The 56,780-nt window shown below is 66.4% G+C and carries 49 protein-coding genes, 2 tRNA genes and 2 pseudogenes (1 of these 53 running past the window's edge); 35 read left to right on the top strand and 18 right to left on the bottom strand.

All coding sequences use genetic code 11. The features are described from left to right. The 5 genes from ABE485_RS11320 to ABE485_RS11300 all read left to right on the top strand — a co-directional run. Positions 1-397: the 3' portion of a glutathione S-transferase N-terminal domain-containing protein gene (locus tag ABE485_RS11320; protein ID WP_006388039.1), read on the top strand. 215 nt of this gene lie to the left of the window's left edge; only the last 397 of its 612 coding nucleotides appear in the window; the start codon falls outside the window, past its left edge; it ends in the stop codon at positions 395-397. Positions 398-410: 13 nt separating this feature from the next. Then, positions 411-866, top strand: coding sequence for a ClpXP protease specificity-enhancing factor (locus ABE485_RS11315; protein ID WP_346515393.1), 456 nt, complete (start codon positions 411-413; stop codon positions 864-866). A gap of 67 nt (positions 867-933) precedes the next feature. Further along, positions 934-1,009, top strand: a tRNA-Thr gene (locus ABE485_RS11310). Positions 1,010-1,183: 174 nt separating this feature from the next. After that, complete coding sequence (locus ABE485_RS11305) at positions 1,184-2,260, top strand: PAAR domain-containing protein (protein ID WP_346515392.1); 1,077 nt, start codon at positions 1,184-1,186, stop codon at positions 2,258-2,260. Continuing rightward, a complete protein-coding gene (locus ABE485_RS11300; RefSeq protein ID WP_346515391.1) occupies positions 2,239-2,670 on the top strand; it encodes a hypothetical protein in 432 nt (143 codons plus the stop codon). Before ABE485_RS11305 ends, ABE485_RS11300 begins: the two co-directional genes overlap by 22 nt. 130 nt (positions 2,671-2,800) lie before the next feature. Here the strand turns inward: ABE485_RS11300 and ABE485_RS11295 are convergent, their stop codons facing one another. The 3 genes from ABE485_RS11295 to ABE485_RS11285 form a co-directional block, all read right to left on the bottom strand. Beyond that, positions 2,801-4,189, bottom strand: coding sequence for a GntP family permease (locus ABE485_RS11295; protein ID WP_346515390.1), 1,389 nt, complete (start codon positions 4,187-4,189; stop codon positions 2,801-2,803). A gap of 201 nt (positions 4,190-4,390) precedes the next feature. After that, a complete protein-coding gene (locus ABE485_RS11290; RefSeq protein WP_346515389.1) occupies positions 4,391-5,356 on the bottom strand; it encodes a Bug family tripartite tricarboxylate transporter substrate binding protein in 966 nt (321 codons plus the stop codon). 31 nt (positions 5,357-5,387) lie between these two features. Next, complete coding sequence (locus ABE485_RS11285) at positions 5,388-6,824, bottom strand: amidase (RefSeq protein ID WP_346515388.1); 1,437 nt, start codon at positions 6,822-6,824, stop codon at positions 5,388-5,390. Between the two features lie 138 nt (positions 6,825-6,962). Between ABE485_RS11285 and ABE485_RS11280 the strand changes: the two genes are divergently transcribed. Beyond that, on the top strand, positions 6,963-7,775 hold the full coding sequence (locus tag ABE485_RS11280) for an IclR family transcriptional regulator (protein WP_346515387.1): 813 nt from the start codon (positions 6,963-6,965) through the stop codon (positions 7,773-7,775). 6 nt (positions 7,776-7,781) lie between these two features. Here the strand turns inward: ABE485_RS11280 and ABE485_RS11275 are convergent, their stop codons facing one another. The 5 genes from ABE485_RS11275 to ABE485_RS11255 form a co-directional block, all read right to left on the bottom strand. Then, entirely contained in the window at positions 7,782-8,762 is a 981-nt protein-coding gene (locus tag ABE485_RS11275; RefSeq protein ID WP_346515386.1) for an aldo/keto reductase, read from the bottom strand. A gap of 68 nt (positions 8,763-8,830) precedes the next feature. Further along, positions 8,831-10,030 carry a CaiB/BaiF CoA transferase family protein gene (locus ABE485_RS11270; protein ID WP_346515385.1) on the bottom strand — a complete coding sequence of 400 codons (1,200 nt, stop codon included), beginning with the start codon at positions 10,028-10,030 and terminating at the stop codon, positions 8,831-8,833. After that, the gene (locus ABE485_RS11265; RefSeq protein WP_346515384.1) at positions 10,020-10,865 is read right to left on the bottom strand and encodes a citryl-CoA lyase; all 846 of its coding nucleotides are present in this window, start codon (positions 10,863-10,865) and stop codon (positions 10,020-10,022) included. Before ABE485_RS11265 ends, ABE485_RS11270 begins: the two co-directional genes overlap by 11 nt. Positions 10,866-10,870: 5 nt before the next feature. Beyond that, positions 10,871-12,370 (bottom strand): aldehyde dehydrogenase, encoded by a 1,500-nt coding sequence (locus ABE485_RS11260; protein ID WP_346515383.1) that lies wholly within the window; start codon positions 12,368-12,370, stop codon positions 10,871-10,873. 22 nt (positions 12,371-12,392) lie between these two features. Next, positions 12,393-13,373 carry a Bug family tripartite tricarboxylate transporter substrate binding protein gene (locus tag ABE485_RS11255; protein ID WP_346515382.1) on the bottom strand — a complete coding sequence of 327 codons (981 nt, stop codon included), beginning with the start codon at positions 13,371-13,373 and terminating at the stop codon, positions 12,393-12,395. 266 nt (positions 13,374-13,639) lie between these two features. On the opposite strand from ABE485_RS11255, the gene ABE485_RS11250 reads away from it, so the two are divergent. The 5 genes from ABE485_RS11250 (at position 13,640) to ABE485_RS11230 (ending at position 17,470) form a co-directional block, all read left to right on the top strand. Further along, positions 13,640-14,371: an IclR family transcriptional regulator gene (locus ABE485_RS11250; RefSeq protein WP_346515381.1), complete on the top strand. Its 732-nt coding sequence runs from the start codon at positions 13,640-13,642 to the stop codon at positions 14,369-14,371. Positions 14,372-14,510: 139 nt separating this feature from the next. After that, positions 14,511-14,586 (top strand) — tRNA-Asn (locus ABE485_RS11245). A 165-nt stretch (positions 14,587-14,751) separates the two neighbouring features. Continuing rightward, positions 14,752-15,672 carry a transcriptional regulator GcvA gene (gcvA, locus tag ABE485_RS11240; protein ID WP_346515380.1) on the top strand — a complete coding sequence of 307 codons (921 nt, stop codon included), beginning with the start codon at positions 14,752-14,754 and terminating at the stop codon, positions 15,670-15,672. Positions 15,673-15,778: 106 nt separating this feature from the next. Beyond that, complete coding sequence (locus ABE485_RS11235; RefSeq protein WP_346515379.1) at positions 15,779-16,252, top strand: RidA family protein; 474 nt, start codon at positions 15,779-15,781, stop codon at positions 16,250-16,252. 21 nt (positions 16,253-16,273) lie between these two features. Then, positions 16,274-17,470, top strand: coding sequence for an aminotransferase class V-fold PLP-dependent enzyme (locus ABE485_RS11230; protein ID WP_346515378.1), 1,197 nt, complete (start codon positions 16,274-16,276; stop codon positions 17,468-17,470). Here the strand turns inward: ABE485_RS11230 and ABE485_RS11225 are convergent. After that, positions 17,467-18,369, bottom strand: coding sequence for a DMT family transporter (locus ABE485_RS11225; protein WP_346515377.1), 903 nt, complete (start codon positions 18,367-18,369; stop codon positions 17,467-17,469). The genes ABE485_RS11230 and ABE485_RS11225 overlap by 4 nt on opposite strands. Before the next feature lie 158 nt (positions 18,370-18,527). On the opposite strand from ABE485_RS11225, the gene ABE485_RS11220 reads away from it, so the two are divergent. The 8 genes and pseudogenes from ABE485_RS11220 to ABE485_RS11185 all read left to right on the top strand — a co-directional run bounded on the left by ABE485_RS11220 (position 18,528) and on the right by ABE485_RS11185 (position 29,298). Continuing rightward, positions 18,528-19,418, top strand: a complete 891-nt coding sequence (locus ABE485_RS11220) for an AraC family transcriptional regulator (RefSeq protein WP_346515376.1) — start codon at positions 18,528-18,530, stop codon at positions 19,416-19,418. A gap of 100 nt (positions 19,419-19,518) precedes the next feature. Further along, positions 19,519-20,952, top strand: coding sequence for a DUF2868 domain-containing protein (locus ABE485_RS11215; RefSeq protein WP_346515375.1), 1,434 nt, complete (start codon positions 19,519-19,521; stop codon positions 20,950-20,952). Continuing rightward, positions 20,945-22,333: a GTPase/DUF3482 domain-containing protein gene (locus ABE485_RS11210; protein ID WP_346515374.1), complete on the top strand. Its 1,389-nt coding sequence runs from the start codon at positions 20,945-20,947 to the stop codon at positions 22,331-22,333. Before ABE485_RS11215 ends, ABE485_RS11210 begins: the two co-directional genes overlap by 8 nt. Positions 22,334-22,689: 356 nt before the next feature. Next, positions 22,690-24,297, top strand: a complete 1,608-nt coding sequence (locus ABE485_RS11205) for an ABC transporter substrate-binding protein (RefSeq protein ID WP_346515373.1) — start codon at positions 22,690-22,692, stop codon at positions 24,295-24,297. 120 nt (positions 24,298-24,417) lie between these two features. Next, positions 24,418-25,389 carry an ABC transporter permease gene (locus ABE485_RS11200; protein ID WP_346515372.1) on the top strand — a complete coding sequence of 324 codons (972 nt, stop codon included), beginning with the start codon at positions 24,418-24,420 and terminating at the stop codon, positions 25,387-25,389. A 12-nt stretch (positions 25,390-25,401) separates the two neighbouring features. Then, positions 25,402-26,328 carry an ABC transporter permease gene (locus ABE485_RS11195; RefSeq protein WP_346515371.1) on the top strand — a complete coding sequence of 309 codons (927 nt, stop codon included), beginning with the start codon at positions 25,402-25,404 and terminating at the stop codon, positions 26,326-26,328. A gap of 7 nt (positions 26,329-26,335) precedes the next feature. Further along, the gene (locus ABE485_RS11190) at positions 26,336-28,063 is read left to right on the top strand and encodes an ABC transporter ATP-binding protein (RefSeq protein WP_346515370.1); all 1,728 of its coding nucleotides are present in this window, start codon (positions 26,336-26,338) and stop codon (positions 28,061-28,063) included. 25 nt (positions 28,064-28,088) lie between these two features. After that, positions 28,089-29,298: pseudogene (locus tag ABE485_RS11185) on the top strand (amidohydrolase family protein). A 3-nt stretch (positions 29,299-29,301) separates the two neighbouring features. Here the strand turns inward: ABE485_RS11185 and ABE485_RS11180 are convergent. Then, positions 29,302-30,753, bottom strand: a complete 1,452-nt coding sequence (locus ABE485_RS11180) for a YdgA family protein (protein ID WP_346515369.1) — start codon at positions 30,751-30,753, stop codon at positions 29,302-29,304. Positions 30,754-30,886: 133 nt separating this feature from the next. Further along, positions 30,887-32,359 carry a YdgA family protein gene (locus ABE485_RS11175; protein WP_346515368.1) on the bottom strand — a complete coding sequence of 491 codons (1,473 nt, stop codon included), beginning with the start codon at positions 32,357-32,359 and terminating at the stop codon, positions 30,887-30,889. A 302-nt stretch (positions 32,360-32,661) separates the two neighbouring features. Here ABE485_RS11175 and ABE485_RS11170 point away from each other — a divergent pair, with 302 nt between their 5' ends. The 4 genes from ABE485_RS11170 to ABE485_RS11155 all read left to right on the top strand — a co-directional run bounded on the left by ABE485_RS11170 (position 32,662) and on the right by ABE485_RS11155 (position 37,285). Beyond that, positions 32,662-34,167: a DEAD/DEAH box helicase gene (locus ABE485_RS11170; RefSeq protein WP_346515367.1), complete on the top strand. Its 1,506-nt coding sequence runs from the start codon at positions 32,662-32,664 to the stop codon at positions 34,165-34,167. Positions 34,168-34,226: 59 nt separating this feature from the next. Continuing rightward, positions 34,227-34,856: a LysE family translocator gene (locus ABE485_RS11165; RefSeq protein WP_346515366.1), complete on the top strand. Its 630-nt coding sequence runs from the start codon at positions 34,227-34,229 to the stop codon at positions 34,854-34,856. Between the two features lie 109 nt (positions 34,857-34,965). Next, positions 34,966-36,573 carry a peptide chain release factor 3 gene (locus tag ABE485_RS11160; protein WP_346515365.1) on the top strand — a complete coding sequence of 536 codons (1,608 nt, stop codon included), beginning with the start codon at positions 34,966-34,968 and terminating at the stop codon, positions 36,571-36,573. A 37-nt stretch (positions 36,574-36,610) separates the two neighbouring features. After that, on the top strand, positions 36,611-37,285 hold the full coding sequence (locus ABE485_RS11155) for a hypothetical protein (RefSeq protein WP_346515364.1): 675 nt from the start codon (positions 36,611-36,613) through the stop codon (positions 37,283-37,285). 83 nt (positions 37,286-37,368) lie between these two features. Here ABE485_RS11155 and bfr read toward each other — a convergent pair whose 3' ends face one another. Beyond that, positions 37,369-37,845: a bacterioferritin gene (gene bfr, locus ABE485_RS11150; protein ID WP_346515363.1), complete on the bottom strand. Its 477-nt coding sequence runs from the start codon at positions 37,843-37,845 to the stop codon at positions 37,369-37,371. A gap of 365 nt (positions 37,846-38,210) precedes the next feature. After that, the gene (locus ABE485_RS11145; protein ID WP_346515362.1) at positions 38,211-39,122 is read right to left on the bottom strand and encodes a DMT family transporter; all 912 of its coding nucleotides are present in this window, start codon (positions 39,120-39,122) and stop codon (positions 38,211-38,213) included. Between the two features lie 131 nt (positions 39,123-39,253). Here ABE485_RS11145 and ABE485_RS11140 point away from each other — a divergent pair, with 131 nt between their 5' ends. Continuing rightward, positions 39,254-40,120 carry a LysR substrate-binding domain-containing protein gene (locus ABE485_RS11140; RefSeq protein ID WP_346515489.1) on the top strand — a complete coding sequence of 289 codons (867 nt, stop codon included), beginning with the start codon at positions 39,254-39,256 and terminating at the stop codon, positions 40,118-40,120. Positions 40,121-40,147: 27 nt separating this feature from the next. On the opposite strand, the gene ABE485_RS11135 is transcribed toward ABE485_RS11140, so the two are convergent. After that, positions 40,148-40,429, bottom strand: coding sequence for a (2Fe-2S)-binding protein (locus ABE485_RS11135; RefSeq protein ID WP_346515361.1), 282 nt, complete (start codon positions 40,427-40,429; stop codon positions 40,148-40,150). A gap of 120 nt (positions 40,430-40,549) precedes the next feature. Further along, positions 40,550-41,995, bottom strand: a complete 1,446-nt coding sequence (rpoN, locus tag ABE485_RS11130) for an RNA polymerase factor sigma-54 (RefSeq protein WP_346515360.1) — start codon at positions 41,993-41,995, stop codon at positions 40,550-40,552. On the opposite strand from rpoN, the gene ABE485_RS11125 reads away from it, so the two are divergent. The 3 genes from ABE485_RS11125 (at position 41,994) to leuA (ending at position 45,891) form a co-directional block, all read left to right on the top strand. Then, entirely contained in the window at positions 41,994-42,626 is a 633-nt protein-coding gene (locus tag ABE485_RS11125; protein ID WP_346515359.1) for a hypothetical protein, read from the top strand. The two genes, rpoN and ABE485_RS11125, sit on opposite strands and share 2 nt — an antisense overlap. A gap of 184 nt (positions 42,627-42,810) precedes the next feature. After that, the gene (locus ABE485_RS11120; protein ID WP_346515358.1) at positions 42,811-43,788 is read left to right on the top strand and encodes a tripartite tricarboxylate transporter substrate binding protein; all 978 of its coding nucleotides are present in this window, start codon (positions 42,811-42,813) and stop codon (positions 43,786-43,788) included. Positions 43,789-44,178: 390 nt separating this feature from the next. Continuing rightward, a complete protein-coding gene (leuA, locus tag ABE485_RS11115; RefSeq protein WP_346515357.1) occupies positions 44,179-45,891 on the top strand; it encodes a 2-isopropylmalate synthase in 1,713 nt (570 codons plus the stop codon). 94 nt (positions 45,892-45,985) lie between these two features. On the opposite strand, the gene ABE485_RS11110 is transcribed toward leuA, so the two are convergent. After that, complete coding sequence (locus ABE485_RS11110) at positions 45,986-47,314, bottom strand: amidase (protein WP_346515356.1); 1,329 nt, start codon at positions 47,312-47,314, stop codon at positions 45,986-45,988. A gap of 320 nt (positions 47,315-47,634) precedes the next feature. Between ABE485_RS11110 and ABE485_RS11105 the strand changes: the two genes are divergently transcribed. The 6 genes from ABE485_RS11105 (at position 47,635) to ABE485_RS11080 (ending at position 53,756) form a co-directional block, all read left to right on the top strand. Further along, positions 47,635-48,648, top strand: a complete 1,014-nt coding sequence (locus ABE485_RS11105) for a LacI family DNA-binding transcriptional regulator (protein ID WP_346515355.1) — start codon at positions 47,635-47,637, stop codon at positions 48,646-48,648. A 46-nt stretch (positions 48,649-48,694) separates the two neighbouring features. Beyond that, positions 48,695-49,492, top strand: coding sequence for a phosphodiesterase (locus ABE485_RS11100; RefSeq protein WP_346515354.1), 798 nt, complete (start codon positions 48,695-48,697; stop codon positions 49,490-49,492). A gap of 115 nt (positions 49,493-49,607) precedes the next feature. Continuing rightward, entirely contained in the window at positions 49,608-50,663 is a 1,056-nt protein-coding gene (locus tag ABE485_RS11095; protein ID WP_346515353.1) for an ABC transporter ATP-binding protein, read from the top strand. Positions 50,664-50,772: 109 nt separating this feature from the next. Continuing rightward, on the top strand, positions 50,773-52,068 hold the full coding sequence (locus tag ABE485_RS11090) for an ABC transporter substrate-binding protein (RefSeq protein ID WP_346515352.1): 1,296 nt from the start codon (positions 50,773-50,775) through the stop codon (positions 52,066-52,068). 15 nt (positions 52,069-52,083) lie between these two features. Then, positions 52,084-52,959, top strand: a complete 876-nt coding sequence (locus ABE485_RS11085; protein ID WP_346515351.1) for a carbohydrate ABC transporter permease — start codon at positions 52,084-52,086, stop codon at positions 52,957-52,959. Next, a complete protein-coding gene (locus tag ABE485_RS11080) occupies positions 52,956-53,756 on the top strand; it encodes a carbohydrate ABC transporter permease (RefSeq protein ID WP_008160158.1) in 801 nt (266 codons plus the stop codon). The genes ABE485_RS11085 and ABE485_RS11080 overlap by 4 nt, the downstream gene beginning before the upstream one ends. Before the next feature lie 81 nt (positions 53,757-53,837). Here the strand turns inward: ABE485_RS11080 and ABE485_RS11075 are convergent, their stop codons facing one another. Continuing rightward, the gene (locus tag ABE485_RS11075; protein WP_346515350.1) at positions 53,838-54,155 is read right to left on the bottom strand and encodes a hypothetical protein; all 318 of its coding nucleotides are present in this window, start codon (positions 54,153-54,155) and stop codon (positions 53,838-53,840) included. A gap of 82 nt (positions 54,156-54,237) precedes the next feature. Next, on the bottom strand, positions 54,238-54,585 hold the full coding sequence (locus ABE485_RS11070) for a DUF1840 domain-containing protein (RefSeq protein ID WP_346515349.1): 348 nt from the start codon (positions 54,583-54,585) through the stop codon (positions 54,238-54,240). A 269-nt stretch (positions 54,586-54,854) separates the two neighbouring features. Here ABE485_RS11070 and argS point away from each other — a divergent pair, with 269 nt between their 5' ends. Together argS and ABE485_RS11060 are read left to right on the top strand one after the other, a co-directional pair. Beyond that, positions 54,855-56,540 (top strand): arginine--tRNA ligase, encoded by a 1,686-nt coding sequence (argS, locus tag ABE485_RS11065; protein ID WP_346515348.1) that lies wholly within the window; start codon positions 54,855-54,857, stop codon positions 56,538-56,540. Positions 56,541-56,549: 9 nt separating this feature from the next. Further along, positions 56,550-56,780, top strand: a pseudogene (locus tag ABE485_RS11060) (SPOR domain-containing protein); the annotation flags it as partial.

The following is a 56,780-nucleotide window of genomic DNA, read 5'->3' as shown; positions in this document are numbered from 1 at the left end:
GCGCTTCCCGCACCCGCAGCTCATGCCCGCCGACCCGGTCATGCGCGCCCGTACGCGCCTCTTCCTCTACAACTTCGAGAAGGAACTGTTCGTTCACGTCTCGACGCTGGAAGACCGCAGCGCCAAGCCCGACGAAAAGAAGCTGGCCAATGCGCGCCAGAACATCCGCGACCGCCTGGCCCAGCTGGCTCCCATGCTGCTCAAGAACAAGTACATGCTGGGCGAGGAATTCTCCATGCTCGACGTGGCCGTGGCTCCGCTGCTGTGGCGCCTGGACCACTACGGCATCGAACTGCCCAAGAATGCGGCTCCGCTGCAAAAGTACGCCGAACGCATCTTCTCGCGTCCGGCCTACATCGAAGCGCTGACGCCTTCGGAAAAAGTGATGCGTCGTTAAGGCTGGCTGTGTGATGGGTGAAACTTCGACCAAACCGTACCTGATCCGCGCGCTGCACGAATGGTGCACCGATAACGGCTACACGCCGTACATCACCGTGCAGGTCGACGAGCACACCATGGTGCCCGTCGCCCACGTGCGCGACGGCCAGATCACGCTGAACGTCGGCACGCTGGCCACCAACCGCCTGGTGCTGGGCAATGAATTCATCGAATTCCAGGCCCGCTTCAGCGGCGTGACCGAAAACGTCTACGTCCCCGTGGGCGCCGTCAGCGCCATCTACGCGCGCGAGACCGGCGCGGGCATGGGCTTCGAGGTCCAGCCTTACGAGCCGCCCGAAGCCGGCGCCCAAGGCGCGGCGCAGAACGCCGCCGCGCCCGAGGGCCCGGACGCCGATGCCGCCCCCGGCAGCGACGACGACGGCGACGACGACGAACCCAAGCGTCCGCGCCTGACCATCGTCAAATAACGCCCCGACGCAGGGCCTGCATTTTTTTCATTACAATGCAGTCCCTGCGCGTGCCCCGGCACGCATCGCCGGTGTAGCTCAGTTGGTAGAGCAGCTCACTTGTAATGAGAAGGTCGAGGGTTCGATTCCTTTCACCGGCACCATAGATATACCCCGCAAAAAGGCCGATTCATTGTGGATCGGCCTTTTTGTTTGCGGTGAGGCAGTCGCCCCGTTGGCCGCCGTCCCGCCTTCGATGCACTTTCCAAATTCTTCTGATTGTCCGTTGCTCGACGCAGTGTTGTTCTACGCGCTCCGCCAATCTGCAAGGATTAATCATGACAGGCCGCGCCATTGTTCGCGTCGGCGACAAGACCACGCATGGAGGCACGGTGACGGAGGGATTCACCTTCTACGACGTTCTCGGCCGTGCCGCTGCGGGACTCGGGCACATGGTGAATTGTCCGCGCTGCGAGGGTATTTTTCCCATCGCCGAAGGTGTTGCCACTTTCGCCGTTGGGGACCGCTTTGTTGCAGTCGACGGCATGAAAACGTCCTGCGGCGCTTCGCTGATCGCGAGTCAAACCTCTGCGGTTGTGGACGTCGGTCCCGGTGGCACCGTCAGGGCATCAAACGATGGCGGCGCAGCTGGAAAAAGCTTGCAGACAGATCAGGCTCCTTCCGGGCAGAAGCTCTCCAAAGAGCGCCATCGTGCCGACTGTGATCACGCTGACACGGCGATTCTGCTGGCGGAGTTCATCGTCCGCGAGATGAAGACCAATCCGTTCTCCATTCGCGGTCGGCAGATCCATGACGCCAATCACTACGAGGCCAAGACATATCTGCAGGACTGGGAGGACGCCCCCTGGTATACAAAGCTGTCAGGGAGGAAAACCTACATCGAGAAAATGACGGAAGCGAAGCTTTGGGCGTACACGTCATTCGCTGAAAGCATTGGCCCGAATCGCCCCTGGGACCACAAGCCTGCCTTTCAACGCATGCTGGGTTCAAACCTGAACGACGGCTGGCAGAAGTTTGGCGACTTCGACTACTACTATGACATTTGGTCGAACATCCATTATGGGTATGTTGGCGTCGCACTCGGCTTTGGTACTGCCGAACTCATCAATTCGGCGGGCATAGCCCAGGCGCTACTGGATGCCTACACTGCTGTGCTGAAAAAGCGATGGCCGACCATGCAGCAGCACCCTGAGAATGGTGCCTGGCCTGCCAGTGCTGACGATGTGCCAGATCATATTTCCATCAAGCTGGGCTGCGATCTTTATCGTCAGGTCAAACCCCACCAACTGACAACTGCGACCCTCCTGCAAGTAGTTGAAGCGGTACCTTTACCTTGGGGAAATGCTCGGAATCAAGCCAAAGAGATCCACAAATGCAATCGCAAGGAGACATAATGGGCTGCGTCCTGAAATTCTTCGGAAGCATCGTTGCGTCGCTGGCTGCGGTTTGGTGCTCCATAGCCTTGTGGGGCACGTTCTCGCCCATAGTGCTCTTGCATTATTCCGAGCGCGCGACGGATCAAATTGGCGTTTTTTTTAATGACAACCACAACACCGCGAAATTCGGCATGAGCCCAGGCGAGACATCGGCCCAATACACGGCAATGTTTCCAAAGCCCGACATGTGGCTGCTGCTGACATTTCCCAGCCAAAGCACAGACTCGCTGGAAATCACCAAGCCCTTCAGACGAATCGACGTTTGTATCGGACCGGGCGCAAAAATTGAGCGAACGGTGACGCGCCACGGATTTCTTGATCGCTTTACCGAGCCGAGCCCGCCCTGCGAGCCCGCGTCCAAGCTCTGAGTCGACCTCGGTCCATACGTACCTGCCAAAAGCCCTGATACGGATTCTCCGACCGGGATTCTTCTATCGCGCCCCGGCATTTCCATGAGAGGGCCGGGCGCACACGGCACGCATCCGCCCCCAGCCTTCATCACCCCAACGCGGGCAGCATATCGAACAGCAGCACCATCACCAGGCCCACCACCGCGACAATCGACTGCACCACCGAAATCGTCTTGGTGGCCTCGCCCATGGTCATGCCGAAGGACTCCTTCACCATCCAGAAGCCCGCGTGGTTGGCATAGTTGAAGAACAGCGAACCGCAACCGATCGACAGGGCGAGCAACGGCAGGTTCAGGTTGGGATCGGCGCCGGCCAGCGGCGCCAGCAGGCCCGCGGCGCCCACGATGCCAACCGTGGCCGAGCCCGTGGACACCGACAGCAGCATGGCGATCAGCCAGCCCAGGATCAGCGGCGGGAAGGCGAACTGGTGCGTCAGGTGCACGATGGCGTCGCCCACCTTGGCGCTGGTCAGCACCTGCTGGAAGGCCCCGCCGCCGGCGATGATGAGCATGATGCCTGCGATGGGCTTGAGGCTTTGGCCCAGCGCTCCGCGCAGCTTCTCCGCGTCGCCGCCGCGCAGGAAGACCAGCGTCACGGCCGCGAACAGCACGCCCAGCAGCATCGCGACCACCGGATTGCCCAGGAACGCGGCAACGTGCGTCACGGGGGAATCCTTGGGCAGCAGCATCTCGGCCAGGGCATGCACCAGCATCAGCAGGGCGGGCAGCAAGGCCGCCAGGACGCCCAGGCCCACGCTGGGCGCATCCTTGCCGGCCCTGCCTTCGGTGGTCGAGGTGAACTGTTCCAGCAGCGCTTCATCCGGCCGGGTCGTCATGCGCGGCGCGATGAATGCGCCGTACAGCGGACCGCCGAAGATCATGGCCGGCAGGGCGGCGATGAAGCCATAGATCATGGTCGGACCGACCGTGGTCTTCAGCGTGGCGATTGCGGTCAGCGGGCCGGGATGCGGGGGCACCATGCCGTGCATGGCCGCCAGGGCCGATATCACCGGCACGCCCACGTAGACGTAGGCAGAGCCTTTGAAGCGCTGCTGGCTTTCGAGCTTGCGCGCCACGCTGAAGATCAGCGGCAGCATCACCACCAGGCCCACCTCGAAGAACATCGGGATGCCGATGACGAACGCGACCAGCGTCATCGCCCAGGGAATCATGCGAGGAGAGGTATGGCGCAGGATCGCATTGGCCAGGCGTTCGGTGGTGCCCGAATCAGCCAGGATCTTGCCCAGCATGGCGCCCAGCGCGATCACGACGCCCACGGCGCCCAGGGTCTTGCCCGCGCCGTCGGTCAGATTCTTGACGATGGCCACCGGCGCCATGCCCGTGGCGAAACCGACGCCGATCGAGACGATCAGCAGCGCCAGGAGCGGATGCATGCGGATGCGCGACACGATGAGCGCAACCAGCACCAGAACGCTCACCAATGCGGTGAGCAGCAATTGAATGTCGAACGAAGACATGTATGAACCCAGAAAAGACGAGAGAGGTTGCGAGCCTTCCTTCTTCTGGGGCCATGATACGGGATAGGCCATCCGCCCGTCTTGGGCGTCCGCGCCGCGGCCGCATCAGCCCGGCGCGCGGCGCGCCTTCCATACAGCCTGCTGAACGCCCTGGGCAGGCGCATGCGACACGACAGTCTGCGCGCCGCACTCGCCGGATCGTCAATCCGGCTTGATCCCCGCCGCCTTGATGATGGCCACGTTGCGCTCCAGCTCCGTTTCCACCTTGCGGCGGAACGCCGCGGGGTCGGAATAGGTGGCGTCAAAGCCCAGGTCCTGCAGCTTGGCGCGCGTGTCGGGTTCGGCCATCACCGCTTCGATCTCCTTGGACAGTCGCGCCACGATGGGCGCGGGCGTGCCTTGCGGCATGACCACGCCGAACCAGGTTTCGAAGTCGTAGCCTGTTACGCCGCCCTCGGCGACCGTGGGCACGTCAGGGACCAGCTGGGACCGCGCGCGGCCCGTCAGCGCCACGGCGCGGGCCTTGCCGGCCTTGATCTGGGGCAGGCCGGCCACCAGCGTGTCGATCGACAACGGGATCTGGTTGCCGATCAGGTCCGTCATGGCGGGTGCGCTGCCGCGGTAAGGCACATGCAGCAGCTTGGCGCCGGTGCGCTGGGCCAGGGACTCGCCGGCGATGTGCGGCGTGGAGCCGTTGCCGAAGGAGCCGAAGCTGAGCGGCTGCGCGGCGGACTTGCTGACGATGTCGCCCACGGTGCCAATGCCGGTCTGCGGATTGGTCAGGATCACGAACGGCGTGCTGCCCGCGATCGCGACATACTCGTAGCTCTTGATCGGGTCGTAGTTCAGGTTGGAATAGAGCAGCGGATTCAGGGTGAAGGTCGGCGCGCCCGTGATCATGAAGGTGTAGCCGTCCGGCGCCGCGCGCGCCACCGTAGAGGCGCCGATGCTGGTGTTGGCGCCGGGCTTGTTCTCGACCACCACCGTCTGGCCCATCCGCGCGCCGAGCTTGGCGGCGAACAGCCGGCCGATGACGTCCGTCGACCCGCCCGGCGGGAACGGCACGACCATGGTGATCGGCTTGCTGGGATAGTCCTGCGCCGAGGCCAGGACCGGCGCGGCGGCCAGGACGCACAGCGCGAGCGCGCGGGCGATGTTTTTGCTCATTGAAGTTCCCCTTGTGTTGTTTGTCAGGTGTTCATGCCGGCAGCACGGGCGCGCGGCGCCAGCACTGCGTGGCTTGCTCGAACGCGTGGGCCAGCTGCAGCAGTGCATGCTCCTGGCGATAGCGCCCCACGATCTGGATGCCGACCGGCAGCCCGTCGTCGGAAAAGCCGCAAGGCACCGAGATGGCCGGGTGGCCGGTCAGCGACAGGTAATAGCCCGAGCGCATCCAGTCGATGTAGTTGCGCATCGGCGTGTCCTCGATGCGGTCCACGGTCTCTTGCTCGACCAGAAACGGCAGCACCTGGCTGACCGGTCCGATCATGAATTCATAGGTCTGCATGAAGGCGTGCATGCGCGCGAACAGCGCGGCGCGGTCTCGCTCGGCCTGCACGACCGCGGCCGGTGTCTGCGTCAGCCCCAGTTCGATGTTCCAGATCACCGTGTCCTTGAGCAGGTCGCGATGGTCGCGCAGCGCGGCCTCGTAGCCCACGGCGAAGGTCTGGCCGCGCAGCGCCTGGAAAGACGCGTCGGCGCCCGAGAAATCGGGGCAGGCCGCTTCCACTCGTGCGCCCAGGTCGGCGAACACCGGCAGCTGGCGCTCCAGCGCGCGCACGACCGCCGGCTCGACGGGCAGGCCGCCCCACGTGGGCGCCCAGGCGATGCGCACGCCCTTGAAATCGCGCTCCAGGCTGTCCAGCAAGCGGGCAGGGTCCTGTTCGATGGCCAGGGGATCGCGGGCGTCCGGGCCGGCCGTGGCCGCCAGCAGCAGCGCCACGTCGGCCACCGTGCGCCCCATGGGCCCGGCGACCGTCAGCGCGTTGTACGGGCTGGCCGTGGGCCATTGCGGCACGCGGCCGGGCGACGGGCGCAGGCCCACCACATTGCAGAACGAGGCCGGGTTGCGCAAAGAACCGCCCATGTCCGTGCCGTCGGCCAGCGGCGCCATGCGCGTGGCCAGCGCGGCCGCCGCGCCGCCGCTGCTGCCGCCCGCGGTCATGCGCAGGTCGTATGGATTGCGCGTGGCGCCGAACACGGTATTGAACGTCTGCGAGCCGGCGCCGAACTCGGGCAGGTTGGTCTTGCCCAGCGTGATGGCCCCTGCCGCGCGTTCGCGGCTGACGATCAGGCTGTCGCGGTCCGGCACGAAGTCGCGATACAGCGGCGACCCGTAGGTGGTGCGCAGGCCGGCGGTCAGGAACGAGTCCTTGTGGACGATCGGCAGGCCGTGCAGCAGGCCCAGCGGACGGCCGGCGGCCTGATGCGCGTCGGCCTGCGCGGCACTGGCCAGCGCGCCCTCGGCGTCCAGCGTCACCACGGCATTGACCTTGGGGTTCCAGGCGGCGATGCGGTCCAGGTGCGCGGCCATCACCTCCCGCGCGCTGAGGCGGCCGGCAGCGATTTCGTCGCGCAGCGCGACTGCGCTGAGATCGCAGGGGGTCGTAGCCGGGGTCGTCGTCGAAAATTCCATTAGTATTGCGATGCGATACAAAGTATTGAATAATCAACTTTATAGTGGGTATTCCGATGCCCGACAATTCGGGGAAACTAGCGTTCCCCATGGCGGCAGCCGTGCCCGGCGACCCAATATCGCGCCCAGGACCACATCATGACGACACGCACGCCAGCCCCCCCGCCTGCTTCATCGACCGACGCGCCGGCGCACGCCGACGATCCGCTGTTCGTCGCGTCGCTGGAAAAGGGAATGCGGGTGCTGGAGGCGTTCCGCGACGCCACTGATACGCTCGGGCTGACCGAGATCGCCGCCCTGACGGGCCTGGGCAAGAGCGCGGCGCAGCGCTTTGTCCACACCTGGGAACGCCTGGGCTATCTGGCCAAGGACGCCGCGACGCGCCGCTATCGGCTGGGACCGCGCGTGGTGGAACTGGGCTACTTCTTCCTGCGCACCGACCGACTGGTGTCCATGGCCGCGCCGCACCTGGTCGCGTTGCGCGACCGTTGCGGATTAGCGGTGCACATGAGCGTGCTGGCCGGCGGCGACATGATCTATCTGCTGCGCCTGCCGAGCCGGCAGCTGACGCTGGCCGAAATGCTGCCTGGCCGCCGGATGCCCGCGTGGTGCAACAGCGGCGGGCGCATGCTGCTGACGCAACTGGACGACGACGCCATCCGGCAGGCGTTAGTGCGCACGCCGCCGCGCGCCTTCACGCCGCGAACCGTGGTCGAACCCGACGCGCTGCTGGCGCTGGTGCGCGAGGCCCGCGGCGATGGCTATGCGCTGACCGAAGACCAGGTGCTGCAGAACCAGGTGGGTGCGGCCGTGCTGCTGCGGGATGCGCGCGATGTCCCGCTGGCCGCCATCAGCGTCAGCGCCCCGCGCCACGACTACCCGCTCGATCGCCTGCAGCGCGAGATCGTGCCCCAGCTGTTTCGGACGGCGCACGCGATCCAGCACGGGTGAAGGCGGCTACTGTCCGCTCTCCAGGCGCTTCATGGCGGACTCGGAATAGCGGAAGCCCGCCGCCGCGCCGGGCGCGAACACCTCGTCCAGTTGGCGCCAGGTCTGGTCGGGCAGCGTCAGCGCCACCGCCTCTTGCGCCTCGCGCACATGCCCGGGCTCGGTCACGCCGACAATCGGCGTGGCGTCGCCATTGCGGCCGCACCAGGCCAGCGCGAGTTGCGCGGACTTGATACCGAGATCGTTCGCCATGTCCTCCAGCAGCTTGACCAGTTCGATGTTCTTGTAGAAGTTTTCGCCCTGGAAGCGCGGCATGTCGCGCCGCTGGTCGCCAGCCGGCAGATCCTCGGGCTTCCTGACGGCGCCGCTCAGGATGCCCCGTCCCAGCGATGCATAACCGAAGAACCAGCTGCCTTGCTCGCGCAGAAAGCGCAGCATGCCGTCCTCGGGTTCGCGGCTCCACAAGGAGTATTCGCTCTGCACCACCGCCACGGGCTGAATGCCCGCGGCGCGCGCGTAGGTCTTCGGCCCCACCTCGCACAGCCCCAGCGCACGGACCTTGCCTTTTTCCACCAGGCGCGCCATGGCGCCGTAGGTGTCCTCGATCGGCACGTTCGGATCCACGCGGTGCAGGTAGAACAGATCGATCACGTCGGTGCCCAGGCGGCGCAGGCTTGCGTCGCAGGCGGCCTCCACCCGTTCGGGCCTGGCGTCCAGGCCCCGCTGGTCCGCGCGTTCGCCGAACAGGTAGCCGAACTTGGTGCAGAGCACCAGTTCATTCCGCCTGGCTGCGATCGCCTTGCCCACCAGTTCTTCATTGGCGCCATTGGCGTAGAGATCCGCGGTATCGATCCACCGCCCGCCGTTGTCCAGATAATAGGCAAGAGTCTCCCTGGCCTGGCTTTCGGAGGAAGGACCGTAGTAGCCGGTCATGGCCATGGTGCCCAGGACAAAACCGGGAGGAGCGTCCGCCAGCATGCGATTCGTCATATCGATTTCCAGTTGATGCCGGCCTGGCCCCGCCGCGATCTGCAGCGGCCGCGTCCGGCGTGAATGGTTCAGTCGGCGCCGCCCTGACGCACCACGCCGGCCGCAACCAGCGCTTGAATGGCCTGCACGCCCAGGCCAAGCTCGGCCAGGATGTCCTGCGAGTCCTGTCCGACTTGCGGCGGGTCGCGGCGCAGATCGAACGAAGCGCCTTCCATGCGGATGGGAAGCCGGGGCAGGCGCGTGCGCACGCCGCCGGGCAATACCGTTTCCATCAATCCTCCGGTGGCCTGCAGATGCGGGTCGTTGAAAAGATCCTCGGGGCGGTTGATCGGCGAAAACGGGATGCGCGCCCGTTCACACACCCCGACGGCCTGCTCCATCGTCATGCCGGCCAACACCGACGCCAGCGCCGGGATCAAGGTGGCCCGGGCGTCGATGCGATCTTCATTGGTGGCGTAGGCCGGATCGCGCAACAGGTCCGGGCGGCCGATCTCCGCGCAGAAGCGTTCCCAATGGCGGTCGCTGGTGATTCCCACGAAGATCTGTTTGCCGCCCAGGACATGAAAGGGCTCGTACACGGCCCATGCCGACACGCGTTCCGGCATGGGCGGAATGGGCGCCTGGGACTGGGCCGCATAGCAAAGGTGCTGCCCCATCAGCATGACCGTCGACTCGAACAATGCCGTGGCCACCTTCTGGCCCTTGCCGGTCTGCTCACGTTCGCGCAGCGCCAGCAGCACGGCGATCAGGGCAAACATGCCGCCCGTGATATCGACCACGGAGGTCCCGGCCCGCAACGGCCGGCCGGTCGGACCGGTCATGTAGGCCAGGCCCGCCATCATCTGCACTACTTCGTCCAACGCCTGGCGCTCTTTGTAGGGGCCGTCCAGAAAGCCCTTCAGGCTTGCATAGATGAGCCTCGGATTGATCCGTGCGAGCGTCTCGTAACCCAGGTCCAGGCGTTCCATGGTGTCGGGCGCAAAATTCTCCACCAACACGTCCGCCGTCTCGACCAGCTGCAGCAGTATCGCGCGGCCACGCGCATCCTTCAGGTCAACGGCGATGCTGCGCTTGTTGCGGTTGAAATAGCCGAAGTAACCCGTCCCGAAGCCCTTCAGGCGCCGCGTCCGATCGCCGTCCACGGGCTCGATCTTGATCACGTCGGCGCCCAGGTCCGCCAGCATCATCCCGCATGCCGGCCCCATCACCGTGTGACCGAAATCCAGCACGCGAACGCCCGCCAGCGGCAGCTTCCGTTCATCCGCCATGTTCGTTCTCCTTCGAGCGCGGGCCCGCCCCGACGTAGCGATAGGGCACCGAAGGCGGCATCGGCCCCTTGATGCGCGCGTTCATGCTCATCTGCTCCCATGCATGCGCCAGGATGCCCACCGAGCGCGACAGCACGAACAGCCCGCGCGAAAGCTCGGGCGCAAAGCCAAGCTCTCCGTACACCACGGCAGTCGCGCCGTCGATGTTCATGGGCAGGCGCTTGCCCTTCAATTGCATCAAGGCAGCCTCAACCGCAACGGCGATCCGTGCGTGCCTGCCGTCGACGTGTCCCTGTTCCCTTGCCGCCTCCACCAGCGCCAGCAGCTTGCCGGCGCGCGGATCGACCGGATGAAAGCGATGGCCAAAGCCGGGGATGAACGCCCCCGTCTCGAGCAGACGCGCTACCTCCTGCGTGGCGGCCTGCGTCAGGTCCGCCCCCTGGTCCAGGGCGGTTCCCACGCGTTGATAGAGTTCCAGGCAGGCCTGCCCGGCGCCGCCATGCACATCGCCCAGCACATTGATGGCCGACGCCATCGCGCCATTCACGCCGATCCCGCAGGTACTGGCCATGCGGGCGATCGCGATGGACGGCGCATGCGGACCGTGGTCCACGCCGGCCACCAGGGCCGCTTCCAGCAGGCGCGCATGGGCCGGCCGCGGAAGGTCGCCGCGCAGCATCAGCCAGATCATGGCGGGAAAGCTGACTTCGCCTATCAAGCTCTCGATGGCATAGCCGCGCGGACGGATCTCGCCCGGCTGGATATCGATCACGGCGGTGCGCCACCAGTCCGCCAGCACCCCGGCGGGTATCGTTGCATCAGGATGATCGGTCATGGCGTTCAACCCAGCACGAACGGATTGTCGCGGCGCGGAGAGGGCGTGATCCAGACGCTCTTGACCTGCATGTATTCCTTGATGGCCTCGACGCCGCCTTCCCGCCCCATGCCGCTGCGCTTGTAGCCGCCAAACGGCGATGTGAAGCTGGTGGTGCGGTAGTTGTTGACCCACACGGTGCCCGCCTGGATCTTGTCCACGCATTTCATGGCCCGGCGCAGGTCCTGCGTCCATACCGCGGCGGCCAGGCCGTATTCGGTGTCGTTGGCCAGGCGGATCGCGTCGTCCTCATCCCGGAAGCGGATCACGGACAGGACAGGACCGAAAACCTCTTCGCGGGCGATGCGCATGTCGTTCTCGACGCCAGTGAAAATCGTCGGCGCCACGAACTGGCCCTGGCCATAGCCTGCGCCGGACAAGGCATGGCCGCCCAGCACGCAGGTCGCGCCATCCGCCTTCGCCATCTCGATCATGCGCATCACGCGCTCCCATTGGTCACGCGTCGCGATGGGTCCCACCTGCGTGTCAGGCAAGGAGGGATCGCCGATCCGCGCCTGTCGGGTCACGTCGACAAGCCGGGCCACGAATTCATCGTGGATCGAATCCTGCACCAGCAGGCGCGAGCCGGCCATGCAGGTCTGGCCGGCGGCGGCGAAGATTCCCGAGATCACGCCTTTCAAGGCCTGGTCCAGGTCCGCGTCATCGAAGACCACGTTGGGCGACTTCCCCCCCAGTTCCAGCGTGACGCGCTTGAAGCTGCTGGCGGCGGCCTCGTTCACCTTCTGGCCGCCCGCATCGCCGCCGGTAAAGGCAATCTTGCGCGTCAGCGGATGGCGCACCAGCGGATCGCCGATCTCGGCGCCAAAGCCCGTCACCACGTTCACCACGCCCTTGGGAAATCCCGCCAGCCCCGCCAGCCTGGCCAGTTCCAGGATGGAGGCCGAGGCATGTTCCGATGGCTTGATGACGATGGTGTTGCCGGCGGCCAGCGCCGGCGCCATCTTCCAGGCGGTCAGCGACAACGGCGAATTCCAGGGCGTGATGGCCACCACCACGCCCAAGGGTTCGTACTTTGTGTAGTTGAATACGCCCGGCTTGTTCACCGGCACCACGTCCCCGCCCACCTTGTCCGCCAGACCGGCGTAGTAGTAGAACCACTGCGCGATGTTCAAGACCTGGCCACGCACTTCGGTGATGAGCTTGCCGTTGTCGCGCTGTTCGACCCGGCCCAGGTGATCGGCGTTCTCTTCGATCAGCGCAGCCAGTTTGCGCAGCAGGGTCGCGCGCTGCGTGGCCGTGAATTCCGGCCATGCGCCGCCGGTGTACGCCGCATGCGCGGCCTGGACCGCGCGGTCCGCGTCGGCGGCGGTGCCGCGCGGGATCCGTGCCCAGACGGCGCCGGAATAGGGCTCCACGGTGTCGAACCATTCTCCCGAGGCGGGATCGGTCCACTCACCGTCGATGTACAGCTGATAGCTGACCGGGGACTGTTGCGTGGTGTTCATGCTGTCTGCCTGTTTTGAAAACTCAATCGACTTTCAGGTTGCTGCTCTTGACCAAATCGGTGAAAAGCGCGATCTCGGCGCGGAGCTGGGCTTCGAATTGCGCAGGGCCGCTGTCGGTGATGGGCTGCAATCCTGCGGTAGCCATCTGGCTGGCGAATTCCGGCGTGCGCGCGATCTTCTGCAAGCTCTCGGCCAGGCGGCTCACCACCGCAGGGGGAGTGCCCTTGGGCATCATCAAGCCGTACCAGGAGTCCAGGCGGAAATCCTTCACGCCGGACTCCTCGAACGTGGGCACGTCGGGTAGCAGCGGCGAGCGCTGGGGCGACGCGACCGCGATCGCGCGGACCTGGCCCGCCTTGATCTGCGGCAGCACGGACCCGAGCGTCGCAAAGGAAATGGGCACATGCCCGGCCACGACGTCGCTCATGGCGGGCGCGGCGCCCTTGTAGGGCACATGCATGATCGAGGTGTGGGTCAGTTTTTTGAACAGTTCGGCCGAAAGATGCGGCGTGCCCCCGCTGCCCGCGGACGCGTACGAATACTTGTCCGGATTGGCCCGCAGTTCCTTCAGGAACTCGTCCAGGTTCTGCGCGGGGAAATTCTTGTTGACGATCAGCACGGTGGGCGCCACCGCAATGGCAGCCACCGGCGCAAAGTCATCGACGCTCTTGAATTGCAGGTCGGGATACAGGACCGCGTTGATCGTGTGATTGGTGGCGGCGATCAGGCCCGTGTAGCCGTCACCCTGGGCGCGAGCGACGGCGTTCGCCGCGATGGTGGCGTTGGCGCCCGGGCGGTTTTCGACGATCACCGTCTGGCCGAGCGCCTTGCCCAAATCGTTGGCGGCGACACGGGCGACGATATCCGTGGGCCCGCCCACGGCGAATCCGACAATGAAACGCAACGGGCGTGCGGGGTAATCATCAGCCGCCAGCGCCGGGACGACGGCGACCATGGCAGAGGCCGCGACCAACGCGCGGGCCATTTTTCTTGCAATGAACATTTGCCAATTCCTGAGAAAGTTTCTTGGGAATTGCACGCCGCTGCCTCCACCACCTTGGCGCCTCTGTTCGGGCGCTTGGATTGCCGCCGTGTGCAATGAATCGAATAATAGAACTGAGTTTCGCCTGACGCAACACAAATATAGAATTCGATTCTGCTGTACGCAACAAATTGGCGTTATGAGACAATTCGCTCCGGCGCGGGCCTCTGCCCCCGGCATGATTTCTCAGGGGCGCCACAAGCCTTTCATCGAAACCAGGGGTGCAAATGACGCAGGACAAGGCGGCGGAAGACAAGGGCGTCACGGCGGTCGACCGGGCGCTCAGTCTGCTGGGCGCGTTTCGCGAGGACGACTACAGCCTGACGCTGACCGAGCTGTCCAAACGCACGGGGCTGTACAAGAGCACCGCATTGCGGCTCATCGATTCCCTGATCGGCCAGAACTATCTGTACCGCCTGTCGGACGGCAGCTATCAACTGGGCGCAAAGCCGCTGCAGTTGGGCGCGATCTTTCAGCGCCAGTTGCGCACTGTCGAGTACGTGCCCCCATTCCTGCGCCGCATCGTCGAAGAACTCGGCGAAAGCGCGTCGTTCTACGTCTATCAGAACGGCGGCCGCATGTGCCTGCACCGGGTCGACGCAAACAACCAGGTCATTCGCGATTCGGTGCGCGAAGGAGACTGGCGGCCCCTGGCCGGCGGCGCCACCGGCACCATCCTGCTCGCCTTTCGCAACGCGGAGGGCGCCGAATTCGACGAGGTCCGGAACAAGCTCTGGGCAGCGACGTTTGGCGGCGCCCATCCGGAAATGGCGGCGGTCGCGGTGCCGGTCTTCGGGCAGGCTCAAACCCTGATGGGCGCCTTGAGCGTCTCCGGTCCGCGATATCGCCTTGAAGCCCGTGGCGCGCAGGCGATGGTGCCCACCCTGATGCGCGCCGGCCGCGAACTGACAGCGCTGTTTGGCGGCGACACCAGCGCCTTCGACCAACGTCTGGCCTGATCATTAAGGCGGCTTCGAGCGAACGGCCCGGCCCCGGCTGCCGACTCGGTGCGAGGCCCGTCCCGCGCGAAACCAGCGGGTTTTCGACCCGTTTTGCATTCTTTCGATTTTTTGTGCATAATTCGCCCCCTCTACCTGTTCCCCGATAGCTCAGTCGGTAGAGCGACGGACTGTTAATCCGCAGGTCGCTGGTTCGAGCCCAGCTCGGGGAGCCAAGAATTTTGCAGTACCGCAGTACCCCTAAAAAAGCCCGCAACCTTGTTTGCGGGCTTTTTGCATTGGGGCTGCAATCGGGGTGCAACCCCGGCGCGGCGATTGCCTCGCTTTCCACTTGGCGTAGCATGGCCGGCATCCGCCACTGTCTCGCGCCATTTCTATCCATGCGCTCCACGCGATCCCTGCCTGCCCTCGTTTCCCTGCGCGCCTTCGAAGCGGCCGCAAGGCGGCTGAGCTTTTCGCAGGCGGCGCAGGAATTGTTCGTTACGCAAAGCGCCGTCAGCCACCATATCCAGCGCCTGGAGTCCGAGCTGGGCGTCGCGCTCTTTGAGCGGCGCACGCGCGCCGTCGCGCTCACTGCCGCGGGGCAGGCCTATTACGACCGGGTTCATGCGGCCTTCGAGCTGCTGCGCCAGGGCACGGACGAGATCCGCGCGCCGCAGGGCGCCCGCCACGCGCTCAGGATCGGACTGCTCGCCTCATTTGCCACCCGCTGGCTGGCGCCGCGCCTGCCTGAGTTCGCGGCGGCGCATCCCGACATCGATCTGCAGCTTCAGCCCGACATTGAATTGACGGACGTGGCCGGCGGCGAAGTCGACGCCGCGATCCGCTATGGCCGTGGCGGCTGGCCCGGCGTGCAGTCCACGCTGTTGATGACGGAACGCCTGTCGGTCGTCTGCGCGCCGTCGCTGGTCGCGGGCAGGAAGCGACTGCGTGCGCCCGCGGACCTGCTGCGCCATCCGCTGCTGGCTTCCCACGCCAGGCAACCCTTTGAGTGGGACGCCTGGGCGCGGCGGCATGGCCTGGACCTGGGCCGCGCCCGGACAGTGCGCCTGCACGACTACAACATCGTCGTGGAGGCCGCCCTGGCGGGGCAAGGGTTCGCCATGGGCCGGCACAGGCTGATCGCTCCCCAGCTGGCCAGTGGCGCGCTGGTGCCCGCGCTGCCCGGCTCCGCGCTCGAGGATCCGCGCATCGGATGGTGGCTCGTCACGCCGCGCGGCGCGCTCTCCGAACCCGTGCAGGTCTTGCGCGACTGGCTCATGCAAGCCGCTGTGGAATCCGACGAGGTCGACACTCATTAGTTTTACTCATGCGTGCCCCGCAAGAATTGATTGGTCATGCAACGCCGGGGCCGATAGCATCGGGGTAGCCTCTTTGGCCTTTTTCAACCCTACTCAGGTGAACGATATGACCCGCAGCATTTCCGGCCGCGTTGCTGAACTTGGCCTTGCCCTGGAAGCCGCCGCCGCTCCGGCCGCGAACTATGTGCCCTTCGTCCAGGAAGGCAACCTGCTTTATATCTCGGGCCAGATCTCCCGCAAGGACGGCAAGGCCGCCTATCTGGGCCAATTGGGCAACCAGGTGTCGGACGCCGACGGCGTGCAGGCCGCGCGGCTGTCGGCGCTGGGCATCCTGGCGCAGATCGCGGCCGCCACGGGCGACCGGCTGGACCGCGTGGCCCGCGTCGTGCGCCTGGGCGTGTTCGTGGCCAGCACGCCCGATTTCAACCGCCAGAGCGCAATCGCCAACGGCGCTTCCGACCTGATGGTCGACGTATTCGGCGATGCCGGACGCCATGCGCGCAGCGCAGTGGGCGTGGCGTCGCTGCCGCAAGGCGTGGCGGTCGAAGTCGAAGCCGTCATCGCGCTGACCCAGGCCTGATCCGCCCCCGAAGGAATCGCCATGTCCGCCTCCCTGACCCCGCGCGCCGTCGAGAAGCTCCGAGCCCTGACGCCGGGCACGCGCAGCACCGTGCACTTCAATCATGCCGGCGCTTCGCTGCCTTCCGCGGCCACCCTGCAGGCCGTGCACGCGCACCTGGAGCGCGAGGCCGCGCAAGGCCCGATGGAGGCGGGCGTGTCATCGCGCGAATTGACCGAATCGGCCCGCACGCTGGCGGCCCGGCTGTTCAACGCACAGGTCGGCGAGATCGCGCTGACCACGGGCAACTCGGCGGGCTGGGGCGCCGCCTTCGCCGCGCTGCCGGCGTGGCGGCCCGGCGACCGCATCCTGGTCGGCCGCCACGAATGGGGCGGCAACCTGGCTTGCATGCGGCTGCACGCGCAACGCGCGGGCGCGCTGCTGGAGACCATTCCGTCTGACGACAGCGGATGCGTGGACCCCACGGCGCTGGAAGCCATGCTGGACGACCGGGTGCGGCTCATCGCGCTGACCTGGCTGCCGGCCAATGGCGGCCTCATCAACCCGGCCGCCGCCATCGGAAGCGTCGCCCGCAAGCACGGCATCCCGTACTTCATCGACGCGGCCCAGGCGGTGGGCCAGCTTCCCATCGATGTGGCCCAGATCGGCTGCGATGTGCTGAGCGGCGCGGGACGCAAGGCATTGCGCGGCCCGCGCGGCACGGGCTTGCTGTACGTGCGGCGCGAATTCCTGGAACAACTGACGCCGGCCTTCGTCGACACCCATTCCGCGCCGCTGGACGCGAATGGCGAGCCCGCGCTGCGTCCCGACGCAACGCGCCTGGAATCCGCCGAAAACTCGCTGGCGCTGCGCTGCGGCCTTGCCAATGCCTTGCAGGAAGCGCTGGACCTGGGGCTGGACGCCATCCGGGCCAGCATCGACGCCAACGCCCAGGCGCTGCGAGCCGAACTGGCTGCCATTCCCGGCATTGCCGTGCTGGACCAGGGCCGCGAACGTTCCAGCCTTGTGGCCTTCAACGTGGACGGCGTGGACGCGGCGGACGTGCAGCGCAGGCTGGCGGCCCAAGGCATCGTCATCGGCAGCAACGGCGTGCCCTACACGCCGCTCGACATGGAGGCGCGCGGTTTGACCCGGATTGCCCGCGCATCGGTCAGCTATCTCACCAGCGCCGCCGAAATCGACCGGTTGCTCGAGGCGCTGCGCAAACTGGCCGCTTAGGCCTGGCCGACCGCCGCGCGACGGCTGAACGGCGACCACTTGGTGAACACGAGCAGGTTGCCCAGCATCACCAGCGCCAGCCCCGCCAGCGCGAACGGCGTCCACCGGTAGCCTTCGGCCACCGTCGACACGCTCAAGGCCACGACGGGAAACAGCACGGTGCAGTATGCCGCGCGCGCCGGTCCCATGCGGCCGACCAGTGTCAGATAGGCGGTAAAGCCGATCACCGACCCGAACACGGCCAGATAGAGCAGGGCGCCCACGTACGCCTGCGAGGCGTCGAACTCGAACGGCAGGCCGGCGGCCACGCAACCCGCCAGCAGGATCGCCGCGCCGTAGAGCATGCTGTAGGCGTTGCCCGTCAGCGGCCGGATGCCGGCGCGCTGCTGCAGGGACGACAGCATGTTGCCCGTGGAAAAGCAGAACGTGCCCAACAGCGCGAAGCCCAGGCCCAGCAGGGTCTCGTGGCTGGGCTGCTGGCTGGCCAGTTCCGGCCAGAACAGCAGCACCAGCCCGCAGAAGCCCAGCGCGCCCGCGGCCATGATGCGCGGCGAGATGCGGGTGCCGAACCACAGGCGGGCATTCAGGGCATTCCACAGGGTCGCGGCGGAAAACACCACCGACACCAGGCCGCTGGGAATCCACTGCGTGGCCGAATAAAAACACAGGAAATTCAGGCAGAACAGGCACAGGCCCTGCCCCACGCACAGCCAGTGGCCGCGGCGGTCCAGCTTCTGCAGCTTGCGCGTGAGCAACAGCGCCGCGAACAGCAGGAGCCCGGCCAGCGCAAAGCGGTAGAAAATGGACACGGGTATGGCCACCACGCCCAGCTGCAGCTTGATGGCGATCCAGGTGGTGCCCCAGATGAGGACGGTGAGGAAATAAAGAGAGAGATTCACGATGCGGCGCGCGGCAGGATCAAAAACGGACGGCGGCAACCAAAGCGATGGCCGGGCATTCAGTGTGGGCCCCGGCGCGCCGCACGGATTGCCGGTTCTTGCGCTTTTGTCCGGATCGGGCGCGTCGCGCGCGCGCGATCGCAGTAGCATTCCCACTCATGGGCACCACCGCTTCGGCCCCGGCCGATTTTTCCGTCTTCCGCACCCTGTCGCGCTCCACCGCGACGCTGCAGCGCGCCGCCTCGCTGGGCGAAGGCATGGCGATCTCGCAGTGGTCGCGCACCGCGCGCGAAACCCTGGGCTACGAGACGCCCGGCCACCATACGCTGTCGCTGTACCTGCACGGCGGCGACAAGTCGTTCCGCGTCGGGCAGGACACGCTGCACGGCGGCGCGGGCAAGTTCTGCGTGCTGCCGGCCGAGCATCATTCGCGCTGGAGCATGAACGACAGCGTGCACTTCCTGCATCTGTACATCGCGCCGCAGCGCCTGGCCCGCGAAGCCGTCATGCGGCTGGATTGCGAGCCCCGCACCCTGGAACTGCGCGACCGCACCTACATCCAGGACGACTCGCTGATCGACGTCTGCCGGCGGCTGCTGGGCACCGACTGGGACCAGCCCGCTGACCGCCTTGCCGCCAGCAGCGCGGCCGAGACCGTGCTGCACCATCTGCTGCTGCAGGGCGTCGCGCGCAAGAATCCGCAACCTGCCCGGGGCGGCCTGGCGCCCGGCGTGCGCCGCCGCGTCATGGAGTATGTGGACGCGCATCTGTCCGAGGCCCTGACGCTGGATCAGCTGGCGCAGGTGGCGGCGCTGTCCACCTATCACTTTGCCCGCATGTTCCACGCCTCTTTCGGCGAACCGCCGCACGCGTGGGTGCGGGGCAGGCGGCTGGCGCGCGCCAAAAGCCTGCTGGCGACGGGCAAGGGCGATCTGGCGAGCATCGCGCAGGCCAGCGGCTTCGGCAACGCCAGTCATCTGGCGCGGGTGTTCCGAGACGCCGTCGGCGTCACGCCCGGCCAGTTCCGCGGCGCGCGCGGCGGACACTGATCCCCGGCCTTTCCGCGGGCCCGCTTTCCGCAAGGGCCGGTCTACAATGGCGCATCGCCCTAGCGGGCTCACTCGGCCTGACCTCGCCCGTACCGACGCGATGCCGTCCCCGACCTCTCGCGACCTTCCCCCCCTTGCCGAAAGCGCCCGCCAGCGCCCCTTGCGCGCGCACTGGCTGGCCGAACTGATCCGGTTGCGCGAAGCGCATTGGGGGCCGCTGGAAGACGCGCAGGCCGTCCGGCAGGTCCGGCAGCTCGACACCGACCTGCCTTCGCGCATCCTGGCGCGCGCCTTGCTGCTGGCGCAACGGGAAAACCTGCCGCCGCTCGTGGATGCCTGGCGCCGCAGCGCCGCCGCCATCCTCGCCGTCCTGTTCCTGCTCGCGCTGATCTCGGGTGCTGGCGCGGCCCTGGGCGCGCTGGGCGACGGATCCCGGCCGGTCAATGTGCTGTGGGCGGTGGGCGCCTTGCTGGGCCTGCATGCGCTGACCTTCGTGCTGTGGCTGGCCAGCTTCCTGCTCAGGCCCGCCGCTGTCACCGGGCTGGGACGCCTGTGGCTCTGGGCCACGCGCAAGCTGGCGCGCGGCCCGGACAGCGCGCTGGTGCCCCAAGCTTTTCTCAACCTGCTGGCACGTGCGGGCGCCCTGCGCGGCCTGTTCGGCAGCATCAGCCATCTGCTCTGGCTGACGGCGCTGTGCGCGGCGCTGGCGACCCTGCTGGCCGTGCTGTCCACCGCCAGCTACCGCTTCATCTGGGCCACCACGCTGCTGGCGCCCGACACCTTCGTCTGGCTCACGCAAGCCATCGGCTGGCTGCCCGCCCATCTGGGCTTTCCCATGCCTGACGCCGCCACGATCCGCGCCAGCGACGGCTCGCAGGCCCTGCCCGCCAGCGCCCAGGCGCAGTGGTCGCTCTGGCTGATCGGCGTCCTGATCGTCTACGGCATCCTGCCGCGCCTGCTCGCGGGAGCATTGTGCGTCGCCGCCACGGCGCGCGCGCTGCGCGCCGTGCGCATCGATCCCGCGCTCGCCGGCTTCTCGACACTGCGCGACCGGCTCGAGCCTCCCGCGCTTTCCACCGGCATCGACCGCCCCGTCGATCCCCTGCACGAGCCCCGCGTACAGGCGCCGTCGCTCGACGGGCTGGGCGGCCAGCCTGTGCTGCTGGGACTCGAACTGCCGCCCGACCTGCCGTGGCCGCCCGCGGACCTGCCCGCCGGCATCCGCCAGGCCGGCAACCTGGATACCCGCGAAGAGCGCAACCGCGTCCTGGATGCGTTGTCCCAATCGGCGGCCTCGCGGCTACTGATCGCCTGCGACGCGCGCCAGACGCCCGACCGCGGCACACTGTCCCTGATCGCGGACCTGTCCGCGCATGCGCGCCAGACCGGCGTATGGCTGATCACTCCCGGGTCGGGCGCGGACACGCGCGCAGCGCTCTGGCGCGACAGGCTGCAAGCGCTGGGCCTGGACACCGACGCCATCCTGCAGGCGCCCGCGGCGCCGCTGGGCTGGCTGGAGCCCGGCCATGGCTGAGTCCCTCATCAAGATCGCGCTGGTCGGCCACACCAACACGGGCAAGACCTCGCTGCTGCGCACGCTCACGCGCGACACGTCGTTCGGCGAAGTGGCCGACCGACCCGGCACCACGCGCCACGTCGAAGGCGCGCGGCTGCGCCTGGATGGACGCCCCGTGCTGGAATGGTTCGACACGCCGGGCATGGAAGACAGCATCGCGCTGCTCGAATACTTGGAACGCCTGGAGCGCCCGGGCGAACGGCTGGACGGCCCCGCGCGCATCCGCCGATTCCTGGATACGCCGGAAGCCCATGGCCGCTACGAACAGGAAGCGCGCGTCCTGACCAAGATGCTGGACTGCGACGCTGCCCTGTATGTGATCGATGCGCGCGATCCCGTGCTGGGCAAGCATCGCGACGAGCTCGCCATCCTGGCCGCCTGCGGCCGGCCCTTGCTGCCGGTGCTCAACTTCGTGAACGCGCCCGCACACCGCGCCGACGAGTGGCGCGACGCGATGGCCAGGCTGGGGCTGCATGCGGTGGTGGAATTCGACACCGTCGCCCCGCCGCTGGACGGCGAACAGCAGCTCTACGCCAAGCTGGGCGTGCTGCTCGACCGCCACGCCGGCGCGCTGGCCAGACTGTCCGACAGCCTGGCCGCGCAGCGCCGCGAACGCCATGCGGCGGCGTACGAACTGCTGGCGGACCTGCTGATCGACGTGGCCGCGCTGCACCTGTCCAGCCCCAGCGACGAGGCCGCGCTGGCCGCGGCCTCCGGCCAGCTGCGCGACCAGGTCCGACAGCGCGAACAGACCTGCGTCAACGCCTTGCTTGCGCTCTACAACTTTCGCCCGTCGGATTACGCCGACGACGCGCTGCCGCTGCAGGGCGAGCGCTGGGGCATGGACCTGTTCCATCCGCAGGCGCTCAAGGACATGGGCGTGCAGGTGGGCATGGGCGCGGCCGCCGGCGCCATGGCGGGCGCCGCCGTCGACCTGATGAGCGCGGGCCTGAGCCTGGGCACCGGCATGCTGATCGGCGCTGCCGCCGGCGGACTCTGGCAAGGCGTGGAAAAGCTGGGCAAGCGCGTGGCGGGCAAGCTGCGCGGCTGGCGCGAGATCAGCGTGGACGACGCCGTGCTGCGTCTGCTCGCGCTGCGCCAGCGGCAACTGATCGATGCCCTGGAACGCCGCGGCCACGCCGCGCGCGAACCGTTGCGGCTAGACCTTCCGGACGATGAGGCCTGGCGCAAGGGCCCCTTGCCCGAGGCCCTGAAAGAAGCGCGCAGCCGTCCCGAGTGGTCGGCCCTGGGTAAACACTATGAAGACAGCGACCGCCGCAAGCGCGTGCTGCACGAATTGGCGAAAACCCTCGCATCCACGCCGCTGTCCGCCGATTGACCCGGCGCCCGCATGCCCTGCCGAACGCACCATTCAAGGCATCCGGCAAGCGCGTGATAACCCCAATCCAAACCGATTGACGCTTAAACGAATGCGTCGATAAGATTCGATCTGCATCGGCGCGGGTCCGTCCCCGTCATGTCAATCACAAGGGGTTGGGTCTATCGTGAAGTCGAAGTCCTGCGCAGTGATTCCCGGCAACGCCAGCCTCCGCCCGTGCGCAGTTCGCGCCGCGCGCCGCCCGGCCCCGACCCGTCCATCGTCGTAAGCAGCAACGCCATGCCCCGGATCCCCATGGGGCCGGGGCCCTGTCACTTCTGTCGCGCTATCCGCGCACCACACGGAGCATGAGGGCTATGCGTACTTTTCCCCACTTCAAGCAAGCGGTGCTCGCCGCTGCCGTGGCCGCCTCGCTGGCATTCAGCGCCGGCGCGGCCGCCAAGACCCTGCATTGGTCGTATCAGGGCGACGCCACGTCGATGGACCCGATGGCCCTGAACGAGACCTTCACGCTGGGTTTCCAGGGCAATATCTACGAAACGCTGGCCGGCTACGACGGCAACCTGAAACTCACGCCGCTGCTGGCCGAAAGCTGGGAGAACCCCGAGCCCACCAAGTGGGTCTTCAAGCTGCGCAAGGGCGTGAAGTTCCACGACGGTTCGCCCTTCACGGCCGACGATGTGATCTTCTCCTGGAAGCGCAGCCTGACGCCCGGCTCCGACATGAAGGGCTACGGCGCCAAGGCGTCCGACATCAAGAAGGTGGACGACTACACCATCGAAGTCACCACGCCCACGCCCAACCCCATCCTGCCGCGCGAATGGGTGTTCCTGTACATCATGAGCAAGACGTGGGCTGAAAAGAACAAGACCACCGAGGCCACCAACGTCAAGGGCGACAACCAGGGCAACTACGCCAACCTGCACGCCAACGGCACCGGCCCGTTCATGCTGACCGAACGCCAGCCCGACGTGAAGACGGTGCTCAAGCGCTACGACGGCTACTGGAACAAGAACATCAAAAGCAACATCGACGAGGTCATTTTCCAGCCGATCACGCAGGAAGCCACCCGCGTGGCTGCATTGATCTCCGGCGAGATGGATGTCGTGCAGCCCGTGCCGGTGCAGGACTGGAAGCGCCTCGAAGACGCCAAGGGCGTGAAACCCCTGACCGCACCCGAAGCCCGCGCCATCTTCATCGGCATGGACCAGGACCGCGACGAACTGCTGTTCTCCGACGTGAAGGGCAAGAACCCGTTCAAGGACGCCCGCGTGCGCGAAGCCGTCGTGCTGGCCGTCGACACCAAGGCCATCAACGAGAAGATCATGCGCGGCGCGGCCAAGCCGCTGGGTTCGCTGATCGCCACCGCCATCAACGGCTACGACGAGTCCTTCGGCGCGCCGTACAAGCCCGATCCGGAACGCGCCAAGAAGCTCCTGGCCGAGGCCGGCTACCCGAAGGGCTTCACGGTCACCATGGACTGCCCGAACGACCGCTACGTCAATGACGAAAAGGTCTGCCAGGCCGTCGCCGGCATGCTGGCGCGCGTGGGCATCAAGATCAACCTGCTGGCGCAGACCAAGTCCAAGTATTTCGGCAAGATCCTGCTGCAGGCCGGCAACCAGACCAGCATGTACATGCTGGGCTGGACGCCCAGTTCCACCGACGCGCACAACACGCTGCTCAACCTGACCTCGTGCCGCGACGCGAAGACGGCCGCGGGCCAGTTCAACCTGGGCGGCTACTGCAACAAGAAGGTGGACGAGCTGACCAACAAGATCGGCGTCGAAACCGACCAGGCCAAGCGTAACGCGATGATCAAGGAAGCCTTCGGCATCGTGCGCAGCGACTTCGGCTACCTGCCGCTGCACCAGCAGCCCATGTCGTGGGGCGTGAAGGAAAACGTCAAGGTCACCCAGCGCGCCGACGACGTGCTCGACCTGCGCGACGTCGTCCTGCCATAAGCGGCGTTCGATGCAACCCCCGGGCGGCGCGCGCCGCCCGGATGCGCCCGGCCCAGCCCCCATTCCCGCCCAGCGCGGAGAACGCGGCCCGGCGCCATCCGACCTAGAGGGCTTTCCAAGATGCTTTCTTTTATTGCGCAGCGGCTTATCCAGTCGGTGCTGGTGATGTTGACGGTGGCGCTGATCGCGTTCGCCATGTTCCGCTACGTGGGCGACCCGGTCGCCAGCATGGTCGGCCAGGACACCACGCCCGAGCAACGCGCCCAGTTGCGCGAACAGCTCGGCCTGGACGATCCATTCGTCGTGCAGTACGCGCACTTCGTCGCCAACGCCGTGCGCGGCGACTTCGGCATGTCGTACCGCCACCGCCGGCCCGTGAGCGAGCTGCTCGAAGAACGCATGCCCGCCACGCTGGAACTGTCCTTCGTATCCGCCGTCATGGCGCTGGCGCTGGGCATCCCGATGGGCATCTACACCGCGCTCAAGCGCCACGGCGTCCTGTCCAAGGCGTTCATGGCAATCTCGCTGGCGGGCATCTCGCTGCCGACCTTCCTGATCGGCATCCTGCTCATTCTCTTCTTCGGCGTGCAGCTCCGATGGCTGCCCAGCTTCGGGCGCGGCGACGTGGTCAGCCTGGGATGGTGGACCACTGGGTTCCTCACCAAGTCCGGCTGGCTGGCGCTCATCATGCCCGCCATCACGCTGGCGCTGTTCCAGATGACGCTGATCATGCGGCTGGTGCGCGCCGAGATGCTGGAGGTGCTGCGCGCCGACTTCATCAAGTTCGCACGCGCCCGCGGCCTGCCCGAGCGGCTCATCAACTTCCGCCACGCGCTCAAGAACACGATGGTCCCGGTCATCACCATCACGGGGCTGCAGCTGGGCTCGATCATCGCGTTCGCGATCATTACCGAGACAGTGTTCCAGTGGCCGGGCATGGGTCTGCTGTTCATCCAGGCCATCAGCATGGTGGACATTCCCGTCATGGCGGCCTACCTGGTCCTGATCGCGTTCATGTTCGTGGTCATCAACCTGGTCGTCGACCTGCTGTATTTCGCCGTGGACCCACGTCTGCGCGTGCAGAGCAAATAGAGGAACCGTCGCATGATTGCTCGCATCGCCCCCTTCTTTTCGCGCGCCGCCGACAGCGACCTGTGGCACAGCTTCAAGCGGTCTCCCGGCGCCATCATCGCCGCGATCGTCACGCTGGTCATCCTGCTGGGTGCGCTGTTCGCGCCGCTGGTCGCGCCCCACAATCCCTTCGACCTGGCGTCCCTGAGCATCATGGACGCCAACACGCCCCCGGCCTGGGAGGAGGGCGGCAGCCCGGATTTCCTGCTGGGCACGGATGACCAGGGCCGCGACATCCTGTCGGCCGTCATGTACGGTTCGCGCGTGTCGCTGCTGGTCGGCTTCGCCTCGGTGCTGTTCTCGATGGTGCTGGGCGTGACGCTCGGCCTCATCAGCGGCTATGCGGGCGGGCGCGTCGACAGCTTCATCATGCGCATCGCCGACGTGCAGCTGTCGTTTCCCGCCATCCTCGTGGCGCTGCTGATCGACGGCGTGGCGCGCGGGCTGCTGCCGCGCGACATGCACGACCAGCTCGCCCTGTATGTGCTGATCTTCGCCATCGGGATCTCGGGCTGGGTGCAATACGCGCGCACCGTGCGCGGCTCCACGCTGGTCGAGCGCAACAAGGAATACGTGCAGGCGGCAAAGCTGATCGGCATCGGCCCCATCACCATCCTGCGCCGCCACATCCTGCCCAATGTCATGGGCCCGGTGCTGGTCATCGCTACCATCCACCTGGCCATCGCCATCATCACCGAGGCCACGCTGTCGTTCCTGGGCGTGGGCGTGCCGCCCACGGCGCCGTCGCTCGGCACGCTGATCCGCATCGGCAACAGCTATCTCTTTTCGGGCATGTGGTGGATCTCCATCTTCCCCGGCATCGCGCTGGTGGCGCTGGTGCTGTCGGTCAACCTGCTGGGCGACTGGCTGCGCGACGCGCTCAACCCCAAGCTGCGCTGAGGACGTCATGGCCCTGTTGAACATCGAAGATATCCGCATTGAATTTCCCAGCCGCCGCGGCACGCTGGTGGCGGTGGACGGCGTTTCCCTGTCCCTGGAGAAGGGCGAGATCCTGGGCGTGGTGGGCGAGTCCGGCGCGGGCAAGTCCACCATCGGCAACGCCGTCATCGGCCTGCTCGAAGCGCCGGGACGGCTGGCCGGCGGGTCGGTGCTGCTGAACGGCGAGCGCATCGACACGCTGACGCCGGCGCAGAAGCGCAAAGTGCGAGGCCGGCGCATCGGCATGATCTTCCAGGATCCGCTGACCTCGCTGGATCCGCTGCAGACGGTGGAAAGCCAGCTGGTGGAAACCATGCAGGTGCACCTGAACCTGTCGCACGACGAGGCAAAGAAGCGCGCGGTGCAGCTCCTGGCGCAGGTCGGCATCGACCAGCCCGAGCTGCGCGTCAAGCAGTACCCGCATCAGTTTTCGGGCGGCATGCGGCAACGCGTGGTGATCGCGCTGGCGTTGTGCTGCGAGCCGGAAGTCATCATCGCGGACGAGCCCACCACCGCGCTGGACGTGTCCATCCAGGCGCAGATCCTGGACCTGCTCAAGAAGCTGTGCCGCGAAGAGCAGGTCGGCATGATCATCATCACGCACGACATGGGCGTGATCGCGGACGTGACGGACCGCGTGGCCGTGCTGTATCACGGCAAGCTGGTGGAACAAGGGCGCACCGCCAAGATCCTGGGCGACCCCGACCACCCCTACACGCGCAGCCTGATCTCGGCCGTGCCGCGGCCCGACATCAAGCTCAGGCGCTTCCCGCTGGTGACCTATATCGAATCCGTCAGGACGCCGGCCCAGCCCCTGGACCTGGCCACCCACTGGCTGGGCCAGCGCCGCGACTTCGGCAAGCGCACGGACGGCCCGCTGGTGCAGGTGCGCGACCTGTCCATGCGCTTCGTGCTCAAGAGCGCGCTGTTCAAGCGCAACCAGCGCACGCTGGATGCCGTCAAGCGCGTCAATCTCTCCATCGGCGAAGGCGAGGTCTTCGGCCTGGTGGGCGAATCCGGGTCGGGCAAGTCCACCGTGGCGCGCCTGATCTCCGGGCTCTACACGCCCAACGAAGGCTCTGTCACGTTCGGCGGCACCGACCTCACCGCGCTCAAGGGTGAGAAGCAGCTCAATCCGTTCCGGCGGCAGATCCAGATGATCTTCCAGGATCCGTTCTCGTCGCTCAATCCGCGCATGCGCGTCCTGGACATCGTGGCCGAGCCCATCCGCTTCCACAAGCTCGCGGCCAGCGAAGCGGAAACACGCCGCATCGTGGCCGATCTGCTGGACGTGGTGGGCCTGGGCGACCGCGCGGCCGAGCGCTTTCCGCATGAATTCTCCGGGGGCCAGCGCCAGCGCATCTGCATCGCCCGCGCGCTGGCCACGCGTCCGCGCTTCCTCATCTGCGACGAACCCACATCCGCGCTGGACGTGTCCATCCAGGCGCAGATCCTGAATTTGCTCAAGGACCTGCAGGAAGAGCTCGGCCTGACCATGCTGTTCATCAGCCACGACCTGCCGGTGATCCGCCAGATGTGCGACCGCGTCGGCGTGATGCGCCACGGCGAACTGCTGGAAGTGGCCGAAACCGAAACCCTGTTCGAACACCCGCAGCATCCCTACAGCCAACATCTGCTCGGTCTGATGCCTCGCCTGCAATCCATGTCCCGCGAAGGGCTGGACGTGGTGGGCTGAGACCGCGCCAACGGAGTCCACTGACATGAGCGAGTCACGGCAAACCCTCTTCATCGGCGGCAAGGTATTCGACGGAGAGGGGCGGACGTTGCCCAGCCACGGCGTGCTGGTCGAGGGCGCGCGCGTGGCCCGCGTGGCGCCTGCGGGCGAATTCTCGGGCTACGCGGGCGCACGGGTCGACACCACCGGCATGACGCTCATGCCCAGCCTCGCGGATTGCCACGTGCATCTGGTCTACACGGGCGGCGCCGACCCCAACGCGCAATTGAGCAAGCAGGGCCCCGCGCAGATCACGCTGACCGCGCTGGAGAACGCACAGGCCAGCCTGCGCGGCGGCGTCACGGCGCTGCGCGACTGCGGCGGCAAGGACTATCTCGAATTCGGCGTGCGCGACGCCATCGCGCGCGGCGTGTTTCCCGGCCCCACGATCAAAGCGTCAGGCCGCATCATCTGCATGACGGGCGGCCACGGCAATCGCATCGGCCGCGTCGCCGACGGCTGCGAGGACGTGATCAAGGCCGTGCGCGAACAGGTCCATGCGGGGTGCGACCTGGTCAAGATCATGGCCACGGGCGGGGTCATGACGCCCGGCGTCAGCCCCATGGACGCGCACTACAGCTTCGACGAAATGAAGGCGGGCGTGCACGAGGCCAAGCGCTTTCGCAAAAGCACCGCCAGCCATGCGCAGGGCACCCAGGGCATCCTGAATGCGGTGCGCGCCGGCATCGACTCCATCGATGCACGGCATCTTCATGGACGACGACTGCCTGCGCGAAATGCTGGAGGCTGAAACGTACCTGGTGCCGACCATCGCCGCCGTGCGCAACATCATCGCCAACGCCGACAACGGCATTCCCGCCTACGCGGTGGAAAAGGCCCGCGCGGTGGAGCAGCGGCATCGCGAGTCGTTCCAGATGTACTACAAGGCGGGCGGGCGCATCGCGCTGGGCACCGATGCCGGCACGCCGTTCAACCTGCACGGCGAGAACGCCATGGAGCTGGCCTACATGGTGGAGTTCGGCATGACGCCCGTGGACGCGCTGATCGCCGGCACGTCGCGCGGCCATGACCTGATGGGCATGACCGATCACGGCGTGATTGCAGAGGGCAAGGTGGCCGACCTGCTGCTGGTGCAGGGCGACCCCGCCGAAGACATCATGAAGGCCGCCGACAAGCGCTTTCACGTCGCCGTGCTGCGCAACGGCGAACTTGCGGCGGGGGCCTTGCCGTTCTGAGCCTCAGGGCGCCGGCGCGGCGCCCGGCGAATTGCGCATGAACATCTGGCCCAGGAACATCTCGATGGGGATGCGCTTGCCGTTGATGTCCACTTGACCATCGCGGTAGTCCGCCTCGAACTGGATCACGCCGTCCTCGATACGGCCCCAGGTCGAGGCGGCGACCAGGCCGCGCAGCCCCGCGGCTTCCCGCTCGGCCGCCGACCGGGCCGCCTCACGCGTGGCGCCCTTCAGTTCCGCCCGCTCCGCGATCACATCGGCCATGTTTTCCGGCGACAGCTTCAGCCGCACGCTCAGGTTGCGCACGACCTCCTTAGCGATGGCAACGGGGTCGCGTTTCCAGAATGAAGGCGAATCCAGGCCGATATCCAGACTGAGCGACGACGTGCCACGAGCCGTGTCGACCTGCAGCGTCGACAGCGTGAAGCTGGGACGGGCCAGGAGGAACTTCAACAGGTGAGACGCGGCAAGCATCTCCTCGCCGGGAGGAAGCTCGCCTTTTTTCAAGCGTGATGGCGCGCTTGTGGTGGCGTCCTGAAATGCCTTGAGCGACGCCACATCCATGTCCTTGCCGCTCGCCACCATCTGCAGCTTGGCCACGTGCAGGGCGCGCACGCTGATGCTACCGACATCGAGCGTCATCTTGCCGGTCATGCGCTCGGGGGTCCCTTCCGAACCGAGCGTCAGCGCAATGTCCTTCAGGCCCAGCGGCAGCTTGTCCATATTGGACGCCCATTGCTTCACCGTCAGCGTCGTGCTGCTCGCGGAGGACTCGGCCGCACCGGACAATTCATGCGACAACGCCAGACCATCGAGGGTCAGCGTGTTGGGGTTGCCCCTGATCAATTCGGTCAGCGAGGCCTTGTCGACGGAGAGAGACACCGTGTCGCGCGTGCCGTCGCCGGCATGTTCGACCTGCGCCTGCAGACCCGAGAAGTCGAACGTGATCGGAGCGTCGGCATACTTCACCGGCGCCAGCGCCAGATCGCCGGAAAAGTCGCGGTCATAAGCGAACAGGAAATTCGCCGTCACCGGCGCCGACCCGCCCGCCGCCGCGAACCAGGCAGCTGCGTCGGGCGTCTCGGTCATGCGCAGCCGGCCCGCCGCCATGACGGGCGCGACATCGCCTGACGCGAGCCGAGAGGCAGGAAACGGACCGTGTTCGATCTTGCTCGTGAACGCGAACGCCTTCTCGGCCGGCTTGGGGCCAGACTGCACCGTGATCTTCACACTGAACCGCGCATCGGACGAAAACACGCCGCGTTCGAAAGATTGCAGTTCGAGCGTCACGGGCACGCCCAGCTTTGCACTCAGGCGCTGCGCCTCTGCATTCAACGCCTGCACGTCCTGCGCCAGCCGGGCTTCGATCTTTTTGCCGGTGTACCACGCGGTGCCGACCCACGCCGCAGCCACCACCGCCACCAACACGCCACCCGCCACGATCCGCTTGTTCATGATGCCTCTGTCCGGTTGAGATACGCCGTGATTGCCGCGCCCGGCGATGATAAAGAAAAACGGGCTGTCACATGGACAGCCCGTCGCAGGCGGCGCCGGAAAAATCGCGGCGCGCCAATCGTGTTGCGGCAGCTTAGCGCATGCCGCCCAACACGCCACCCATCGCCATCATCAGGAACTGCTGCAGCGGCATCTTCTTGCCGTTGAAGTCGACCTGGCCGTCGGCGTAGTTCAGATAGGAGACGATGTTGTTGTTTTCGATCTTGCCCAGGCCCATTGCCGTGGCCATGGTGCCCACCATTTCAGCCTGGCCCTTGGCGGTCTGCACGGCCTGCTCGGCCGGCACGCCGCGGGTCTGCGGTTCGATGGCCATCAGGTCGGCCAGGTTGCCCTTGGACAGCACCAGCTTGGCGTCCAGCTTGCGCAGCGCCTGCACCAGCATGTCGGAGAACTCGCCATCCAGCGCGGCTGGCTTGGTCAGGTCCAGGTTCAGGTTGAACGTCGACGTGCCATTGGCGGTGCGCACTTCCAGCGGCGCCACGGCCAGGGTCGGGTTGCCGGCCAGGAGCTGCTCGAGGTTGGTCTTGAGCAGGGCCTTTTCTTCGTCCGTGAACTCAGGCGTCTGTTCTTCGCCCTTGCTCTGCAGCATGCGACGCGACGAGGCTTCGTAGATGTCGTTCAGGGCCTTCAGCGCCTTGGAATCCAGGTTCTGCGCATCGATCGCAAGCTTCATGCCGGCCATGTCCTTGGCCTGCACATTGATCATGCCGAAGTCCAGGGCCATCTTGGCGCCCATGGCCGTGCCGTTTTCGGTCATGTCCACGGCGATGGACGTGTCCTTGAACTGGACCGGCGGCTTATCCTTCGACGAGATCGTCCAGTCCTTGAACGTCAGCTTCTGGCTGCCCACGTACATGTCGTTGGAGGCCGGCTTCAGGTCGCTGGTCAGCGCGATGCCCTTGACCGACATGGCCGTGATGTCGCTGGTGTCCGACGGACCGGACAGCTCCAGGCTGTCGGAAGCCAGGGCGATCACGCCGTGCTTGCTGGACGTGCCGTATTCAAAGTCGCCCTTCATGCCCGAGAAGGCGAACTTCGTGGCGTCCTTGGCGACTTCCACCGGCGCGAGGCCGAAGTTGCCCGTGATGTGCTTGCCGTAGCTGACGCTGTAGTGGCCCGACAGGGGAACGGCGCCCTTGGCCGCGGCGAACCATTCCTTGACCATCTCGGTCTCTTCCAGCGCGAAATCGCTGGCCACCATCGCCGGCGCCAGGTTGCCGGACTTCAGGTTGGACAGGGGGAAGGGGCCGTGGCTCAGGTGTTCGACGAACACCACGTCGCGTTCCTGCGCCGGCTTGCCGTCGGCCGCGGGCGACGTGAACTTGATGCGATAGCGCGAGGTCGACGAAAATACGCCGCGCTCGAACGACACCAGTTCGGAGACGGCATTGATGCCCCACTTGTCGCCGACCTTCTTGAGTTCGACGTTGCCGTCTTCAATGGCCTGCTTGACGAAGGCCTCGGCCTTTTGGCCCGTGTACCAGGCCGTGCCGGTCCAGACCGCGCCCAGCGCGACGACGATGCCAACTATTGCCGATTTCTTCATTGCATCCCTTATAGTTTGGATAGGTGAAAGCGCACGGATTATAGAAAGGGCAGCCTAGGGAAAACACTTATTTCGTGCCTAATTAATACGAAATGTTGCCCAATGATACGGCGAGGCTGTTTTCAGCCGGTGCTGCGCTGCCACATCAGCTACAATCCTTTCGTGCGCCATGCCAATCTGCGCACGTCCGCTAGGCCCTTCGCTGCCAAGCTTCGCCCGAATGGGCGCTTCCCTTTTCTCCTTATTCGACCGCCTGGATTGGAGTCTCTCGACTAGAGCGACAGGCTGCCGCTGGAGCTGTTTTGACTACCTCTTCCCCTTTTGCCGACCTCGGGCTGGCTGATTCCCTGTTGCGCGCCATTGCCGAGACCGGCTATACCGCGCCCACGCCGATCCAAGCCCAGGCCATTCCTCAAGTCCTGAAAGGCGGCGACCTGCTCGCGGCCGCCCAGACGGGCACCGGCAAGACCGCCGGTTTCACGCTGCCCATTTTGCATCTGCTGTCGCAGAAAAAGCCCGAGGCCCGCAAGCCCGGCCGCCCCCGCTGCCTGATCCTGACCCCGACGCGTGAACTCACCGCGCAGGTCGCGGAATCGGTGCAAACCTATGGCAAGTACACCTCGCTGAGCTCCATGGTGATGTTCGGCGGCGTCAATATCAACCCCCAGATTTCCGCGCTGCGCAAGCCGCTGGACATCCTGGTGGCCACGCCGGGCCGCCTGCTGGACCACTGCGGCCAGAAGACCGTCGACCTGTCGGGCGTGGAAATCCTGGTGCTGGACGAAGCCGACCGCATGCTGGACATGGGCTTCATCCGCGATATCCGCAAGATCCTCGCGCTGCTGCCCAAGCAACGCCAGAACCTGCTGTTCTCGGCCACGTTCTCCGACGAGATCCGCACCCTGGCGCGCGGCGTGCTGAACAACCCGGGCGAAGTCTCGGTCACCCCGCGCAACACCGCCACCGAACTGGTCACCCAGACGGTGCACATGGTCGAACAGCACCACAAGCGCGACCTGATCAGCCACATCATCCGCGAAAGCGGCTGGCACCAGGTGCTGGTGTTCACGCGCACCAAGCACGGCGCCAACCGCCTGGCTGAAAAGCTGGTCAAGGACGGCCTGACCGCCGCCGCCATCCACGGCAACAAGAGCCAGTCGGCCCGCACGCGCGCGCTCGCCGGCTTCAAGGACAGCACCGTGACCGTGCTGGTCGCGACCGACATCGCCGCCCGCGGCCTGGACATCGACCAGCTGCCCCAGGTGGTGAACTTCGAACTGCCCAACGTGCCGGAAGACTACGTTCACCGCATCGGCCGCACGGGCCGCGCCGGCGCCACCGGCGCCGCGGTCTCGCTGGTCGACAACAGCGAGATCAAGCTGCTCAAGGACATCGAGCGCCTGATCAAGAAGACGATCGAACGCAAGCCGGTCGAAGGCTGGACGCCTTCGGCCACCAGCGCGGCCGCCTTCGAACGCCAGGAGCGCGACGAAGACAACCGCAGCCCGCGCGGCGGCAACCGCAACGGCGGCGGCGGTCGCGGCGGCAACGGCGGCTCTGGCCGTTCGCGTCCCGCCCAAGGCCAGCCCCGCGCTGCCACCGGCGGCCGTGCGCCGGCGCCGGCCCGTGCCGGCGGCGATGGCCGCGGCAACGGCGGTTCGCGCGACGGCAAGCCCGCGGATCGTCCGGCGCATGCCGGCCGCAATGAAAGCCGTCCGCAACAAAGCCATCGCCGTCCGGAAGGCGCCGCCCGCCCGGCTGGCAATGGCGGATCCGGTCGTCCCCGCGCGGCATTGCTGAGCAAGTAATCCCGAGCAAGTAATATCACCGGCAACTCCAACCCTGCGATCGACGGACCCGCGCCATCATGCCCTTATCCACCTGGTTGACGTTCTTCCTGGCCTCCTGGGCCATTTCGTTCTCTCCCGGGGCGGGCGCGATCTCGGCCATGTCGTCCGGCCTGAAATACGGCTTTGCGCGCGGCTACTGGAACACGGCGGGCCTGATCCTGGGCATCCTGTTCCAGTTTGTCGTGGTCGCCGTGGGGTTGGGCGCCGTGCTGGCGACGTCCGAAATGGCCTTCAACGTGGTCAAGTACCTGGGCGTGGCCTACCTGATCTACCTGGGCGTGCGCCAGATCCGCACAGACGCCGCGCCGGTCGCGGTGGATGCCGGCGATCCCAGGCAGGCCTCCATCCGTGAATTGGTCATGCGCGGCTTCCTGATCAACACCATGAACCCCAAGGGCACGGTGTTCCTGCTGGCCGTGGTGCCGCAGTTCGTGGACCCCGCGCTTGCGCTGACGCAGCAGTATGCGGCGCTGGCGGCCACGCTGGCGTTCACCGACCTGGTGGCCATGGGCGTCTATACGCTGCTGGCGGCGCGCGTGCTGCGCCTCCTGCGCGACGCCAAGCACATCCGCTGGATGAACCGGACCTTTGGTTCGCTGTTCATCCTGGCTGGCGTGTTCCTGGCGACGTTCCGCCGCCATTCCTGAACCTGAAGCGTGGGGCATGCGCCGGCAACGGCGCGTGCCCCACATGTTTTCATGCACGATACCGGACCGCGCCGGCCTCCAATGCGGCGTTAAGTAGAATCCTCCGATCATGAGCATCCCCAACGAAGTCGCACGGCGCCGTACGTTCGCCATCATTTCCCACCCTGACGCGGGCAAGACCACGCTGACGGAAAAACTGCTGCTGTTCGCAGGCGCGATCCAGATCGCCGGCAGCGTCAAGGCGCGCAAGGCGTCGCGCCACGCCTCGTCCGACTGGATGGAAATCGAAAAGCAGCGCGGCATTTCCGTGGCGTCCTCCGTGATGCAGATGGAATACCGCGACTGCGTCATCAACCTGCTCGACACCCCGGGCCACCAGGACTTCTCGGAAGATACCTACCGGGTACTGACGGCGGTCGACGCCGCGCTGATGGTGATCGACGCCGCCAACGGCGTCGAGCCGCAGACCATCCGCCTCTTGCAGGTTTGCCGCGCGCGCAACACGCCCATCATCACGTTCATCAACAAGATGGACCGCGAAGTGCGTGAACCGCTGGAGCTGCTGTCGGAAATCGAGGGTCACCTGGGCATGGATGCCGTGCCGTTCTCGTGGCCGGTGGGCATGGGCAAGGCGTTTGGCGGCGTGTTCGACATCCGCCGCGACCGCATGCGCGTGTTCCGCCCCGGCCAGGAGCGCCGCTCCGACAACGACGACATCATCGAAGGCCTGTCCAACCCCGAGATCGCGAAGCGCTTCGGATCGGCGTTCGACCAGGCCAACGGCGAAATCGAACTCATCAACGAAGCCGCGCCCGCCTTCGACCGCGACCAGTTCCTGGCCGGCAAGCAGACGCCCGTGTTCTTCGGCTCTGCCATCAACAACTTCGGCGTGCAGGAAGTGCTGGACGCCCTGGTCGAACAGGCGCCGCCTCCCGGGCCGCGCACCGCCCTGCAGCGCGAAGTTCAGCCCGAGGAACCCAAGTTCACCGGCGTCGTGTTCAAGGTGCAGGCCAACATGGACCCGGCGCACCGCGACCGCGTCGCATTCGTTCGCGTGAGCTCGGGCCGCTTCGAGCGCGGCATGCGCCTGAAGGTAGCGCGCACCAACAAGGAAATGCGCCCCAACAACGTGGTGTCGTTCCTGTCGCAGCGGCGCGAGCTGCTGGACGAGGCCTATGCCGGCGACGTCATCGGCATTCCCAACCACGGCGTGCTGCAGTTGGGCGACGTGCTGACCGAAGGCGAAACGCTGCAATTCACCGGCCTGCCGTTCTTCGCGCCGGAATTGTTCCAGGCCGTCGAAGTGAAGGATCCGCTGCGCACGAAGCAGCTGCGCACCGGCCTCACCCAATTGGGCGAGGAAGGGGCCATCCAGGTGTTCCGCCCCGAAGCCGCCGGCGGCTCGCTCCTGCTGGGCGCGGTCGGCCAGCTGCAGTTCGAGGTGGTGGCCCACCGGCTCAAGACCGAGTACGGCGTGGATGCCCGCATGCTGCCGTCGCGCTACACAATGGCACGTTGGATTACGTCTGAAAACCCCAAGGCGCTGCGCAAGTTCATGGATGCCAATGCCGCCCATATCGCCTATGATGTGGTCGATGCTGCGGCGTTTTTGATCGGTTCTCCCGCGCAATTGCGCGTCGCCGAGGAACTGTATCCCGACGTGAAATTCCATGCCATGCGCGAGCACGGTGGCAAGGTTTTCGGAGACAAAGCGTAGACCCGTTCGGGTTCCGCACGGCAGATTGAGGGTAGCAATGTCTTGGCGTTTTTTATTCGCAACGCTCCTGATCGCGCTTGGCGCGTCGGCCTGGGGCGGTATTCAACTGGGTGACTGGCTGGTGGCGCATGCGCCGGCCGCGGCGCCTGCTCCCGGGCAGGACGCGTCCGCTTCGCAGCAGCCCGTCCTGGACGCCAACGGGCGTCCGTACGTCGCGCAGCCTCCGCAGCCGCGCATCGACGGCACGCTCGGCGTGCCCGACAAGCCGGCCGACCGCGAATGGCAGGTCAATACGGTCTCGCTGTTCGACACGGTGAGCGATCCCGCCGTCCAGATCTCCCGCGAACGCATCAGCTCCGAGCAGGCGCGCGAAATCGCCGCCGCGTCTCAGGTGCCGCTGCCGGCGGGCACCTCCGACGTCAGCACGCTGGATCTCCAGGTTCCCGGCACGTCCACGGCGATCAACGGCGGCGTGGCCGCGGGCGGCAGCTACGGCACGCCGCAAATGGTGCAGGCGCCGCCTCCGCCGCCCAACACCGCGCCGGCGGCCGGCGCTCCCGGCTGGCAGGACGCGCTCAAGCGCGAACTGGCCCAGTGCGCCACGCAGGGCTTCTTCGAACGTCCTTCGTGCTCCTGGAACGCGCGCAACAAGTACTGCGCGCCCAACCGCGCCTGGGGCACCATGGCCGAATGCCCGGCCCGCCCGCAGTAAGCCTGCGCTGCCTGCCCGCGCGCAGGTTTGCCGCATGAAAAATGGCGCCCCAGGGGCGCCATTTCTTTTGCTGCCAGCGCGCCTTATTCGGGCACGGACATCTGGCTTTGCAGGTAATTCTGGATGCCGACCTTGTCGATCAGGTCGATCTGGGTTTCCAGATAGTCGATGTGTTCTTCGGTGTCGTCCAGGATGTCCTGGAACAGATCGCGCGAGACGTAGTCGCGCACCGATTCGCAATGGGCGATGGCTTCCTTGACGGTGCCCTGGGCAGCTTGTTCCAGCTTCAGGTCACAGGCCAGCAGCTCGGGCACGTCTTCGCCGATCAGCAGCTTGTGCAGGTCTTGCAGGTTGGGCAGGCCGTCCAGCATGAAGATGCGGGCGATCAGGCGATCCGCATGCTTCATTTCGCCGATGGATTCTTCGTACTCGTGCTTGCCCAGCTTGTCGAAGCCCCAATGGTTCAGCATGCGGGCATGCAGGAAATACTGGTTGATGGCCGTCAGTTCGTTGGTCAGTTGCTTGTTCAGGAACTGGATGACGGTTTTGTCGCCTTTCATGATGGACTCCTTGCAGTCAGGCGCGACGCGAGCGCATCGCGACAAAGGAGCGCACGATGCCGCGCGTACGCAACCCAGGCAGACTACCATCTGGCGCGGGGCCGCGCCTAGCCTTGCGCTCCATTTGGTAAACGGCTTTAGGAGCGCAACAAGAAAGCGACAAGCTAATGAGAATGAGTATGCATGCTTGATGCCTTGCATGCGGGGCGTAGTGTTCGCGCGGCTTGCGGGCCAGCGGTCGCGATGAAACCGCCGATTGCTTGCAACCACGCGCGCGCCGCAGGCGCGCACGCATCAGCCGAATACGGGCGTGGACCACGCCACGCAGTCTCGTTGCATATCGGCAACCTGATTCCCTCGGCCGCTCATTCCGCCCGCCGGGTCGCAAGCCAGATCCCGAACGCGATGGGAACGATGCCCAGCAGGTCCAGCCATGTGACGGGTTCGCGCAGGATGACCCAGCCAAACAGCAGGCCCAGCGGCGGCATCAGGAAATGCAGCGCGCTGGCCGTCGTGGCGCTGGCGCGGCCAAGAATCATGAACCACAGGTAATAGCCGCCCATGGACACCGCGACGATCATGTAGGCCATGCTCCAGAACAGGCTGGCCGTGAATTGCGCATCGCCGATGCTCTCGCTGGACAGCGCGAAAGGCAGCAGCGCCACCGCGCCGGCCAGCGACTGTATGCCCGTCGAGGTCCAAAGTCCCGATGCGGGTTTCAGGCGCTTGTAGAGCAGCGTGCCGGCCACCAGCGCCACCAGGCCGCCGGTCACGAGCAGCGTGCCATGCAGGTCCTCCTGCATGCCCGACAGGCGCGACCGCAGCACCAGGGCCACACCGGCCAGTCCCATGCACAGGCCCAGCAGCTTGCGCCAGCTCAGCCGCTCGCCCAGTACCGGCCCGGCCAGCACGCCGATGAGCAGCGGATTGGTGCTGATGAGCACGGCGGTGAAGGCCGACGACACGGTGGTCATGCCCGACCAGCTCAGGCCCAGGTAGAGCGCATTGTTCAGCACCCCCAGCAGGATGAGGGACGCCAGATCCCGGCCGGCGGGCAGTTTCCAGCGGCCGCTGGCCGCCGCCACACCCAGCATCAGCGCGCCGGCAATCAGGAAGCGGATGGTAAGAAGGGTCAGCGGCGGACAGTCGCGCACCGCGATCTTGGCGGCTGCGAACGCCGAACTCCACAGGAAGCAGAATGCGGCGATGGGCGCCAGGCTGATGCCCGGGGCGTCATTCGCCGGCAGGGCGGCAACGGGGGTCGAAATAGCCTTCATGGAGGATCCGGCGAGAGGACGGCAGCCGCTGGGGCGGCGGGATGAGGTGATTCTCCTCGCCGGCCCATCCATTGACAAACTCTTTATTCGGATCGAAAGTATTTGAAAACCAAATGGCTAGCGAGGCCGCCATGCTCGATCTCGATCTTTTGCACAGCTTTGTGTCGGTGGTGGACGCCGGCGGCTTTACCGCTGCGGGCGAACGCGTCCACCGCAGCCAGTCCACCGTCAGCCAGCAGATCCGCAAGCTTGAAGACACGCTGGAATGCCCGCTGTTCCTGCGCGAGGGGCGCCAGGTCCAGCTGACCGAGGAAGGCGAGCGCCTGCTGGGCTATGCGCGCAGGATGCTGGCGCTTTCCACTGAAGTCAGGGAAGCGGTCAGCGGTCGCAAGCGCGTCGACGTGATCCGGCTGGGCATCCCCGACGATTTCGCGGTGGACACGCTGACCGGCGTGGTTGCCGCATTCGCCCAAGCCCGCCCGGGGGTCCAATTGTCGGTGCGCTGCGACCTCACCTCGGTCCTGACACGGAGCCTGGAACGCGGGGACCTGGACGTCGCGCTCCTCAAGCGGGAGCCTGGCGCGGGTGCGGCGCTGGCCTCCTGGCCGGAACGGCTGCATTGGCTGGGCAGCGCGACCGTCCCGGTTCCGCTCACGGCGGACGCGCCCGTGCCGCTGGTGGCGTTTCCGCAAGGGTGCATCTACCGCAATCGCGCGATCCACGCGCTGGAGTCCGCCGGCCGGCGCTGGCGCATCGCGTACGAAAGCCCGAACCTGGCTGGCGTGCAGGCCGCGCTGGCGGGAGGGTTGGGCATCGCCCTGCTGGAACGGCGCTGCATCGCGCCCGGCCACAGGATCCTGGACGTGGGCCTGCCGGCCGTGCCGCCGTCGGAACTGGCGCTATGCGTGGCCGGTTCCGCGCGCGACGGGGCGCGTCAGCTGGCGCTGGCGATCAGGGATTTTTGCGAGAAGGAAACGACGCGGCTCGCCGCAAGCTGACAGCGAGCCGGAAAGGGACACCAATACTCAGGCGATAGCGACCAGCGGGATCGGGAAGCTGCTGTTCGCGGCAGGCGTTCCCGATTCGACCATGGCGGGCGGAGCATTGACCGGAACGGCGATGGAGCGGACGTCGCAAACGCTGGAGCAGCGGCCGCCCGGCAGGTATTCGGCGGCGGTTGCCGCGCAGCAGCCGCAGCACGTGGCCACGCCCAGCTCGAATTGCAGGTCGGACAGGGTCGTCGCGCCTCCGTCCACGCTGGCGCGGACTTGGCGTTCGGTGATGGCATTACATACGCAAATGTACATGCGAATGATTATCGAAAAATATTCGTGCCCTGACAAGCCCTCCGCGCAAATAAATTTGCAACGGATTTGTCACGCAAACCCTTGAAAACAGGGACAAATTTCGCGGAGTGCGTCCCTAATTCAGCGTGCCGAAGCCTGGGCCTTGCGCAGCGCCGCCGGGGCAATGCGAAGCGCTTCGCGGTACTTTGCCACCGTCCGGCGCGCGATCACTATCCCCTGATCGGCCAGTTTTTGCATGATCTGGCTGTCCGACAGCGGCTTTGCCCGGTTTTCGTCGGCCACCATCTGGCGGATGTAGGTCTGCACCGCGGTGGCCGAGGTGGCGTCCCCGCCTTCGGTCGACACCCCCGCCCCGAAGAAGCGCTTGAGCTCCAGCGTGCCAAACGGAGTGAGCATGTACTTCTGCGTTGTGGCGCGTGAAATGGTGGATTCGTGCAGGCCGAGTTCGCCCGCGATGTCCTTCAGGATCAGCGGTCGCATGGCCGCCGGGCCTTGGCTGAAGAAGGCGGTCTGGCGCTCGACGATGGCCTGCGACACCCGCAGGATTGTGTCGAAGCGCTGCTCCACATTCCGGATCATCCATTTGGCCTGCTGCAGCTGAGCTTGCAGGCCCGCGTGGGCGGACTCTTTCTGGTTGCCCAGCATCTGAGCGTACAGCCCGTTGATCTGCAGGCGCGGCACCGCGGCGCTGTTGAGGGTGGCCTGCCAGCCGCGCCGCGTCTTGCGCACGATGACGTCGGGCACGGCATATTCCGCCGCGGGGACGGTCCAGGCGCGCCCCGGGCGGGGCTCCAGCCGCAGGATCAGGGAGTGCGCCGCCCGGAACGTGGCTTCGTCGCAACCCACCGCCGCGCACAGGCGCGCGGCGTTGCCGGTGGCAAGCAACGGCAGATGTTCCGCGCAGATCCGCCTTGCACAGGCGAGCACGGTGGGATCCGCGGCTTCGGGCAGCCGCGAGGTGTCCGGATTGCGCAGTTGCAGCTGCAGGCATTCGGCCATGCCGCGCGCGCCGATGCCCACCGGGTCGAACGACTGCAACAGGGACAGCGCCGCGCGCAGTTCGTCGAGGTCCGGCTCCATTTCGGCGGGCAGCCAGCCCAGGATTTCCTCAAGCGGCGACCCCAGGTAGCCGTTTTCGTCCAGTTCGTCGATCAGCAGCGATGCCAGCGCCGCGTCGCGCGGGGCGGCGCGCGTCAGCGCGAGCTGCCCCAGCAGGTGTTCGCGCAGGGTATCCGGCCGCGCCGCCTCGGGCAGGCTGGAATCGTCGTCGGGATACACGCCGCCCGACCCGGGCATCTCGTCGGCGGGCGTCTCGCGCTCGGCGGCCGGCTCGTCATCCTGCACGGAGGATTCGCGCTCGGACTCGGCCTGCGCCTCGGCCGACGGCGACTCGTCCTCCCGGTCCAGCAGGGGATTTTCCGCAAGCACTTGCGAGATCTCGGCTTCCAGGTCGAGCGTGGACAGCTGCAACAATCGTATCGATTGCTGTAGCTGTGGGGTCAGCGTCAGGTGCTGGCCAGGTCGCAGTTCTAAAATTGGACGGGTCATAGGTACAATATTTTGCATGATGAATCTGACTTCGCCCGCAAGCGTTCGCCAGGACTGCCGACTCATCGGCCAGACCCTGCTCAAATTGGCGCTTCCCCGACTCGTTTTGCGTGCGATCGTCATCGCCGTGGCCCTCGTCGTCTGGTATCTGGTGGCCTCCTGGCTACTCGATTTCGGCAAGCGCATGAACTACGACTTCCTGCACACCCTGGGTCAGCCGACCATGGACATGGCGCAGAAGGTCAATCCCTATATCTGGTGGGTGGTTGCCGGCATCTGGTCGCTGATCGTCTTCTTCCTGGTGCGCGCCTGGTTCTACGCCAGCCTGGCCTCCGGCGCCGCGACCCCCGTGGGCACGGACGTGCTGGCGGAACTGGCGCCGAACCTGTCCGAGGAATCCCTGGGCGTGCTGCGCTGGACCTGGGGCGACCGCCAGGAACCCTTCACGGTGGGCGACCTGCGCCGCTCGCTGTCTGAATTGCGCCACAACCGCATCGGCAAGATCGAGATGGTGGCCGAACAGGCCCGCATCCTGGAACCGGCCGCCAATCGTCCCTCCCGCGATCCGCGCGACGACGACCGGCCTTCGGTCCGTGGCGAAACGCGCGCCGACCGCTACGTGGAACCCCGAATCGGTCCTGCCCGCTAGGCGCTCGCCCCCATCCGCTACAGGCCGCCGCAAGGCGGCCTTTTCGTTTCAGTCCCTTGCCAGCAGGCCCGTCCTATACTGGCCCTCCAGGCTCGCGCAACCGCCAGCCGCGCAGAGACAACCCATAACACCCAACGGCAGCCGAGACCTGCCGGATGCGCGGCCAGTTCCTGGAGTTGTACGCATGTTCCGCATCCCCGTCCGGCACGCCGCCGGATTGCTGGTGGCCTGTTCGGCCGCCTTCGCCGCCGCGCCGGCCCTGGCCGCATGGCCCGACAAGCCGATCACCTTTGTCGCCCCGTTCAGCGCGGGCGGCGCCAATGACCTCGTGGCCCGTCTTCTCGCGAAAGCGGTCGGCACGACGCTGAACCAGCCCGTCATCGTCGAAAACCGACCGGGCGCGGGCGGCGCGGTGGGCGCCGCCCATGTCGCGCGCAGCGCCGCCGACGGCTACACATACCTGGTCGGCAGCAACGGCACCGTCACCAACAGCCTCATCCGCTCGGACCAGCCGTACAAGGACGAAGAACTGACCCCGGTCGCGCTCCTGACGATCACGCCTTCGGTCATCGTGGCCAGCCGGTCCAATCCCGCCAAGGACCTGAAGGACTTCGTGCAGCGCGCGCAGCAGCGCAAGACCGACCGCATCACCTTTTCCACCGCGGGCAACGGCAGCACGCCGCATTTCGTGGCCGAAATGACCAAGGAGGCGACCGGCCTGCCGGTCGAGCCCATTGCCTACAAGAGCGGCTCGGAAGGCGTGACCGCCGTGATCGGCAACCAGGTCGACGCCACGTCCGAAGCCAGCATCGTGACGCTGCCGCTCGTCCAGAGCGGCAAGCTCAAGGCCCTGGCAACCACCTGGGACAAGCGCATGGCCAGCGCCCCTGACATCCCCACCACGGCCGAACAAGGCTTCCCGGCCATCCGCATCGGCCATTGGGCCGGCTTGTTCGCGCCCACCGGCACGCCCGCCGACGTGCTGGACAAGATGAACGCGGCGGTCGAGGAATCGCTGCACACGCGCGAAGTGCAGGACGCCTTGCGTCAGAGCAGCATCGAGCCGGGCGGCGGCTCGCGCGCAAGCTTCGTTGAATTCACGGTGAATGAACGCGAACGCCTTGGAAAAGTGGTGAAAAACGGCCACATGCAGACGCAATAGGCGGACCTGCCGGCGCAACCGGGGAAAGCGGGGGATTGATCCGTCCCTTGCTTTTTCCGTTTGCGCTTCCAGAAAAAGTATGTTTGACTAGCAACCTATGGCCGCTCACCGCACCCCCTTCGCGATTGCCACCGGACGCTCCGCCGCTCCGGTCGCCGGCCTGCGCGCTCGTTCCTCCTTCGCGCTATCGCTATTGCTACCGATCGGTTGCCGGGCCTAGTGTCCCCGTGGTAGCTCGGCAGCCACGCTTGCCACACGCGATTTCCCCCTTTTATCTCTGAATCCTGCCGGACTATCCCGGCAAACCCTGGCACAAGGCCGCCATCCGGCTGCAATGCCGCCAAGCGCAACGCGCTCCGGGATTCAAAAGAAACCGATCGAGGTGTAGTAATGATGCTTGCCAACCCCGCCACCAAATACGTCCCCTTCGCGCCCTTTACCCGCGACTTCTCCGAACGCACCTGGCCCAGCCGCCGCATCACCAAGGCGCCGATCTGGATGAGCACGGACTTGCGCGACGGCAACCAGGCGCTGATCGAGCCGATGAGCGTGGAACGCAAGGTCCGCTTCTTCGAGCAACTCGTGAAGATCGGCTTCAAGGAAATCGAAGTGGGCTTCCCGTCGGCGTCGCAGACCGACTTCGACTTCGTGCGCAAGCTCATCGACGAAAAGCGCATTCCCGAAGACGTGACCATCATCGTGCTGACGCAATCGCGCGAAGACCTGATCAGCCGCACGGTCGAAGCCGCCGCGGGCGCCAGGCAGGCCATCGTCCACATGTACAACGCGTGCGCGCCGGCCTTCCGCAAGGTCGTGTTCAACATGTCCAAGGACGAGATCAAGAACATCGCCACCACCGGCACGCGCCTCATCAAGCAATACACGTCGCAGCGCCCCGAAACCAAGTGGAGCTACGAATACTCGCCCGAAGTCTTCAGCACGACCGAACCCGAATTCGCGCTTGAAGTCTCCGACGCCGTCGCCGACGTCTGGCAGCCCACGCCGGACCACAAGATGGTGCTGAACCTGCCCGCCACGATCGAGGCCACCAGCCCCAATCTGTACGCAGACCAGATCGAATGGATGCACAAGAACCTGGCGCGCCGCGACAGCATCGTACTCAGCGTGCACCCGCATAACGACCGCGGCACCGCCGTTGCCGCCGCCGAATTCGCCGTGATGGCCGGCGCCGACCGCATCGAAGGCTGCCTGTTCGGCAGCGGCGAACGCACCGGCAACGTCGACCTCGTCACGTTGGCCTTGAACCTGTACACGCAAGGCGTGCATCCGGGCCTGGACTTCTCGGACATCGACGAAGTGCGCCGCTGCGCGGAATATTGCAACCAGCTTCCCGTGCACCCGCGCCACCCGTACGCCGGCGATCTCGTCTTCACGGCGTTCTCCGGTTCGCACCAGGACGCGATCAAGAAGGGCTTCGCCCTGCAGCAGCCCGACGCCGTCTGGGAAGTGCCGTACCTGCCGATCGACCCCGCCGATCTCGGCCGCAGCTATGACGCCGTGATCCGCGTGAACAGCCAGTCGGGCAAGGGCGGCGTGTCGTACCTGCTGGAACAGGAACACGGCCTGGTGTTGCCGCGCCGCCTGCAGATCGAATTCAGCCGCGCCATCCAGCGCGTCACCGACGAGACCGGCCGCGAAGTCACCGCGGACGACGTGCACACGATCTTCAGCAGCGAATACCTTGAGCAGAAGGCGCCGTGGAAGCTGATCCGCCACCGCATCGACGGCAATCCGTCGGCCGGCGAAGGCCAGCATTTCAGCATCGAAGCCGAGCTCGAATACAACGGCGAACGCCGCGTCGTAAGCGGCAAGGGCGACGGCGCCATTTCCGCCTTCGTGGCCGCGCTGGACATTCCGGTGCGCATCATGGACTACCACGAGCACGCCATCGGCACCGGCACCGGCACGCGCGCCGCGTCCTACGTCGAACTGCGCGTCGGCGAATCCAGCACCGGCTTCGGCGTGGGCATCGACCGCGACATCGTCACGGCATCCTTCCAGGCCGTGCTCAGCGCCGTGAACCGCCACATCAATTCGGGCGCCGTGACCGCCACCGAACAGGAAGCCGCCGAAACCGCGTGATCCGCGTAACGGCCTGAACGCCCCAAAAGGGCGAAAACAAAGCCCGCCTTATCCGGCGGGCTTTTGTTTTGGCGCTGCGCAGAACCTGGTCTGCTCAGCCGCGCGGCCACATGTCGGAGGCGCCGATATCCGGCGCGTTGGCGGCCAGGAGACGCGCATGGACCCAGGCGGCGATCGCCAGCGTGCGGTGGTCCTGGTGGCGTGGGCCAACCAGCTGCAGGCCCACGGGCAGGCCTTGCGGACCCGTTGCGAAGGGCAGGTTCAGGCAGGGCAGGCCGAACAGCGTCCAGGCCCGGGAGAACTGCGGATCGCCCGTGCCCAGGTCCGCGAAGGGCGCCTCGCCGCTGGCGCTGGGCGCAAGCAGCACGTCGTACTGCAGGAACCAGGCATCCACGCGGGCGCGGGACTCGGTGGCGCGCGCCAGATTGCTGATGTGCTGTTCGGCGGTGATCTGCGCGCCGGCTTCGAGGATGGCCTGGAGCTTGGGGCTGAGCTGCACGGCATGCTCCAGGCGTTCGTAGGCCAGCGCCTGCGAAGCCTCGAACGCCATGATGTCCGAATGCAGCTGCACCAGCACGCAATGCTCGGGCGGCAGCGGGACTTCTTCGACCTTGGCGCCCGCGCGCGAAAGTATCGCCGCGGCCTGCGCGAAGGCTTCCTTGGTTTCGGGCTGGGCGTGGCGCCATTGCAGGCTGCGGTACATGCCCACGCGCGGCTTGTCGTCGTAGGACAGGTCCAGCATGCGGGAATCGCGCATCAGGACCGACGAGAACAGCGCGACGTCCGGCACCGACCGGGCAAATCCGCCCACGGTGTCCAGGGATTCCGCCAGGCTTTTGACGCCGGCCCGCGGAATGCCGCCGAAGGTGGGCTTGTATCCGACGACGCCGCAATAGGACGCCGGCCGGATGATGGAGCCCGCGGTCTGCGAGCCCAGCGCGAACGGCACCATGTCGTCGGCCACGGCGGCGGCGGAGCCGCTGGACGACCCGCCCGGCGTGTAGGCCTCGTTGCGGGGATTGCGCGTGGGGCCGGCCTGGTAGGTGGCGAATTCGGTGGTGACCGTCTTGCCGATGACGATGGCGCCCGCGCCGCGGCACAGCGCCACCGCGGCGGCGTCCAGGCCGGGACGGTGACGGTCGTAGATGGGCGAGCCGTAGCGGGTGGGAAGATCCACGGTGTCGAACAGATCTTTGACGCCGATGGGCAGACCATGCAGCGGACCGCGCAGGGCGCCCCGGTCGAGTTCTTCGGCGCGGTCGAGCGCGGCCTGCTTCTGCAGGGCGGTCCAGGCATGAACGGTGTTTTCGCGCTGCTCGATGCGCGCAAAGCAGGCGCGCACCAATTGCACCGCGGTCAATTCGCGCCGTTGCAGCTTGCGCACGGCTTCGACCGCGCCAAGTCTGTTCAAGGCAGTAGACATGATCCTTTCCTCTTTACCGGTGCCGCGCCTGCGCGCGGGACTGAAACTGCGCACCCGGTCCCCTTGACCGAGGGTGTGCCCGATACTGCATTGCGGCAATCAGCCGCGCAATCCGGAGCAAACCGACCCTTGCCATTGTGCGCATCGCGTCAATCCGGAAAAACACTGAAAACGTCTGGTTTTTGCGGGAAAAAATACGCGTCGCGCCATGGCTTTGTGTTGTTGCGTCGCCACCAGCATAGCGCAAACCCGTGCAATACAAAGGTCATATTCGTCTAGTATGCTGAAATCGTTTTCAGCAAACCATCAGCAATAAACCCATGGCCACGCGCCCGTCGCCCCGCTTTTCCATCATTGAAGTGGCTCGCAAGGCCGGCGTGTCGCCGGCGACGGTTTCACGCGCCTTCAACCAGCCGGAGATCGTGCATCCGGACACGCTGGCGCACATCCGCAGCGTCGCCAAGCGCGCGGGATTCCGGCCCAACCGGGTGGGCCGCAGCCTGCGCTCGGGCAGCACGCGCACCATCGGGCTGATCCTGCCGACGCTGTCCAATCCCGTGTTCGCGGAATGCTTCGAAGGCGCCGAACGGCGCGCGCGCGAGTCGGGCTACAGCGTCATGCTGACCGCCACCGGCTACGACCCCGCGGTGGAATCCGCCGCGGTGCAAGGCCTGATAGACCACCAGGTGGATGGCCTGATCCTCACGGTCGCGGACGTGTCCAAAAGCGCAACGCTGGACGACCTGGACCGCAGCGGCATTCCTTACGTGCTGGTCTACAACGAGTCCGCTGATCACCCCTTTGCGTCGGTCGACAATCGCGCGGCCGCCAGCGACATGGTGGCCCACCTTGCCGCGATGGGACACAAACGCATCGCGCTGGTGACGGGGCCGCTGACCGCCTCCGACCGGGCGCGCCGGCGCCTGACGGGCGCCCGCGCCTGCGCCAAGAAGCTGGGCCTGGAACCCATCCAGCACATCTCGATGAGCTCGCACACCGGCAGCGACGTGGACGCGCTGAAGGCCGCGTTGCGCGGCAAGCAGGCCCCTACGGCGCTGTTCTGCTCCAACGACCTGCTGGCCACCGCCGTCATCGCGGACCTGGTCGGGCTGGGGCTGTCCGTGCCCGCCGACATCTCTGTGTGCGGATTCGACGGCATGCGCTTCGGCGCCTTGCTGACGCCGCCCTTGACGACGGTTGCCCAGCCCAGCGACGGCATCGGGCAGACCGCATGTTCCAACTTGCTGGCGCAGATCCACGGCCAGCCGCCGCAATCCAACCGCCTGCCGCATTGCATCGTCGTGGGCGGCACCGCGGCATCGGTGCGCCGCTAACCGGCACCTTTACCCATTCCCGACAACTTCCAGCTTCGTACGCGCCATGCTCATCGCCCAGATTACAGACCTGCACATGCGCACCCCGGGGGACAAGGCCTACGGCATCATCGACCCGGCCGCGTTCCTGGCGCCGGCGGTGCGCGCGCTCAATGCCCTGACGCCCCGGCCCGACTGCGTGCTGATCACCGGCGACCTGACCGACCTGGGCAAGCCCATCGAATACCAGACGCTGCGCGAGCACCTGCAGGCCCTGGAGATCCCGTATTTCCTGCTGCCCGGCAACCACGACGACCGCGCCCAGCTGCGCGCCGCCTTCCCCGACCACGCCTACCTGCAGGGCAGCGGACCCTTCATCCAGTATGCGGTGGAAACCTATCCGCTGCGCCTGCTGGCGCTGGACACGGTGGTGCCCATGAAGAGCCACGGCGAACTGTGCCAGGAACGCCGGGACTGGCTGGACGCGCGCCTGGCCGAGCAGCCCGGCCGGCCGACGCTGGTGCTGATGCACCATCCGCCGTTCCTCACCGGCATCGAGCACATGGATGACATCGGCCTGCTGGCCGGCGCGCCGGAACTGGAACGCATCGTGGCGCGCTATCCCAACGTTGAACGCGTGCTCTGCGGCCACCTGCACCGCACGATCTTCCAGCGCTTTGGCGGCACGATCGCATCGACCTGTCCCGGCACGGCCCACCAGCTCGCGCTCGAGCTGGGTCCGCGCCCGACGCTGCAGTACATCATGGAACCGCCCGGCTATCAGCTGCATTGGTGGAAGGGCGGAAACCTGGTCACGCATCACGCCGTCATTGGGGATTACCCCGGCCCATATCCGTTTGGGTGAGTCCTAGACTACGAAACCCTGCTTTGCCACATATCCGTCATGTTTGCGCTGCACAATGAAAAGGTTTTCATAACAGGCAACAATGCGGATCTAACAATTAGATCTTCGAGACAGCATGTCATCCATCGTTCTGGATAACCTCACCAAACAGTACGGCGGCGCGGCCGCGATCCATGGCGTGAGCTTCACGGTCCCGGCCGGCAGCTTCACGGTCCTGCTGGGTCCGTCCGGTTGCGGCAAGTCCACCACGCTGCGCATGATCGCCGGGCTGGACACCCCGACTTCGGGCACCATCCGCATCGGCGACCGCGACGTCACGCAGCTGCCGCCGGCCAAGCGCCGCATCTCCATGGTGTTCCAGTCGTATGCGCTGTTTCCCCACCTGTCGGTGCGCGAGAACATCCTGTTCGGCCTGAAGGTGCGCAAGGAACCCGCGCGCGATTTCGATCGCCGGCTGCAGCGCGTGGCCGGCCTGCTGGGCTTGAGCCACCTGCTGGACCGCAAGCCGTCGCAACTGTCAGGCGGCCAGCAGCAACGCGTGGCGCTGGGCCGCGCCGTGATCTCCGAGGCGCCGGTCTGCCTGATGGACGAGCCGCTGTCCAACCTGGACGCGCAGTTGCGCCACGAAATGCGGCGCGAGATCCGCGCGCTGCAGCAGAGCCTGGGCATCACGATGGTGTACGTCACGCACGACCAGACCGAGGCCATGAGCATGGCCGACCAGGTGGTGCTGCTGCGCGGCGGCCAGATCGAACAGCACGACACGCCGGACGGCCTATATGCGCGGCCGGCCAGCGAGTTCGCGGCGCGCTTCATCGGCACGCCGCCCATGAACCTGATCAACCTGAGCACGCAGTCGGGCGCCACGGTCATCGCCGGCACGCAGGGCCCCGCCATCGCGGGCGCGCCCGTCGGCGCCGCGAAGCTGGGCGTGCGTCCCGAACACATCCGCATCGACGGCGACGGCATCCCCGCCACCGTCGAAAGCGTCGAGTACTTCGGCGCGGACTCCATCGTGGTTTGCCGCATCGGCGACACCAGCGGCGTCGCCGTGCGGGTCGGCGGCCATCTACGGGCCAGCGCGGGCGAATCGCTGCGTCTGTCCTGGCCGGACGGGCAACAGCATTTTTTTGCCGCCGATTCGGCGGTCATCAACACCGACGGGCGCTAGGAATGGCCCCCACACTGCGCCTTCGGCTTGCTGCCCCCCGAGGGGGCGCTTTTTACCTTGGGACGGCCCGGCGGTAAAAACGCCCCACCCACAGAAAAGGAAACACACCATGCGACGCATCGTACTGAAGACCCTGGCCGCCAGCCTGGCCGCCGCCTGCCTTTCTCTGCCTGTGCAGGCGCAGAACAAGCCCGTCGAGGTCGAGTTCTACTACCCGGTCGCCGTCGGCGGCCCCATCACCAAGATCGTCGACGACATGGTGGCGGATTTCCAGAAGGAAAATCCGAACATCAAGATCAAGCCGATCTACGCCGGCTCGTACCAGGACTCGATCGCCAAGGCGCTGACCGCGCTCAAGGGCGGCACGCCGCCGCAGCTGGCCGTGCTGTTGTCCACCGACATGTTCACGCTGATCGACGAGGACGCCATCGTCCCGATCGACGGCCTGGCCAAGAGCGACGCCGACAAGAAGTGGCTGGGCGGCTTCTATGACGCCTTCATGCAGAACAGCCGCACCGGCGGCCACACCTGGGGCGTGCCGTTCCAGCGTTCGACGATCGTCATGTACTACAACAAGGACCTGTTCAAGGCCGCCGGACTGGACCCGGAGCAGCCTCCCAAGACCTGGGCCGAGCTGGTCGACTACGGCAAGAAGCTGACCAAGCAGGACGCCTCGGGCAACACGACCCAGTGGGGCATCGAGATCCCGTCCGGCGGCGCGTTCGCCTATTGGCTGTTCCAGGCGCTGACCACGCCCAACGGCGCGATCCTGATGAACGAGGCCGGCAACGAGGTCTACCTGGACAAGCCCGCGGTGGTGGAAGCCGCCCAGTTCTGGCGCGACCTGTCGGCCAAGCACAAGATCATGCCGACCGGCACGATCGACTGGGGCACCACGCCCAAGGACTTCCTGGAAAAGAAGGCCGCCATGGTGTGGACCACCACCGGCAACCTGACCAACATCCGCAAGAATGCCGACTTCCCGTTCGGCGTGGCGATGATGCCGCAGCAAAAGCGCGGCGGCAGCCCCACCGGCGGCGGCAACTTCTACATCTTCAAGAGCGGCACGCCGGAACAGCAGCAGGCCGCGCTGAAGTTCGCGCAGTGGGCCACCACGCCGGAACGCGCGGCCGACTGGAGCATCGCCACGGGCTATGTCGCCGTAACGCCGGCCGCCTGGCAGACGGAAAAGATGAAGAAGTACGCGCAGGAAGTGCCGGCCGCGGCGGTCGCGCGCGACCAGCTGGAAGTCAGCGTGGCGGAATTCTCCACGCATGAAAACCAGCGCGTCACCAAGACCCTGAACGACGCCCTGCAGGCGGCCTTGACGGGTTCCAAGACGCCGCAGCAGGCCCTGACCGACGCGCAGCGCGAGTCCGACCGCATACTGCGTTCCTACAAGTAAACCGACCCAAGCACGATGAGCCGCTCTTTGAATGCGCTTTATGGCTGGCTGCTTCTGCTGCCAGCCATCGTGCTGCTCGCCGCCTTCACGCATTACCCGGCGGTGGCGACGCTATGGCACAGCTTCTTTTCCACGCCCAAGGGCGCGCGTCCGGCCCGCTTCGTCGGGCTGGACAACTACGCGGTCATGCGCGACGACCCCGTATTCTGGCAGTCGCTGTGGAACAACCTCTGGTTTGCGCTGGGCACCATCCCCACGTCGATCGGCATCGCGCTGATCATGGCGCTGTGGGTGAACCGCAACCTGCGCGGCCGCGGGTTCCTGCGCATGGCGTACTTCACGCCGACCGTGCTGCCCATGGTGGCGGTGGCCAACATCTGGCTGTTCTTCTATACGCCGCAGTACGGCCTGATCGCGCAGGTGATGGGCTGGTTCGGCTCGCCCGGCCCGAACTGGCTGGGCAACCGCGAGACCGCGCTGCCCGCCCTCATGGTGGTGACGGTCTGGAAGGAAGCGGGCTTTTTCATGATCTTCTACCTGGCGGCGCTGCAGACGGTTTCTCCGTCGCTGCGCGAAGCGGCCATGCTGGAAGGCGCGTCGCGCTGGCAGTACTTCCGCCGCATCCTGTGGCCGCTCTTGATGCCCACCACGCTGTTCGTGCTGATCAACGCCCTGATCAACGCGTTCCGGCTGGTCGACCACGTGGTCGTCATGACGCGCGGCGGGCCCGATAACGCCAGCACCTTGCTGCTGTACTACATCTACCAGGTGGGATTCAGCTTCTGGGACACGGCTTACGCCGCGACGCTGACCGTCGTGTTGCTGGTGGTGCTGGCGCTGACGGCGCTGATCAAATTCCGCTGGCTGGACCGCAGGACGCACTATCAATGAAAGACAAGCTCGATACCCTGGGCGCGTGGGCGCTGGGCCTCTTATGGATCCTGCCGCTGGCCTATGCCGTGTGGGCGGCGTTCCATCCGCCCGCCTACGCGACCCGCTTTGACCTGTTCGCGCCGCTGACGCTGGACAACTTCGTGCGCGCCTGGCACGCGGCGCCGTTTCCGCGCTACTTCCTCAACACGTTCGTGCTGGTGACGATGGTGCTGGCCGCGCAGTTGGTGCTGTCCACGCTGGCCGGATACGCGTTCGCCCGCTTCGAGTTCCGCGGCCGCGACTTCGTCTTCATGCTGGTGTTGCTGCAGCTGATGATCATGCCCGACGTGCTGCTGGTGGAGAACTACCGGTCGATGAGCCAGCTTGGCGTGCGCGACACGGTGTTCGCCATCGGCCTGCCGTACTTTGCGTCGGCCTTCGGCATCTTCCTCTTGCGCCAGACCTTCAAGACGGTGCCGCGGGAGCTTGAGGAAGCGGCCCGCATGGAGGGCGCCAATGCCCTGCAGGTGCTCTGGAAGGTGTACGTGCCGCTGGCCAAGCCGATCTACGTGGCCTACGGCCTGGTGTCGGTCAGCCACCACTGGAACAACTTCCTGTGGCCGCTGATCATCACGAACTCGGTGGAATCCCGGCCGCTGACGGTGGGCCTGCAGGTGTTTTCGTCCACCGACCAGGGCATCGACTGGTCGGTGATCACCGCCGCCACCCTGATGTCGGCGGCGCCGCTCCTCATCGCGTTCCTGCTGTTCCAGCGCCAGTTCGTGCAGTCGTTCATGCGGGCGGGCATCCGCTAGGCGCACGGGCGATGCGCTGCGTCGCACAAAAAACCCCGCGAAAGCGGGGTTTTTCAATGCGAAAAAGGCTTGCGGGGGAATTCAATACCCGACAGTGAGCCCCGGCAAATCCACGGTGATGCGCGGACGCTCCAGCGCCAGGGCCAGGTGCTCGGCGAACTCCCGGGCTTCCTTTTCATCGGTGGACAGGGTGTCGTAGCCGAGCGCGTCGGCCACGCCCAGCACCTTGTCCAGCAGCAGGACCTTGCCGCTGGGGCGCAGGGGTTCGCAGCCCAGGGTTTCCCAGGCGCCGTCGAACCAGTCGCGGGCTTCGGCCTGGCGTTGCGGGGAGGGCTCGACACTGGCCGAGAGGTCCAGCGAACGCCGGGTGTCGAAAACGATGGTGATGTCGCTGCGCATGGGGGATGGCTCCGTCAGAAGGCGTCAGGCGAGTAGGGTAGGCAAAAACCGCCGGACAGATTGTCCGTCCGGCGACATAGTGCTACCAGCCCCGCGAGACCTCCCAGGTGACCTCGGCGCCCGCCGCCTGGGACTGGCGCATCATGTCCAGCAGGGGAAAGGCGCGTTCCTTCATCCCCACCATGCGAGCCATCGGGGCCACCGGCGCCTTGTCTTCGTCGTCTTCATCGACGCCGTCATGGGCATGCTGGTACTCGTCGATCGCGCGCTCGATGCCGCTGATGGCCGGTCCGAGCTGTTCCACGGTGAATACGCCGCGCTCGGGGATCTTGTCGCCCACCGGCTTGCCGGCCGCCTGCAGCAGCGCGCCGGCATGGTCGGTCAGCATCAGGACTTCGGCCACGACCTTGGAGTGAAAAGTGATCAGCATATTCGGGTCTCCCACATTGATTACCTTACTTACATACACTACCCCAACGCCCGGGGGATGCCAACTGGCGCCCTCAAATCAACTATGATTCAGGGGATTCCCGTGACAGCAGGCCCGCGCCGGCCCAGAAGCCGGCACGAGCGCGCCAGCCCGCCGGGCCGCCCTCCGCCAGGAGCGCGAACCGCCCTGCGGGCGCGGCGCGGATAGCCGGCAGGCCGCAACCCCGGACCGCCACCCCAGTCACTCACTCAGAACTACGCCAGACGCCCATGCTCCTCGAGCAACAAAAACAGCTTATCTCCCTGATCCAGGCCGCCGTCGCGCAGAGCCTGCCCGACGCCCAGGCCAATGTGCTGCTGGAGCGCCCCAAGGTTGCCGCCCACGGCGACGTCGCCACCAACGTGGCCATGCAGCTGGCCAAGCCCGCGCGCCGCAATCCCCGCGAACTGGCCCAGGCCATCGTGGAGGCCGTCATGGCGAACCCCGACGCCGCCGCGCTGGTCGAAAGCGCCGAAGTGGCGGGCCCCGGGTTCATCAACCTGCGCATCACCCCCGCCGCGCGCCAGGCGGTCATTGCCGCCGTGGCCGAACAGGGCGCCGCGTATGGCCGCGCCCCCCGCAGCGGCGAAAAGATCCTGGTCGAGTTCGTGTCGGCCAACCCCACGGGGCCGCTGCACGTGGGCCACGCCCGCCAGGCCGCCCTGGGCGATGCCCTGTGCCGGCTGTACGACGCCAGCGGCTGGGACGTCACCCGCGAGTTCTACTACAACGACGCCGGCAACCAGATCCATAACCTGGCCATCAGCGTCCAGGCGCGCGCCCGCGGCCTGACCACCGAATCCCCCGACTGGCCGGCCGACGGCTACAAGGGCGACTACATCGCCGACATCGCCCGCGACTTCCAGGCCGGCAAGACCCTCCAGGCCTCCGACGGCGAACCCGTCACCGCCACCGGCAACATCGACAACCTGGACGACATCCGCGTCTTCGCCGTGGCCTACCTGCGCCGCGAGCAAGACCTGGACCTGCAGGCCTTCGGCCTGGCGTTCGACAATTACTACCTGGAAAGCTCGCTCTACACGTCCGGACGCGTGGAAGCCACGGTCAAGGCGCTGATCGCCGGCGGCCACACCTACGAGGAAGGCGGCGCGCTGTGGCTGCGCACCACCGAACTGGGCACGGGCGACGACAAAGACCGCGTCATGCGCAAGAGCGAAGGCGGCTACACCTACTTCGTGCCCGACGTGGCCTACCACAAGGCCAAATGGGAGCGCGGCTTTCACCGCGCCGTGAACATCCAGGGCAGCGACCACCACGGCACCGTGGCGCGCGTGCGCGCCGGCCTGCAGGCGCTGGAAGAGGGCATCCCGAAGGACTACCCGTCCTACGTGCTGCACAAGATGGTCAAGGTGATGCGTGGCGGCGAAGAGGTCAAGATCTCCAAGCGCGCCGGCAGCTACGTGACCATGCGCGACCTCATCGACTGGGTGGGCCGCGACGCGGTGCGCTACTTCCTGATCCAGCGCCGCGCCGACACCGAGTTCGTGTTCGACGTGGACCTGGCCCTGTCCAAGAGCGACGAAAACCCCGTCTATTACATCCAGTACGCGCACGCGCGCATCTGCTCGGTGATCAACAACGCGGGCATGCCCCAGGCCGACGTGGACCAGGCCGACGCCTCGCTGCTGACCGCGCCGACCGAATTCGCGCTGATGCAGCGCCTGGCTGAGTTTCCCCAGGTGGTGGCGCTGGCCGCCCAGGACCTGTCGCCGCATCACATCGCGTTCTGGCTGCGCGACTGCGCCTCGGATTTCCATGCCTGGTACAACGCCGAACGCGTCCTGGTCGACGACGCTGCCCTGAAGCTGGCCCGCCTGCGCCTGGCCGCCACCACCCGTCAGGTGCTGGCCAACGGCCTGGCGCTGTTGGGCGTTTCCGCCCCCGAGCGGATGTAACATCGGTTCATGGCAACCAAGCGCAAATCCACCCGCCGTTCGTCCGGCGAAAGCGGCAGCACCCTGTACGGGGCATTGGCCGGTCTGCTGATCGGCCTGATCGTCGCCGCCGTCGTCGCGTTCTATGTCACCAAGGCGCCCGTTCCCTTCGTGGACCGGGCCAGCCGCCAGGGGGAAACCGGCAAGCTGCCCGATCCGCGCCAGGCGCCGGATCCCAACGCCGGCCTGTACGGCCGGGAC

The organism is Achromobacter spanius (assembly GCF_039673305.1).
GTDB lineage: Bacteria > Pseudomonadota > Gammaproteobacteria > Burkholderiales > Burkholderiaceae_B > Achromobacter > Achromobacter spanius_F.
Note: the sequence above shows the minus strand (reverse complement) of the source record. Positions and strands in the feature narration are given on the sequence as shown.

Bases quoted from the DNA above. Each gene is read 5' to 3' on its own strand.
- ABE485_RS11220 (WP_346515376.1), top strand. From the start codon at position 18,528: ATGGGCACCACCGCTTCGGCCCCGGCCGATTTTTCCGTCTTCCGCACC.
- bfr (WP_346515363.1), bottom strand. From the start codon at position 37,845: ATGAAAGGCGACAAAACCGTCATCCAGTTCCTGAACAAGCAACTGACC.
- ABE485_RS11295 (WP_346515390.1), bottom strand. From the start codon at position 4,189: ATGTCTTCGTTCGACATTCAATTGCTGCTCACCGCATTGGTGAGCGTT.
- ABE485_RS11120 (WP_346515358.1), top strand. From the start codon at position 42,811: ATGTTCCGCATCCCCGTCCGGCACGCCGCCGGATTGCTGGTGGCCTGT.
- ABE485_RS11205 (WP_346515373.1), top strand. From the start codon at position 22,690: ATGCGTACTTTTCCCCACTTCAAGCAAGCGGTGCTCGCCGCTGCCGTG.
- ABE485_RS11250 (WP_346515381.1), top strand. From the start codon at position 13,640: ATGACGCAGGACAAGGCGGCGGAAGACAAGGGCGTCACGGCGGTCGAC.
- ABE485_RS11190 (WP_346515370.1), top strand. From the start codon at position 26,336: ATGGCCCTGTTGAACATCGAAGATATCCGCATTGAATTTCCCAGCCGC.
- ABE485_RS11305 (WP_346515392.1), top strand. From the start codon at position 1,184: ATGACAGGCCGCGCCATTGTTCGCGTCGGCGACAAGACCACGCATGGA.
- ABE485_RS11195 (WP_346515371.1), top strand. From the start codon at position 25,402: ATGATTGCTCGCATCGCCCCCTTCTTTTCGCGCGCCGCCGACAGCGAC.
- ABE485_RS11175 (WP_346515368.1), bottom strand. From the start codon at position 32,359: ATGAAGAAATCGGCAATAGTTGGCATCGTCGTCGCGCTGGGCGCGGTC.
- ABE485_RS11125 (WP_346515359.1), top strand. From the start codon at position 41,994: ATGATGAATCTGACTTCGCCCGCAAGCGTTCGCCAGGACTGCCGACTC.
- ABE485_RS11210 (WP_346515374.1), top strand. From the start codon at position 20,945: ATGGCTGAGTCCCTCATCAAGATCGCGCTGGTCGGCCACACCAACACG.
- ABE485_RS11105 (WP_346515355.1), top strand. From the start codon at position 47,635: ATGGCCACGCGCCCGTCGCCCCGCTTTTCCATCATTGAAGTGGCTCGC.
- ABE485_RS11145 (WP_346515362.1), bottom strand. From the start codon at position 39,122: ATGAAGGCTATTTCGACCCCCGTTGCCGCCCTGCCGGCGAATGACGCC.
- ABE485_RS11200 (WP_346515372.1), top strand. From the start codon at position 24,418: ATGCTTTCTTTTATTGCGCAGCGGCTTATCCAGTCGGTGCTGGTGATG.
- ABE485_RS11100 (WP_346515354.1), top strand. From the start codon at position 48,695: ATGCTCATCGCCCAGATTACAGACCTGCACATGCGCACCCCGGGGGAC.
- ABE485_RS11140 (WP_346515489.1), top strand. From the start codon at position 39,254: ATGCTCGATCTCGATCTTTTGCACAGCTTTGTGTCGGTGGTGGACGCC.
- ABE485_RS11165 (WP_346515366.1), top strand. From the start codon at position 34,227: ATGCCCTTATCCACCTGGTTGACGTTCTTCCTGGCCTCCTGGGCCATT.
- ABE485_RS11280 (WP_346515387.1), top strand. From the start codon at position 6,963: ATGACGACACGCACGCCAGCCCCCCCGCCTGCTTCATCGACCGACGCG.
- ABE485_RS11230 (WP_346515378.1), top strand. From the start codon at position 16,274: ATGTCCGCCTCCCTGACCCCGCGCGCCGTCGAGAAGCTCCGAGCCCTG.
- ABE485_RS11110 (WP_346515356.1), bottom strand. From the start codon at position 47,314: ATGTCTACTGCCTTGAACAGACTTGGCGCGGTCGAAGCCGTGCGCAAG.
- ABE485_RS11275 (WP_346515386.1), bottom strand. From the start codon at position 8,762: ATGACGAATCGCATGCTGGCGGACGCTCCTCCCGGTTTTGTCCTGGGC.
- ABE485_RS11090 (WP_346515352.1), top strand. From the start codon at position 50,773: ATGCGACGCATCGTACTGAAGACCCTGGCCGCCAGCCTGGCCGCCGCC.
- leuA (WP_346515357.1), top strand. From the start codon at position 44,179: ATGATGCTTGCCAACCCCGCCACCAAATACGTCCCCTTCGCGCCCTTT.
- ABE485_RS11270 (WP_346515385.1), bottom strand. From the start codon at position 10,030: ATGGCGGATGAACGGAAGCTGCCGCTGGCGGGCGTTCGCGTGCTGGAT.
- ABE485_RS11260 (WP_346515383.1), bottom strand. From the start codon at position 12,370: ATGAACACCACGCAACAGTCCCCGGTCAGCTATCAGCTGTACATCGAC.
- ABE485_RS11070 (WP_346515349.1), bottom strand. From the start codon at position 54,585: ATGCTGATCACTTTTCACTCCAAGGTCGTGGCCGAAGTCCTGATGCTG.
- ABE485_RS11135 (WP_346515361.1), bottom strand. From the start codon at position 40,429: ATGTACATTTGCGTATGTAATGCCATCACCGAACGCCAAGTCCGCGCC.
- ABE485_RS11315 (WP_346515393.1), top strand. From the start codon at position 411: ATGGGTGAAACTTCGACCAAACCGTACCTGATCCGCGCGCTGCACGAA.
- argS (WP_346515348.1), top strand. From the start codon at position 54,855: ATGCTCCTCGAGCAACAAAAACAGCTTATCTCCCTGATCCAGGCCGCC.
- ABE485_RS11080 (WP_008160158.1), top strand. From the start codon at position 52,956: ATGAAAGACAAGCTCGATACCCTGGGCGCGTGGGCGCTGGGCCTCTTA.
- gcvA (WP_346515380.1), top strand. From the start codon at position 14,752: ATGCGCTCCACGCGATCCCTGCCTGCCCTCGTTTCCCTGCGCGCCTTC.
- ABE485_RS11085 (WP_346515351.1), top strand. From the start codon at position 52,084: ATGAGCCGCTCTTTGAATGCGCTTTATGGCTGGCTGCTTCTGCTGCCA.
- rpoN (WP_346515360.1), bottom strand. From the start codon at position 41,995: ATGCAAAATATTGTACCTATGACCCGTCCAATTTTAGAACTGCGACCT.
- ABE485_RS11290 (WP_346515389.1), bottom strand. From the start codon at position 5,356: ATGAGCAAAAACATCGCCCGCGCGCTCGCGCTGTGCGTCCTGGCCGCC.
- ABE485_RS11180 (WP_346515369.1), bottom strand. From the start codon at position 30,753: ATGAACAAGCGGATCGTGGCGGGTGGCGTGTTGGTGGCGGTGGTGGCT.
- ABE485_RS11155 (WP_346515364.1), top strand. From the start codon at position 36,611: ATGTCTTGGCGTTTTTTATTCGCAACGCTCCTGATCGCGCTTGGCGCG.
- ABE485_RS11075 (WP_346515350.1), bottom strand. From the start codon at position 54,155: ATGCGCAGCGACATCACCATCGTTTTCGACACCCGGCGTTCGCTGGAC.
- ABE485_RS11160 (WP_346515365.1), top strand. From the start codon at position 34,966: ATGAGCATCCCCAACGAAGTCGCACGGCGCCGTACGTTCGCCATCATT.
- ABE485_RS11095 (WP_346515353.1), top strand. From the start codon at position 49,608: ATGTCATCCATCGTTCTGGATAACCTCACCAAACAGTACGGCGGCGCG.
- ABE485_RS11255 (WP_346515382.1), bottom strand. From the start codon at position 13,373: ATGTTCATTGCAAGAAAAATGGCCCGCGCGTTGGTCGCGGCCTCTGCC.
- ABE485_RS11285 (WP_346515388.1), bottom strand. From the start codon at position 6,824: ATGGAATTTTCGACGACGACCCCGGCTACGACCCCCTGCGATCTCAGC.
- ABE485_RS11265 (WP_346515384.1), bottom strand. From the start codon at position 10,865: ATGACCGATCATCCTGATGCAACGATACCCGCCGGGGTGCTGGCGGAC.
- ABE485_RS11235 (WP_346515379.1), top strand. From the start codon at position 15,779: ATGACCCGCAGCATTTCCGGCCGCGTTGCTGAACTTGGCCTTGCCCTG.
- ABE485_RS11215 (WP_346515375.1), top strand. From the start codon at position 19,519: ATGCCGTCCCCGACCTCTCGCGACCTTCCCCCCCTTGCCGAAAGCGCC.
- ABE485_RS11300 (WP_346515391.1), top strand. From the start codon at position 2,239: ATGCAATCGCAAGGAGACATAATGGGCTGCGTCCTGAAATTCTTCGGA.